60 protein-coding genes (2 of these 60 cut by a window edge) are annotated in these 55,865 nt (G+C 67.5%); 32 read left to right on the top strand and 28 right to left on the bottom strand.

Going from position 1 to position 55,865, the window contains the following annotated elements:
* The 7 genes from VD997_06330 to rsmA form a co-directional block, all read right to left on the bottom strand.
* Positions 1-540, bottom strand: the 5' portion of a protein-coding gene (locus tag VD997_06330; protein ID HYE61593.1) for a hypothetical protein. It extends 153 nt beyond the left edge of the window; only the first 540 of its 693 coding nucleotides appear in the window; its start codon is at positions 538-540; the stop codon falls past the left edge of the window.
* Between the two features lie 101 nt (positions 541-641).
* Positions 642-1,430, bottom strand: a complete 789-nt coding sequence (locus VD997_06335; GenBank protein ID HYE61594.1) for a hypothetical protein — start codon at positions 1,428-1,430, stop codon at positions 642-644.
* A gap of 96 nt (positions 1,431-1,526) precedes the next feature.
* Positions 1,527-2,498: a type I phosphomannose isomerase catalytic subunit gene (locus VD997_06340; GenBank protein HYE61595.1), complete on the bottom strand. Its 972-nt coding sequence runs from the start codon at positions 2,496-2,498 to the stop codon at positions 1,527-1,529.
* Positions 2,499-2,589: 91 nt separating this feature from the next.
* The gene (locus VD997_06345) at positions 2,590-3,126 is read right to left on the bottom strand and encodes a 3-hydroxyacyl-ACP dehydratase FabZ family protein (protein HYE61596.1); all 537 of its coding nucleotides are present in this window, start codon (positions 3,124-3,126) and stop codon (positions 2,590-2,592) included.
* Positions 3,104-3,289, bottom strand: coding sequence for a hypothetical protein (locus VD997_06350; GenBank protein HYE61597.1), 186 nt, complete (start codon positions 3,287-3,289; stop codon positions 3,104-3,106). Before VD997_06350 ends, VD997_06345 begins: the two co-directional genes overlap by 23 nt.
* A gap of 156 nt (positions 3,290-3,445) precedes the next feature.
* A complete protein-coding gene (locus tag VD997_06355) occupies positions 3,446-4,501 on the bottom strand; it encodes a phosphotransferase (protein ID HYE61598.1) in 1,056 nt (351 codons plus the stop codon).
* A gap of 141 nt (positions 4,502-4,642) precedes the next feature.
* Entirely contained in the window at positions 4,643-5,455 is an 813-nt protein-coding gene (rsmA, locus tag VD997_06360; protein ID HYE61599.1) for a 16S rRNA (adenine(1518)-N(6)/adenine(1519)-N(6))-dimethyltransferase RsmA, read from the bottom strand.
* A gap of 44 nt (positions 5,456-5,499) precedes the next feature.
* Here rsmA and VD997_06365 point away from each other — a divergent pair, with 44 nt between their 5' ends.
* From VD997_06365 to VD997_06375, 3 genes are read left to right on the top strand one after another with little or no spacing between them, the layout of a single operon-like run.
* Positions 5,500-5,958 carry a hypothetical protein gene (locus tag VD997_06365; GenBank protein HYE61600.1) on the top strand — a complete coding sequence of 153 codons (459 nt, stop codon included), beginning with the start codon at positions 5,500-5,502 and terminating at the stop codon, positions 5,956-5,958.
* A 54-nt stretch (positions 5,959-6,012) separates the two neighbouring features.
* Complete coding sequence (locus VD997_06370) at positions 6,013-7,779, top strand: serine/threonine-protein kinase (protein ID HYE61601.1); 1,767 nt, start codon at positions 6,013-6,015, stop codon at positions 7,777-7,779.
* A 13-nt stretch (positions 7,780-7,792) separates the two neighbouring features.
* Positions 7,793-9,292 carry a serine protease gene (locus VD997_06375; GenBank protein HYE61602.1) on the top strand — a complete coding sequence of 500 codons (1,500 nt, stop codon included), beginning with the start codon at positions 7,793-7,795 and terminating at the stop codon, positions 9,290-9,292.
* A 6-nt stretch (positions 9,293-9,298) separates the two neighbouring features.
* On the opposite strand, the gene VD997_06380 is transcribed toward VD997_06375, so the two are convergent.
* The 10 genes from VD997_06380 to nuoE all read right to left on the bottom strand — a co-directional run bounded on the left by VD997_06380 (position 9,299) and on the right by nuoE (position 20,563).
* Positions 9,299-10,183: an HAD-IIB family hydrolase gene (locus VD997_06380; protein ID HYE61603.1), complete on the bottom strand. Its 885-nt coding sequence runs from the start codon at positions 10,181-10,183 to the stop codon at positions 9,299-9,301.
* 18 nt (positions 10,184-10,201) lie between these two features.
* Complete coding sequence (locus tag VD997_06385) at positions 10,202-11,617, bottom strand: GGDEF domain-containing protein (GenBank protein HYE61604.1); 1,416 nt, start codon at positions 11,615-11,617, stop codon at positions 10,202-10,204.
* Between the two features lie 51 nt (positions 11,618-11,668).
* Positions 11,669-12,325, bottom strand: a complete 657-nt coding sequence (locus tag VD997_06390; protein HYE61605.1) for a hypothetical protein — start codon at positions 12,323-12,325, stop codon at positions 11,669-11,671.
* Between the two features lie 182 nt (positions 12,326-12,507).
* Positions 12,508-13,161: a DUF2959 family protein gene (locus tag VD997_06395; GenBank protein HYE61606.1), complete on the bottom strand. Its 654-nt coding sequence runs from the start codon at positions 13,159-13,161 to the stop codon at positions 12,508-12,510.
* Positions 13,162-13,192: 31 nt separating this feature from the next.
* Positions 13,193-15,637, bottom strand: coding sequence for a hypothetical protein (locus VD997_06400; protein ID HYE61607.1), 2,445 nt, complete (start codon positions 15,635-15,637; stop codon positions 13,193-13,195).
* An 87-nt stretch (positions 15,638-15,724) separates the two neighbouring features.
* Positions 15,725-16,126: a polymer-forming cytoskeletal protein gene (locus tag VD997_06405; protein ID HYE61608.1), complete on the bottom strand. Its 402-nt coding sequence runs from the start codon at positions 16,124-16,126 to the stop codon at positions 15,725-15,727.
* An 18-nt stretch (positions 16,127-16,144) separates the two neighbouring features.
* The gene (locus tag VD997_06410; protein HYE61609.1) at positions 16,145-16,648 is read right to left on the bottom strand and encodes a polymer-forming cytoskeletal protein; all 504 of its coding nucleotides are present in this window, start codon (positions 16,646-16,648) and stop codon (positions 16,145-16,147) included.
* A gap of 119 nt (positions 16,649-16,767) precedes the next feature.
* Positions 16,768-18,996, bottom strand: coding sequence for a prolyl oligopeptidase family serine peptidase (locus tag VD997_06415; protein HYE61610.1), 2,229 nt, complete (start codon positions 18,994-18,996; stop codon positions 16,768-16,770).
* A gap of 44 nt (positions 18,997-19,040) precedes the next feature.
* Complete coding sequence (locus tag VD997_06420; GenBank protein HYE61611.1) at positions 19,041-19,988, bottom strand: hypothetical protein; 948 nt, start codon at positions 19,986-19,988, stop codon at positions 19,041-19,043.
* A gap of 23 nt (positions 19,989-20,011) precedes the next feature.
* Positions 20,012-20,563 carry an NADH-quinone oxidoreductase subunit NuoE gene (gene nuoE / locus VD997_06425; protein HYE61612.1) on the bottom strand — a complete coding sequence of 184 codons (552 nt, stop codon included), beginning with the start codon at positions 20,561-20,563 and terminating at the stop codon, positions 20,012-20,014.
* A gap of 185 nt (positions 20,564-20,748) precedes the next feature.
* On the opposite strand from nuoE, the gene VD997_06430 reads away from it, so the two are divergent.
* Positions 20,749-21,033, top strand: a complete 285-nt coding sequence (locus VD997_06430) for a hypothetical protein (protein ID HYE61613.1) — start codon at positions 20,749-20,751, stop codon at positions 21,031-21,033.
* Between the two features lie 121 nt (positions 21,034-21,154).
* Here the strand turns inward: VD997_06430 and VD997_06435 are convergent, their stop codons facing one another.
* Positions 21,155-21,505 carry a hypothetical protein gene (locus VD997_06435; GenBank protein HYE61614.1) on the bottom strand — a complete coding sequence of 117 codons (351 nt, stop codon included), beginning with the start codon at positions 21,503-21,505 and terminating at the stop codon, positions 21,155-21,157.
* A gap of 140 nt (positions 21,506-21,645) precedes the next feature.
* Between VD997_06435 and VD997_06440 the strand changes: the two genes are divergently transcribed.
* Entirely contained in the window at positions 21,646-22,707 is a 1,062-nt protein-coding gene (locus VD997_06440; protein HYE61615.1) for a PhoH family protein, read from the top strand.
* Between the two features lie 37 nt (positions 22,708-22,744).
* Positions 22,745-25,102: an HDIG domain-containing protein gene (locus VD997_06445; protein ID HYE61616.1), complete on the top strand. Its 2,358-nt coding sequence runs from the start codon at positions 22,745-22,747 to the stop codon at positions 25,100-25,102.
* 35 nt (positions 25,103-25,137) lie between these two features.
* Here VD997_06445 and VD997_06450 read toward each other — a convergent pair whose 3' ends face one another.
* Positions 25,138-25,947 carry a GNAT family N-acetyltransferase gene (locus tag VD997_06450; GenBank protein ID HYE61617.1) on the bottom strand — a complete coding sequence of 270 codons (810 nt, stop codon included), beginning with the start codon at positions 25,945-25,947 and terminating at the stop codon, positions 25,138-25,140.
* A gap of 140 nt (positions 25,948-26,087) precedes the next feature.
* Here VD997_06450 and VD997_06455 point away from each other — a divergent pair, with 140 nt between their 5' ends.
* Positions 26,088-26,780 (top strand): hypothetical protein, encoded by a 693-nt coding sequence (locus VD997_06455; GenBank protein ID HYE61618.1) that lies wholly within the window; start codon positions 26,088-26,090, stop codon positions 26,778-26,780.
* Between the two features lie 89 nt (positions 26,781-26,869).
* Here VD997_06455 and mug read toward each other — a convergent pair whose 3' ends face one another.
* From mug to rmuC, 3 genes are all read right to left on the bottom strand, one after another.
* Entirely contained in the window at positions 26,870-27,469 is a 600-nt protein-coding gene (mug, locus tag VD997_06460; GenBank protein HYE61619.1) for a G/U mismatch-specific DNA glycosylase, read from the bottom strand.
* Positions 27,470-27,571: 102 nt separating this feature from the next.
* The gene (locus tag VD997_06465) at positions 27,572-27,949 is read right to left on the bottom strand and encodes a hypothetical protein (GenBank protein ID HYE61620.1); all 378 of its coding nucleotides are present in this window, start codon (positions 27,947-27,949) and stop codon (positions 27,572-27,574) included.
* Positions 27,950-28,059: 110 nt separating this feature from the next.
* The gene (gene rmuC / locus VD997_06470) at positions 28,060-29,604 is read right to left on the bottom strand and encodes a DNA recombination protein RmuC (protein HYE61621.1); all 1,545 of its coding nucleotides are present in this window, start codon (positions 29,602-29,604) and stop codon (positions 28,060-28,062) included.
* A gap of 166 nt (positions 29,605-29,770) precedes the next feature.
* Here rmuC and VD997_06475 point away from each other — a divergent pair, with 166 nt between their 5' ends.
* The 10 genes from VD997_06475 (at position 29,771) to VD997_06520 (ending at position 36,632) form a co-directional block, all read left to right on the top strand.
* On the top strand, positions 29,771-30,319 hold the full coding sequence (locus VD997_06475; protein HYE61622.1) for a hypothetical protein: 549 nt from the start codon (positions 29,771-29,773) through the stop codon (positions 30,317-30,319).
* 63 nt (positions 30,320-30,382) lie between these two features.
* Entirely contained in the window at positions 30,383-30,721 is a 339-nt protein-coding gene (locus tag VD997_06480; protein HYE61623.1) for a co-chaperone GroES, read from the top strand.
* 125 nt (positions 30,722-30,846) lie between these two features.
* Positions 30,847-31,077, top strand: a complete 231-nt coding sequence (locus tag VD997_06485) for a hypothetical protein (GenBank protein HYE61624.1) — start codon at positions 30,847-30,849, stop codon at positions 31,075-31,077.
* A gap of 156 nt (positions 31,078-31,233) precedes the next feature.
* Positions 31,234-32,871: a chaperonin GroEL gene (groL, locus tag VD997_06490; protein HYE61625.1), complete on the top strand. Its 1,638-nt coding sequence runs from the start codon at positions 31,234-31,236 to the stop codon at positions 32,869-32,871.
* A 56-nt stretch (positions 32,872-32,927) separates the two neighbouring features.
* Positions 32,928-33,785, top strand: a complete 858-nt coding sequence (locus VD997_06495) for a TIR domain-containing protein (protein ID HYE61626.1) — start codon at positions 32,928-32,930, stop codon at positions 33,783-33,785.
* A complete protein-coding gene (locus VD997_06500; protein HYE61627.1) occupies positions 33,772-34,599 on the top strand; it encodes a HAMP domain-containing sensor histidine kinase in 828 nt (275 codons plus the stop codon). Before VD997_06495 ends, VD997_06500 begins: the two co-directional genes overlap by 14 nt.
* Before the next feature lie 7 nt (positions 34,600-34,606).
* Entirely contained in the window at positions 34,607-35,038 is a 432-nt protein-coding gene (locus tag VD997_06505) for a response regulator (GenBank protein HYE61628.1), read from the top strand.
* A 206-nt stretch (positions 35,039-35,244) separates the two neighbouring features.
* Positions 35,245-35,931, top strand: coding sequence for a hypothetical protein (locus tag VD997_06510; protein ID HYE61629.1), 687 nt, complete (start codon positions 35,245-35,247; stop codon positions 35,929-35,931).
* 21 nt (positions 35,932-35,952) lie between these two features.
* Positions 35,953-36,435, top strand: a complete 483-nt coding sequence (locus tag VD997_06515) for a type II toxin-antitoxin system VapC family toxin (protein ID HYE61630.1) — start codon at positions 35,953-35,955, stop codon at positions 36,433-36,435.
* Positions 36,432-36,632 (top strand): hypothetical protein, encoded by a 201-nt coding sequence (locus VD997_06520; GenBank protein ID HYE61631.1) that lies wholly within the window; start codon positions 36,432-36,434, stop codon positions 36,630-36,632. The genes VD997_06515 and VD997_06520 overlap by 4 nt, the downstream gene beginning before the upstream one ends.
* Here VD997_06520 and VD997_06525 read toward each other — a convergent pair.
* A complete protein-coding gene (locus VD997_06525) occupies positions 36,629-37,123 on the bottom strand; it encodes an SMI1/KNR4 family protein (protein ID HYE61632.1) in 495 nt (164 codons plus the stop codon). The two genes, VD997_06520 and VD997_06525, sit on opposite strands and share 4 nt — an antisense overlap.
* 112 nt (positions 37,124-37,235) lie before the next feature.
* On the opposite strand from VD997_06525, the gene VD997_06530 reads away from it, so the two are divergent.
* The 4 genes from VD997_06530 (at position 37,236) to VD997_06545 (ending at position 39,680) form a co-directional block, all read left to right on the top strand.
* Positions 37,236-37,997: a hypothetical protein gene (locus VD997_06530; protein ID HYE61633.1), complete on the top strand. Its 762-nt coding sequence runs from the start codon at positions 37,236-37,238 to the stop codon at positions 37,995-37,997.
* A 21-nt stretch (positions 37,998-38,018) separates the two neighbouring features.
* Positions 38,019-38,336 (top strand): hypothetical protein, encoded by a 318-nt coding sequence (locus VD997_06535; GenBank protein HYE61634.1) that lies wholly within the window; start codon positions 38,019-38,021, stop codon positions 38,334-38,336.
* Between the two features lie 354 nt (positions 38,337-38,690).
* A complete protein-coding gene (locus VD997_06540; protein ID HYE61635.1) occupies positions 38,691-39,080 on the top strand; it encodes a GreA/GreB family elongation factor in 390 nt (129 codons plus the stop codon).
* A gap of 93 nt (positions 39,081-39,173) precedes the next feature.
* Positions 39,174-39,680: a GNAT family N-acetyltransferase gene (locus VD997_06545; protein HYE61636.1), complete on the top strand. Its 507-nt coding sequence runs from the start codon at positions 39,174-39,176 to the stop codon at positions 39,678-39,680.
* Positions 39,681-39,702: 22 nt separating this feature from the next.
* Here VD997_06545 and VD997_06550 read toward each other — a convergent pair whose 3' ends face one another.
* Positions 39,703-40,725, bottom strand: a complete 1,023-nt coding sequence (locus VD997_06550) for a methyltransferase (protein HYE61637.1) — start codon at positions 40,723-40,725, stop codon at positions 39,703-39,705.
* A gap of 158 nt (positions 40,726-40,883) precedes the next feature.
* Here VD997_06550 and VD997_06555 point away from each other — a divergent pair, with 158 nt between their 5' ends.
* On the top strand, positions 40,884-41,486 hold the full coding sequence (locus tag VD997_06555; GenBank protein HYE61638.1) for a hypothetical protein: 603 nt from the start codon (positions 40,884-40,886) through the stop codon (positions 41,484-41,486).
* A 55-nt stretch (positions 41,487-41,541) separates the two neighbouring features.
* On the opposite strand, the gene VD997_06560 is transcribed toward VD997_06555, so the two are convergent.
* Positions 41,542-43,728, bottom strand: coding sequence for an ELWxxDGT repeat protein (locus VD997_06560; GenBank protein HYE61639.1), 2,187 nt, complete (start codon positions 43,726-43,728; stop codon positions 41,542-41,544).
* A gap of 690 nt (positions 43,729-44,418) precedes the next feature.
* Here VD997_06560 and VD997_06565 point away from each other — a divergent pair.
* From VD997_06565 to VD997_06595, 7 genes are all read left to right on the top strand, one after another.
* Complete coding sequence (locus tag VD997_06565) at positions 44,419-45,195, top strand: hypothetical protein (GenBank protein ID HYE61640.1); 777 nt, start codon at positions 44,419-44,421, stop codon at positions 45,193-45,195.
* 302 nt (positions 45,196-45,497) lie between these two features.
* Positions 45,498-46,640 (top strand): deoxyhypusine synthase, encoded by a 1,143-nt coding sequence (locus tag VD997_06570; GenBank protein HYE61641.1) that lies wholly within the window; start codon positions 45,498-45,500, stop codon positions 46,638-46,640.
* Between the two features lie 228 nt (positions 46,641-46,868).
* Positions 46,869-48,452 (top strand): hypothetical protein, encoded by a 1,584-nt coding sequence (locus VD997_06575; GenBank protein ID HYE61642.1) that lies wholly within the window; start codon positions 46,869-46,871, stop codon positions 48,450-48,452.
* A gap of 118 nt (positions 48,453-48,570) precedes the next feature.
* Entirely contained in the window at positions 48,571-49,113 is a 543-nt protein-coding gene (locus VD997_06580) for a GNAT family N-acetyltransferase (GenBank protein HYE61643.1), read from the top strand.
* 280 nt (positions 49,114-49,393) lie between these two features.
* Positions 49,394-50,425, top strand: coding sequence for a hypothetical protein (locus VD997_06585; GenBank protein ID HYE61644.1), 1,032 nt, complete (start codon positions 49,394-49,396; stop codon positions 50,423-50,425).
* Positions 50,422-51,603 (top strand): hypothetical protein, encoded by a 1,182-nt coding sequence (locus VD997_06590; GenBank protein ID HYE61645.1) that lies wholly within the window; start codon positions 50,422-50,424, stop codon positions 51,601-51,603. Before VD997_06585 ends, VD997_06590 begins: the two co-directional genes overlap by 4 nt.
* A 51-nt stretch (positions 51,604-51,654) precedes the next feature.
* Positions 51,655-52,113: a carbonic anhydrase gene (locus VD997_06595; protein ID HYE61646.1), complete on the top strand. Its 459-nt coding sequence runs from the start codon at positions 51,655-51,657 to the stop codon at positions 52,111-52,113.
* On the opposite strand, the gene VD997_06600 is transcribed toward VD997_06595, so the two are convergent.
* Both VD997_06600 and VD997_06605 read right to left on the bottom strand, forming a co-directional pair.
* The gene (locus tag VD997_06600) at positions 52,114-52,353 is read right to left on the bottom strand and encodes a hypothetical protein (protein HYE61647.1); all 240 of its coding nucleotides are present in this window, start codon (positions 52,351-52,353) and stop codon (positions 52,114-52,116) included.
* A gap of 27 nt (positions 52,354-52,380) precedes the next feature.
* Entirely contained in the window at positions 52,381-53,490 is a 1,110-nt protein-coding gene (locus tag VD997_06605; GenBank protein ID HYE61648.1) for a hypothetical protein, read from the bottom strand.
* A 143-nt stretch (positions 53,491-53,633) separates the two neighbouring features.
* Here VD997_06605 and VD997_06610 point away from each other — a divergent pair, with 143 nt between their 5' ends.
* The gene (locus VD997_06610) at positions 53,634-53,864 is read left to right on the top strand and encodes a hypothetical protein (protein HYE61649.1); all 231 of its coding nucleotides are present in this window, start codon (positions 53,634-53,636) and stop codon (positions 53,862-53,864) included.
* A gap of 137 nt (positions 53,865-54,001) precedes the next feature.
* On the opposite strand, the gene VD997_06615 is transcribed toward VD997_06610, so the two are convergent.
* Positions 54,002-55,288: a tRNA-dihydrouridine synthase family protein gene (locus tag VD997_06615; protein ID HYE61650.1), complete on the bottom strand. Its 1,287-nt coding sequence runs from the start codon at positions 55,286-55,288 to the stop codon at positions 54,002-54,004.
* Positions 55,289-55,423: 135 nt separating this feature from the next.
* On the opposite strand from VD997_06615, the gene VD997_06620 reads away from it, so the two are divergent.
* Both VD997_06620 and VD997_06625 read left to right on the top strand, forming a co-directional pair.
* Positions 55,424-55,777, top strand: coding sequence for a hypothetical protein (locus VD997_06620; protein ID HYE61651.1), 354 nt, complete (start codon positions 55,424-55,426; stop codon positions 55,775-55,777).
* Positions 55,774-55,865, top strand: partial view of a PIG-L family deacetylase gene (locus tag VD997_06625; GenBank protein HYE61652.1) — the beginning only. It continues 601 nt past the right edge of the window; the window shows 92 of its 693 coding nt (coding positions 1-92); its start codon is at positions 55,774-55,776; its stop codon lies off the right edge, out of view. Before VD997_06620 ends, VD997_06625 begins: the two co-directional genes overlap by 4 nt.

Below are 55,865 nucleotides of genomic sequence, written 5' to 3' on the forward strand. Positions count from 1 at the left end.
GAAACGGAAGGTCGCGAGCATCTCATCGAACTTGGGCTGGTCGGCCCCCAGTTGCCCGGCGGACGAGTAGCAGTTGAACTGCACGATCTTGTCGGCGCCCAGGTAGCCGTACGTGGCACATTCGAGCGACAGCCCGTTGGTGCTGATCGTGCCGGTGCGGACGAACCGGGCGTGCGATGGCTCAACCCTGATGGGGTCGAAGTGGAAGTTGCCCGCCATCCGCCGCTTGACCCGCTCCTCGGCCTCGCGGGCAAGCTCCGAGTTGGCCGCGCGTTGGATGTTCTCGTAGCTCATGCCCTTGAAGTGGTTGTCCTGCAGTTGCACGAGGATGTACGGCGTGCCGATGCCCGAGGGCGAGCGCGAGAAGCCGGCGACGTACTTGAAGCCGCTGCTGCCCACGGCGCCCTGGGCCGCGGCGTTCATGTCGGCGACCTGATCGAAAGGAATCAGGTGCCAGCCCTCGGGCGCCGTAAACGACCACGAGCGGGTCTCGGAGGCGTACTCCTGCTGGGCCACAGCGCCGCTGGTAAGGCTAACCACGAGAGCAAGACAGAGACACGCAATCAGGCGCATACCGCCCCCCTTTCTTTGCACACAGACTACCCGCACGCAGCACACCTTGTCCGGGACCTCCGACGCCGTCAGTCGCGGAAGATCAGCTTGATGATCCCCGCGGCGATGATCGCTCCGAGAAGGCCCAGTCCACCAAAGCCGAAACGCCGGTACCGCCATCCGCCGCTGCTGCTCGAACTGCTCCTCGACTGCGACTTGTACGGCTCGTCCGAGTAGCCCTCGAAGGGCCCGCCCGCGCTGGAGGATGCGGGCACCAGCTTCGCCTCGGGGCTGAACGAGAACGTGTTCACGAACTCGTCGAACGACGCCTCGGCGCGGCTGCCGCTGCTCACCAGGTCCGCACACTCAAACCGCACGATCTGGTTCTTGCCCAGGTAGGCGTAGATGCGGATGTTGACCGGCTCGCCCTTGTCGTTGTTCTTCTCGACGCTGGTGAAGGCCCGCATGCGGCTGGGGTCCAGCGTCGCCGGGCGGTTCAGGCCTGCGTCGATCATGAACAGCTTGCGGGCCTCGTCCAGGTCCGATGTCGGCGCGCCGTCGCTCAGCCCCGCGTCCAGGTCCTCCAGCGTGAGGCCGCTCATGTCCACGTTCGCGGTGGTGATCAGCACGCGCGGGTAGGCCATCGTGTTCATCGCGCCCCTGGTGAAGCCGATGAGGTACTTGGTGGGCGAGTTGGGGTACTGCTCGCGGAGCTTGGCGGTCTGGGCCCTCACGGCCTCGCTGCCGATCATGTTCCAGCCGTCGGGGGCCGTGAACTTCCAGGTCTTGCTCTCGGATGCGAACTCCTGCTGGGCGTGCGCACGCGCGACGCCAAGCAGCAAGGCGAGACACAGCAGAATGCGGACGGCTGCCTGCATGGAGCACCCCCGATGCACGCCCGAACGGGCGGCTGACAGGTGCGCAGGCTACAGGGTGCCGCATGCTCATGCAACGGGATTTCGGATGACCTCTGTCTAGATTCGCGCGAAGAGGACACTGGCATCTGCGGCGGGGTGAAACTCGCAGCCGCCGGCCACGGCCGCGGGGATAAGCAGCGTGTCACCGGCGTTGACCGATTGCGGCTGCCCACCGCCCGGCAAGGCGAGCCGTCCCGTGCCGCGGAGCACCATCAGAACCGTGCACCGTGCATCGCCCAGCCGCGCGGGCGTGCCGCCCTGTGGCTGCCACACCTCGAAAAACTCAGTTCTGAGCACCTCGCCCGCGTTCATCTGCACCGGCGTGGGCGCCGGGCCGAAGTCGATGCACGCGAGGCTCTGCTCGATGTGCAGCTCGCGCCCGGTTCGGCCCCAGTCGAACACGCGGAACGTCGTATCGCTGGGCGTCTGCACCTCCGCAACCAGCACGCCCGCGCCCAGCGCGTGCACCGTGCCGCTGGGCAGGTTGTGGCACTCCCCCACCACCGCCGGGACGCTCACCAGGTCATCCACGACGCTTCCGTCCCGGATGTGGCTCGCGAACGCCTCGCGGGTGACGCCTGGCTTCACGCCCTTGTAGATCACGCTCCCCGGCTCGGCGTCGAGGATGTACCAGCACTCGGTCTTGAGCTTCGCGCCCGCGTGCTTCGCGGCGTACGCGGGGCTGGGGTGCACCTGCACCGACAGGTTCTCGCGCGCGTCGAGGAACTTCACCAGCAGCGGGAACGAGCCGTCCATGAGGCGCGCCGGCCCCAGCAGCTGCTCACCCCACAACGCCACCACATCGTGCAGCGTCTTCCCCGCCAGCGGCCCGTTGCGGATCACCGACCGCACGCTCCCCCCGCCTGCGCCCGAGGCCGATGTGGCCGCGAGGTCGGCGACCTCCCAGCTCTCCCCAATCTTCTCGCCAGCCTTCACCTGCTTACCAAACCGCGCGAGCCGATCACCGCCCCACACCTTGGGCATTAGCACAGGCTCGAACAGCAGCGGGTAAGGCGCGGCATGGCTCACAAAGGTTCTCCTCAAAGCGGAAAGCGGAAACCGGAAGGCGGAACGTTTATCCGCCCTCCGATTTCCGCTTTCCGGTTTCCGACTTCCGCTTTCAGTACGCCCGCTGCTCCGTCGACAGGCCGCTGATGCGTGCATCGAAGCACACGCGGTCGCCCACGATGCCCTGCACGTCGGAGATGAACCGCTTGCGCTGCGCCTTCACCTCGCGGGCCAGCACGATCAGCTCGTCCCCGGGCACCACCGGCGAGCGGAACGCCGCGTTCTCGATTCGCAGGAACGCCACCAGCGTGGGCGTGGGCTTGCGGGTGATGAACAGGTAGCAGCCCAGCTGCGCCGCCGTCTCGATCATCAGCACGCCGGGGAACATGGGCTTGCCGGGAAAGTGCCCCGGCACCCAGAACTCGTCGTGCTTGATGCGCCGGCGGGCGACGCCCTGCGTCTTGTCCTCGTTGCACCAGATGACCTCGTCGAGCATGGTCATGACGCCGCGGTGCGGGATCCACTGCTCGATCTGTTCGCGCGTGGCGTGCACCGCGCTCAGGTCGATGGCGCTGACGTCAAACAGCAGCTTGGAGGGCGCTGACGTCTGCTCGCCAGAATCGCTCTCAGCTGGTCTTGTCAGGGACATTCCGCAACTCCAGGATCTTCTCGCGCACCATCTGGGCCGTGTTCTTCACATCCTGCATGGTCTGGCGCGCCCGGGTGCCCGCGGCCTTGTTGCCGCCCGCGGCCTTCTTGATGTCGTCCTCAGCCTCCAGCACCAGCTTCTTCAGCTTTTCATACTCTTCCATGGCGGTCCCTTTCCGGTGATGCTCCACAAGCTGGACTACTGACACACTGTCGCCCGAGATCGGCCCGCCTGCCACCCGAAACCGGCTGGCAGGCCTGCTGAACGATACGACACCGCCCGGCCCACTCTCCGGCATCCTACCCGAAACTGCTGCAATTCACCGGCTGGCCTGGGGCAGGAACCGCTCGATCACCTCGAGGGCCGCGTGTAAGTACTTGGGGTTTCCCTCTCTATCGACAAGCGCCGGGGCGCAGGCCGCCATTAGTACTCGGCGGACCACCGCCAGGTCGCCGTAGCTTTCATCCGTCGGCAACCCACGCTCTCGCCGGAACTTAGCGAGGCAAGACAACGGCTTCACCCCGTGCAGCAGCTCGGTATGCCCCCAGTACTGCCGCTCCAGGTACAGCGCGTCCTCGACCCAGTGGCCCGGGTGAACGAGCGCTAAGTCCACCAGCACGCAGCCGTTGCGCCCCTCCGGCCCCAGCCCGTCCGGCAGCCGGCGACGCAGCGCGTTGCCGGGGTGGAGGTCGCCGTGGCACCAGGCGTTCACGTTCCGCCCTTCCCACTTGGCGATCAGCGTGGGGAGGCACTTCTGCACCTTCTTGAGCACGTCGTTCCACTTTTGTGCATCGGCCAGGTGGCCCACCTTTGCCGCGGCCCGGGCGTGCTCGATGGTCACGTGCCAGGTGGGCGTGGGCGGGCGCGGGCCGAGGTTCTCGCACGCCATCGCGCACTTCTGGAAGTCCGCGGCCGCGGCGAGCAGATCGACCACCGCCTGCTCGGTGAAGTTCGTCGTCAGCGTCGGCCCGTGCAGGCGCTCGACAATGATCCAGCCCAGGTCGTACCCGTTGAGCTGCGTGCCCGAGGCAACCACGCGCGGCGTCGGCAGGCACAGCGCCCGCGCCTCGTTCCACTCGCCCTCGCCCACCCGCCCCAGGGCCGTGGTCCAGCGGTACTCAAGGGGGCCGACGGGGAGCTTCACCAGCACGCCGATGGTGGTGCCGTCCTCGAGGCGCCAGGTCGAGAAGCCGGTAGCCGCGCCGCCGCGCTGCCAGGGCGCGCTGAACCACTCGATGGGGCCGAGGCGGCCGTTGCACTGCTTGTGGAGGACCGGGTCAAGGGCGATGGCAAGGTCGTGGTTGTCGCCACCACTGGGCGGAGCGTTGTGCTCCGCGACGACGGGCTGCCCGGTGACGACACCGCCCTCGTTCATCTGCCAGAAGGATACATCAGGGCCGCCGGTGGCACGAACGTCTTCTGATCTGGTGTGCTGATTTTGGCGGTTCCCGGATCAGTTACCTGACCTGAGTTGGGCGGAGCCTGACCCAAGGTCGGGTCGTGCAACCCCCTGGCCTTAGGTGGTTCCCTTGTAAAGGGCTATGAGCTGCTCCAGGCTCAGCGACTCGGCCCGGTCGGTGGGCTGCACGCCCGCCGGCCACGCCCGCTCACGACCCAGCACCGCACCCAGCTGCTTCCGCCGCTTCTCGAACAGGGCCTGCACGAAGGTGCCCAGCCCCCGCGCGTCGTCGATCAGCGGGCGCTCTCGCCGCACCAGTGACACCATCGCGCTCGTGACATCCGGACGCGGCCAGAAGCACTCGGGCGGCAGCTTCGCCACCGTCTCCACGTGAGCGGTCACCTGGGCGATGATGCTGAGCGTGCCGTAGTCCTTGCTGCCGGGTTTGGCCGCGAGCCGATCGGCGACCTCGCGCTGGATGGTGACGAACAGGCCGCGGCAGTTGGGGTGATCGGTGAGCAGCACGCTCATCACGGGCGTCGCCGCGCCGTAGGGGAGGTTCGACACGAGCGTGAACGTGCCGGGGCCAAGCGCCTCGACGATGGCCGGCGCGAGCGTGCGCTTGTCGGCGAGGCAGTCGCCCTCGACCAACGTGAAGCCCGCGGCGTCCTTGAAGTGCTCCCGCAGGTGCGCGGCAAGCCCCCGATCGATCTCAGCCGCCACCACCCGGCAGCCCCGCGCGACCAGCTCCTCGGTGAGCGCCCCCGTCCCGGGGCCAACCTCCAGCACCGCATCCCCCGCCTTCACCCCCGCGGCGTCCACCAGCTTGCGAATGAGGTTGTGGTCCAGCAGGAAGTTCTGCCCGAACATCTTCTGCGGCGACAGCCCGCGCGTTTCGAGGATGCGCTTGATGTCGGCAAGGGTCTGCACGCCGACAGGGTACGGGTGAAGTCGCGACCACGTATCCTGCACCGATGTCGAACGGGCGGATCTACCTCCTTGCCCTGCTGGTCTGGGCCGCTACCGGCGCGGCTTTCGCCATCCAGGAGAAGCGCTCCGTCGGCGAGTTCGCCGTCGCCATGATGGTGAACCTGGTAGCGCTGACCCCGATGCTGCTGCTGGGCGGTGCTGTGCTTGGCGTCAAGGGCAGCCGCCCCGCCCTCGTCGCTACAACCCTGAGCGGTTGGATCGGCGGCACTACAGCCCTCGCCCTTGCCTCGCAGGGCGTCATCCCTGGTGTTGAGCTGGGCGGCTTCTACTGGATGACCGGTCTGCTTGCGATCTGGGTCATGGCCATGCTCGCCGGCGGCCTGGGCCTCCTCGTCGGCAGCCACATCGAGCCCAAGCCGCCCCCGTCCCACCTCTGCCTCAAGTGCGGCTACGACCGGCGCGGCCTTGCGAGCGACGCGAAGTGCCCGGAGTGCGGCGCCTGACGCACCGCAGCCCACCCAAACAACCGGCGCTCTTTGTCCAGTAGACTTCGTGGCATGGACCAGGCGCAGGTCGAGACATTGCTCCAGGTCGTCAGCGAGGCCCGGTCGCTCCCGCCGGCTGACTGGAAGTCGTTCGTGGCCTCGCGGTGCGGCAAGCAGCCGTCGGTGGTTGACGCCGCGCTGCGGCTGCTCGCGGGCGAACCGCCGGGTGAGTCGGTCAGCGTGTCCAGGCCGCTGCCCGAGCGTGTCAAACTCGGCGGGACCACGTACACCATCGGCCCGCGCCTGGGCGGCGGCGGCAACGGCGTGGTCTACGAGGCGACGGCGGTCGATTCCGGTGAGACCGTCGCCATCAAGACCGTCCGCAACCTCGCCTCGCCCGAGATGATCGACCGCCTCCGCATCGAGGCCCGCGCCCTCCAGGCGTTCCGCCACCCCGGCATCGTCCGCTTCAAGGGCGTCGAGGTGTGGGACTCGCCCGAAGGACCCGTGCCGACCATCATCATGGAGCGGCTGCATGGCCTCACCCTCCAGCGCTTCGTCAAGGACCTTGGCCTCACCTTCGAGCAGCGGATCGCGCTACTGGGCGGGATCCTGAGGGCGGTCGCGGCGGTGCACGGCAACGGCATGGTGCACCGCGACCTCAAACCCGACAACATCGTCATCGTTTGCCCGGCGGCCAAGCCCGGACTTCGCGGTGAGGGACTCCAGCAGGCGCTCACTGATGCTCAGCCCAAACTGCTCGACTTCGGCCTCGTACGGGGCGACACGGCGGCGGAATTGTCCGCCGGCACCTACCCCGGCCAGATCATGGGCACCATCCGCTACATGAGCCCCGAGCAGTGGGAAGGGCGCGGCTGCATCGCTGATTCGCGGTCGGACGTGTTCAGCCTCGGCGTCATCCTCGCGGAGGTGGTGAGCGGCTATGAGCCCGACCGCCACGCCTACTCGCGTCCTGCGTGGGAGACGCACCGCAGCACCGCGACGCTCATTCCCGAGCGGCTCACCGGCCTTCGTGCGGTGGTGCGGCGCGCCACTGAGTATGACCCGGCGGTGCGCTATGCCGATGCGGGGGAACTCCATCGCGCTTTGATGGAGGCATTCCGGGCCGACTTCCCAGGCGCTCAAGAACCCGGCCCTGTTGCCGCGCACCGTGCTTCCAATCGTCGGCCCTGGCTGGTGGCGGCGCTGACAAGCACGGCGGCCACCCTGATTGCGTTCTCGGTTTGGCGCTATCAGAGAGCGCCGCTCCTCACCACCGCAGACCCGCAGCCCGCAGCTCCCAAGGGAGCAGTCAAGGCGGCGCCGCCAATGCCCACTCCGGAGGACCTCTCACGCACGGAGGCCGAAGGCTGCTTCGCTCGCCTACGGCGCGCACTGTCAGAGGACGGCACAGTCAAGGCGTCAGTCCTTGCGCAGATGGCCCGCACGGCGTTCGCCGAACAACGACCACTCGAAGCCCGGCACATGTACGGCCTGCTCGCCGCGCATTACGCGGGTGCGCGCGCCGGGTGGCGCCCGGCATACTCCGACCTGCAGGTGGCCCTCTGCGATCGCGAGATCGGGCGCATCTCAGCCGCGTTGGCCGCGGCCGTGCCGGCGCGGTCGCCGCTCCAGGCCGCACTCGCGGAGCCGTCCCTCCTGGAAACCGACGCAGAGGTCATCCGCGCCGCACTCGCCGACATCGACCGCCTCATGAGCGAGCCCCGCGATCTGACTCACGCCGATGATGGCGACCGCAGGCTGCAAGCCTTTGCGGACCGCTTGCAGGAACTGCTGCTGCAATCCTCCACAACCGTCCGTATACTCGCGGACGATTGAAAGGAGGGGGCGGATGACCAGTTGCTTGCCGCGCATGTTCGGGGTTGCTTCTCTGGCTCTGAGCGCAATGATCGCGCCGGCGCTGCGCGCGCAGGACGGCGGCCAGCCGACAACCAGGCTCGCCGAGACCGCCGTCTTTGAGCTCACAGTCACGTACGACACCGACATCGTCGCGCAGCCCATCCAGCCCGGGTTCCTCGTCGGGCCTTCCGGCGTCGGCATCACAAGCTACAACGCGCTGCACACCGCCCGCGCCGCCAAGGCCCGCTTCCTGCACCAGCCCGACGTGTACTACAAGGTCGAACTGATGACCGCCGAGCCCGGTCGCGACCTCGCGCTCGTGAAGCTCTCGCCCATGAAGGAGGAGTCGCCCGCGATCGAGGTCTTCCTGCCGCTCGCGCCCGGCGAACTCAAGGACCGCCAGCCCGTGTGGACCCTGATCTCTTCGAGCTACCCCGATGAGATCAAGGCCAAGGCTGGCATCGCCGACATCGTGCACGAGAAGCTCAACCCCAACCCCCGGATCAACCCGCAGGGCCAGGAGGAGATCGAGCCATTCGTCGCGCCGGGCTGGATCTACAGCACGCTCCAGCAGAACCGCACGCACTCCGGCTGCCCACTGGTCGATGATCAGGGCCGCCTCGTGGGCATCAACGTGTGGTCCTGGCCCTCAGCCGCGGCCCGCCCGGTGGGGCTGACGCAGAACTCTGTTGACGATCTGCTGAAGAAGTATCGGGAGGAGACGGAGCGGGCCAAGGCTAAGGGCGAGGGCCCGCCCATGATGCCCATCACCGCCGCGCGGTCCAAGTACCGCGAGCAGAAGCTGATCGGCAGTGTCTTCCCGCGCCTCAACTGGCCCGCTGTCGCCGGCAAGGGTGCGGAAGCCACAGCCCTCGCGGGCAACTTCGCGAGCTCCCTCACCTGCAACCTGTGCAAGGGCAAGGGCACCATCACCGAGCGCGGGATTATCCCGAAGGAGAAGGCCGGTGGCCGCTTGCGGCAAGGGCGCGAGGAGGTGCGCAACAAGAAGTGCCCTGAGTGCGAGGGCTCCAAGGTCATCGACGCTGAGAAGATCTGGGCCAAGTCGGCCCGCGTCGCCCGTGCGATCGCTTCCCTGGACCCTGCCGACGAGCAGCACCGCAAGGTGCTTGACAAGCTCGCCGAATCCGCGGCCGAAGTGCACCGTCTGAACGGCGCCGAGTTTAGCAAGCGGCTCAAGGCCCAGGCGCGCGAGCAGCTGAATCCGCGAAGCGTGCAGCGCGGCGAGGCCGTGATGTTCATCGGCGCTCTCCAGGCAGCGGACCTGCAGAACTGGGACAAGGAGGTTGAGCGGATCTCCGTGTCGTGGGACAACCGCGCGGGCCTGCTGGCGGTTGCACCCGCGTGCCCGCAGATCGACCGCGGTCAGCAGGCGCTGTTCGTCGGCGTCGTCAGCGGCTTCGTCACCGGACGTCGCGGCGATCAGTGGGTCGTGCTGGAACGGGTCTCCGGCGTGCCCCTCCACGCCCGCTGACCCGTCTCACCACTGCCCGTCCAGAATCTTCTCCACCGCCACCGCCACCCCATCCTCGCGGTTGCTGAGCGTGTGCCGCTGCGCAACCGCGCGCACGCTCTCCACCGCGTTGCCCATCGCGACGCCCAGGGCCGCGTGCCTGACCATGGAGACGTCGTTCACCTCGTCGCCGATGGCGGCGATGCGGTCCGCGCGCAGGCCCAGCTTCTTGGCCACCATGCTCACCGCCGACCACTTGTTGGCGCCGATATCGAACAGCTCCAGCACGTGCAGCACCTCGCCGCCCGCGCGGCTGGCGTGGTCGGGCGCCACGACCGCCGAGAAGCTGTGGATGCACGCGCGGTCGCCGCACACGCCAGCGAGGTCGTCCTTGATCTGCAACATGCGGCCGGAAAGCCCGCACGCGCCCACGCGCACGGTGTGCTCGGGATGGTCGTCCTCGTGGAGCTCGTGCACCTCGCGCACCCGCACGTTCATCGCGCCGAACCACCACTCGGTGACCGGGTCGAGCGGCAGGCGCTGGCGGCCGCGCACCACGAGGTAGTCATACCCCGCGGCCACCGGGTCCTTGAGCACCAGCGCTGGGTGCTCATGCTCGATCAGCCGCTGCACGGTGCTGGCAACGAGGCGCTGGTCGATCGCGAAGCGGTGCACGGTGCCGCCGCTCACCGGGTCGGCGATGATCGCCCCGCCCGCGACCACGACCGGATCGACCTGCGCGATCTGCTCCAGCACGTGTCGGCACTCAACGAGCCCGCGCCCCGTGCACACCGCCACGCGCAGCCCGGCCTCGCGGGCGTTCCGCAGCGCCGCCTTGTTCCGCTCCGACACCCGCCCCTGCGGGTCCAGCAGCGTGCCATCAAGATCGATCGCGAGCAGGTCGTACTTCACGGGCGATGGTACCCGCTGCTACTGCGGCTCGGGCATCACACCCAGCGTGATGGCGTTCTTGCCCTGCCGCTTGCTCGCCAGGGCCCGCTTGTCGGCCTCGCGCTGCAGGTCCTCGACGGTCAGCCCGTCCCACGGGAACGTGGCCAGGCCGCCCGACACCGTGAGCGCGCCCTGCGCCAGCCCCGCCATCTTGGGGAACTTGTGCTGCTGCACCTTCTGCTGGAAGCGCTGGGCGATGTCGAACACCGAGCTGGGGTGCTGGCTGCCGCCCACGCGCGGGCCCTCGGGCTCGTAGAAGATCACGGCGAACTCGTCGCCGCCGATGCGGCACACGCGGTCGGTGGGGCGGATCGTGCTCCGCATCAGCTTCACCGTCTCGCGGAGGATCTCGTCGCCCGCCTCGTGCCCGTAGCGGTCGTTGTACGTCTTGAAGTCGTCGATGTCGAAGACCATCACGGTGACGTTGCGGCGGGCGCCGCGGGCCTGCTCGATCGCCGACGCCAGGAACCGCTCGAAGTAGCGGCGGTTGTACGCGCCCGTGAGGGCGTCGGTGAAGGCCGCGGTCTTCAGCTGGTTCTGCTGGTCGCGGAGGCGCAGCCACGAGCCCAGCCAGCGCGCCTGCAGCGCCACCAGGGCCTTGTCCTCGCAGCGGGTGCGGATCTCGCCGTAGACCTGCCCCTCGAACGCGACGACCGCGCCCTCGGTCGCGACCCCCTCAGCCACCTGCACGAACTCGGCGGTGTCGTCACCCAGCCGCTCTCGCAGCATCATCACCGCCGGCGGCAGGATGTCCTTGCCCCGGATGAGCTGCTGCACGAGCTCGAGGTCGCCGCCGGTGGTGATCTCGCCCGCTCCCTGCATTACGCCCGCAGCCTTCGTCGCTGCTGCGTCGGCCTTGGCGGCCACGACAGGCGCCGCCGCCTTGGGCGCCGCGTCCGTCTCCGGCGTGGGGGCATCGGCCTGGAGCAGCGGCCCGCTCAGCAGAACCGGGCGGGGCGTGTGGCCATTGGCTTCGGTCGCTGGCTCGCCCCGGACGAACCGGCGCACCTCATCGCCCGGCATGTCCGGCGAGAGCGAGCCATCAAAGCCCTGCACGCCGCCGTCCTTGGTGGACGCGAGCACCACGACCTTGGGCTCGGCGTTCTTCAGGCCGGTCACGAACTCGCCGACCTCGCCCTTGGTGCCCAAAGCCTTGAGCGTGTCGGGCGACACCACGACGACGCTCCGCGCCGCCATCTCCTCATCCCACGAAGAGGCCAGCTCCGCCACCGCCTCCAGGGGCGTGCTCACGCGGACCAGCTCGATCTCCGGGTCAAGCCGCAGCGCGGCGTCCAGTCCGGTGCGCCCCACCAGGATCACCCGCACGCTCTGGCCGTTCTCGACGCTCACTCCACGCTCCAATCCGCCCTCCGGGCGGCTGCCGTTCGTCAGCATCCGTGGCTCCGGCGTGCCCCGTTGGCACGCGGCGGTCTCCGACCGCTCCGATCAATTCTGTCCTTTGTCCGGCTCAATGGCGAGCAGCATGGACAACTCTTCGTCGGTGAGGGCGTGCCCGGGCCGCGCGTCCCGCATTTCCGCCGCCGCACCCGCCCCGTGGAGCGGGTTATCAGACATGAGAGCCCCATCCTCGCCCGCTGCCGCGGGGATTCCCGGGCCCTCGCCCGCCAGCTTCAGCCGCGGGCCGTTCATCTTTACGGTCCGCGTGGCCGCGGGATCGCCCACGATCGTGCTATCCGCCCCCGCGACGCCCACGCGCGGCTCGGGCTCCGGCCCGCCGTCGAGCCAACCCTTGGGCTTCTTGACCCACGCGCTGCGCTCCTCGGCGGTGACGGCGCGGATCCGCTCGGCCGGCGAGGACTCGTACGCCCACAGCACCGCCTGCGGCGCGTAGCGCTCGACGATGTCGAGCACCTCGCCGATGTCGGGCAGCTGCTTGGGCTCCACGATCAGCAGCACGTGGGCGAGGCCGGAAAGCTCGCCCACCGCGCGGGCGCGGCAGAGCTCCACCATCGCGTCGAACTCGTTGCGGACGTGCACGCCGATGCAACCGGCCGTCACCAGCGCGCGTTCCAGCTGCGCGGGAATCGCCGAGCCCTTCGCCCGCCACACCACACACCGTGCCTTGGTCGCCTGCGCCTCCATGGGGGCGAGTGTACCGAGTCGCGCAAAAACTACCAGCCGCGGGAGGCTCCGCCGGCGACCGAAACGCCCCGATTTGCGGCCCTGGACTTCAAGAAGCGTGTGTTAGCTGTCTCTGCCTGTCGATTGGGCGGCCCGCTCGGGGGAACACGGGCTATCGCCGCGGGATTGCGCAACCTCGCCGCCTACTTCGTCACCTGCGCCCGCGAAATGAAGTCGTCCGCCCGCAGCACCGTGATGCCGGTCATGTTCACCAGCGTCTCGGCCTGCACCACCGGCTCGACCTCCGGGCCCGGACGGGGCGGCAGCGCGGCCGACGTGCGGTGGTGCTTGATGAACAGCATCTGATCCTGCACCACGCCGATGACCTTGTCCATCTCCTGCTCGGCCTGCTCCATCTGCCGCACCACCACCTTCAGGCGGTCCTTGAAGTCGTTGAGGTTTCGGCGGCTCTCCTGCCGCAGTGTCTCGTCGGCGTAGTCCTCGACCTCGCGCCCCCACTGGTCGAAGAACTCGCGCCCCGTCTCCTCCATACGGTCGCGCCGGAGCTTGGCCGTGTGGTACCGCGACTCGCACGTCGCGAGCATGCGACGGACGAGGTCGTAGGCCTCCTGCGGCTCCGCGCCGGTCCAGGCCTTGCGCCTCACCGCCCGCAGGGTGTCGACAATCTGGTCGGTCGCAGCACTGTGAGCGTCGCGGGCCGAGGTCACCTGCCGCACCAGCACCTCCATCCGGTTGCGGCTGAAGGCGTCAAAGCGCGCGGGCTGGCGGTCGGTGACGCAGGACGCGAGCGGCAGCACGGAACCCAGGGCCAGGACGAGGATGAGCCGGCGGATCATCGCTTGAGCGTACCACGCTCAAAGCCACGGCTCAGCACGCCCCCCCGCCCAGCACGCGGAAGAAGCTCTCAATGTCCTGATCCGTTCCGGCGTCGCCGTCGCCGTTGAAGTCCGCCGACAGGCAGCGTGGGCAGCAGTGACCCCCGATGCAGGCGAAGAACGCCTCGATGTCCTGGTCCGTGCCCGTGTCGCCGTCCTGGTTGAAGTCGGCGTCGCAGATGTAGGTGCAGCCGAGGATCACGCCAAAGTAGTCCGCACGGACCCTGTTGGGGGAGGTACTCGCGCCCATGAAGCTAAAAACGCCCGACAGGTACAGCGCACGTCGGCCCTGAAACCGGAAGCTCGCGGACGAGTAGGGCGCCATCGCGGATTCGATCTGCACCCATGCGCCATTCTGCCACCTGTAGCCGTGCCCCTGAGGTGTATCCAGGAGGGCGTACACGGTGGCGCCGCTGCCATCGTCGTGCACCACCAGGTGGCCTACGTCCCTGGTCACGTCGCCTCCGCCGCCGTAGGTCCAGGCCCCCGACCGATATCGCGCCAGGCGAGTCTGGCTCACGCTCTGGGCCGACCTCACGATCGCGTAGATGGCAGCGCCTGTGCCGTCATCGAACACCTGCACTCCGTACCCGCCGGTCGCGCTCAGGCCGGGGATCACCTGCCACGCATCACCAACTAGACGGTAGATGCCGCTGTTCGGCGCCCCGGTGACAGCTGCGAGGATGAGTTGACGTTGACCGTTTTCTTCCCAGACAGCGAGGTCGCGGTACAGCAACGAAGTTGGCGACAGGTTGCCGGGCGGTACTGACGGCAGTCGCGTCCAGGTGTCGCCGTCAAGCCTCCACACGCCAGAGATCATCCCGCTCGCTAACAGGTACAGCTTCTCACCTTCACCCGATGCATCCAGTACCTTCAGGCGGTATTGGCCATTGAGCGAGATGCCGGAACTCAACGGCTGGCCGACCGAGGACCATTGCTGACCGTCCCACCGGATCACCGAGTTTGGGAAAGGCGGCGTGCCCGGCGAGGCCTGCCAGTTGCCCACCAGAGCCGCGTACAGCTTCGGCCCGCTTCCGTCGTCGAAGATGGTTAGCTCCAGCGGCGTCGAGGTACTCGCGGAAGCGCCCTCGTTCCAGAGCCATGCCCCAACCGCGCGCCAGCGCTCACCATCGAACGACGCGATGCCCCGCACCGCCTCGTTCCCAGCAGTGATCATCCGACCAATGGCATAAAGCCGCTCGCCCTCTCCGATGTTACCCACCACCATGGACTCTGCATACGTAGCGAGCCCCAGCCCGACATCGTTGATTCCTTCCAGGTTCGCGCCGTCGTACCACGCGAGCCCGGGGGCGCTGGGATGGGTTCCCTGAGTCAGGGACACAAGGAGGCGTGCCGTGGGGCCGGACTGGTCGACCATCCATACTCGCTCGACGCGATGACCGAGCGAAGTCCACTGCGCGCCGTCCCAGCGCTTCAGGACCCGGTCGATTGTGGCATGAACCGCGGGCACGCCACCGACGGTGAACGACGCGGCATCGCCTACATACGTGCTCGCAGGCGCCGAGGTGTCGACACCCATCGACTGCCACTCACCATCCCTGAACAGCGCCACGTTGCGGGCGTTCGTGCCGCCAGGATTCGAGAACAAACCTGCAACGTACAGCGCGCGTCCACCAGTGCCGGGCGTATCCACCGAAGCAAGCGACGACACCGCGCCCACGAAGTCCTGCACGACGGACACGCTTGCGCCGTCCCAGCGGCACAGGTTGCCCGGCTCGGTGGCGGAAGCCAAAGTCTCGTATGTTCCGATATATAGGCGCGGCCCCCCTGCCTCGGTGTGAGACTCGAGTATTCCGTTTGCGAACGGAACACCGGCGCCCACGGCCGACCACGTGCTCCCGTTGTAGCGCGCCAGGTTGTTCGCAGGGACTGCGGAGACTCCCTGGAACGAGCCGTGGATGTAGAGCTGCGGTCCGGTCCCATCGTCGTGCACAGTCATGTCACTGACGTAGGTCGATGGCCCGTCCAGACCCGCGAACGGCCACCAGGTGCTGCCCGTCCATACCGCTATTTTTAATGCGACAGGCTCGCCGGGCACCTGGGAGAAACCGCCCGCGATGTAGATCTCCTCTGGTCGAGGGCCAGACCCGTCGGGGTCGTAAGCCGTAATCGCCTTCACGGCGCCAACAACGCCCGGACCGATTGTCGCCCAGCCGTCGGCGGTCTTCCGTGCGGGAGAGCGGAGGGTCTCATTCCGCAAGCGCGTGAAGGTGCCACCAATCAGCATCTCGGGGCCCGAACCCAGGTTGGCGAACGCGATGCAGGAAAGACTCTCGTTCGCCGGGAAGTGCCCGCCGCCCAGCTCGCTGTAGTAGAAGCCTTGGGCGTACGCAGGCGTGCACTGGCCGCTAGCCTGCACCCCGAAGCCAGCCAACACCGCGACCGCAAGCCGAACCATCTTGTGCCAATGCTGCATGGATATACCTCCGGTCCCGGAGGTGTACCGGTGCTTTACCCGGAGGTTGCAGATTTCCATCGCCCGGTCTTCTGAGCAATCAGATCGCTAACGGGCGACTCCCGGCCCGATCCGCAGCATCCCCTCCAGCACCGCCCCGCGCTCCACCACAATCTCCGGAGCCTCGAAGTCCCCCTTCACCCGCGCGGTCTTGCCCAGATACACCGTTCCGTAGCTCACCACCTTGGCCTCGACCGCGCCCAGGATGTCCACGCCCTGGCACGCCTCGATCTGGCGGGTCACCGCGCGCCCCTTCTTCTCGATGAGCACCTTGCCGCACGTGGTCAGCTTGCCCGCAAAGCCCGAGTCGCGGACCAGCAGATCGTCCAGGATCAGCCCGCGGTGGCACAACGGGCAACTCGCCGAGCGGGCCGCCATCGGCACCGTCAGCTCGCCCTTGCAGTGGTAGCACCGGACCGGACGCCCGGGCACTGATTCCTTCGGGGGCATCTCCGTCCCCTTTCCGGCTTACCGCGACGGCGGCACGGCCGTGGCCAGCCAGTCGCCCGTCTGCGGTGCGCCGTTATGGCCGTTGGACTCCATCCAATCGCCCGTGCGCGGCTTCCTCGTGATCGTCGGCTTGGGCTCGGCCAGCCTCTCGCTCTGGGCCGCGGCCGGGCGGGTCGTGCTCAGTGCGTCAGGACCAACCACGCAGCGGCCCACGAAGGTGGCGCCCTGCGCCACCGCGAGCTCCGCGGCCGTGACGTCGCCCTGCACGTTGGCCTTGTTCGTCAGCTGGAGGCACTCGCGGGCGACGATGTCGCCCTGATGCTTGCCGTCAACCACGACGGTGTTCGCCTCGATAGCGCAGTTGGAGTGGGCGGAGGGCCCGATGTGCACCTCGCCGGCCTTCAGAGCGCCGTCGAAGCTGCCAAGCACCTTCAGCACGCCCTCGACCACCAGCTCGCCCTTGAAGCGGGCATCGGGTCCGATGACGGTCACCTGCTCACGGGCGGTCTCGCGCACGTCCATGCAAAAACTCCTCGGGCGGCCGGTTCCTTGGCAGCCCGAGGAGTTATCGGTTGTGGTCGTTCAGTTTCTTGAAGTGCCACGATCATGGCTCTGCATGATCGTGCCCGGTCGGCTGATGCTTACTCCGACTTCCCGCCCTGCCTCCCCGCTTTCCCCTTGAACTCCACCCCCACCTGATCGAACAGGAACGCGTACATATCCACGACCTGCTCGATCCGCTGGGAGAGCGAGCTGCCCATCCCGTGCCCGCTGTTGGCGCTGGTGCGCAGCAGGGCCGTGCCCCCCACCGCCTGCAGGCGGGCCGTCATCTTGCGGCTCTGCATGGGGTCCACCCGCGGGTCGTTGGCCCCGGTCAGGAACAGCACCGCGGGGTACGCGACGCCCTCCTTCACGTGGTGATAGGGCGAGTACGCGTAAAGGGCCTTGAACTGCTCCGGGTCCTTCACCGTGCCGAACTCGGGGATGTTGTACTCCCCGTTGGCCGAGAGCTCCACCCGCAGCATGTCGTAGATGCCCACGCTGGCGATCACGCACTTGGCCACCTCGGGGTGCTGCGTGAACGTCGCGCCCATCAGCAGCCCGCCGTTGCTCCCGCCCATGATCGCCAGCCTGTCGTTGCTGGTGTACTTCTCCTTCACCATGTGCTGGCATGCGGCGTAGAAGTCGTCGAACACGTTCTGCTTGTTCGTCAGGTTCCCCTGGTGGTGCCACTCCTCGCCATACTCCCCGCCGCCGCGGATGTTGGCCTCCGCCCACACGAAGCCCTGCTCGAGCAGGATGCGGACCTCGGGCCGGTAGCGCGGGGCGATGTTGACGCCGTAGCCGCCGTACGCGGTGATCAGGCACGGGTGGCTGCCGTCCTGCTTGATTCCCTTCCGGCGGACGATGTTCACTGGCACCTTCGTGCCGTCCTTGCTGGTGGCGAACTCGCGGACGACCTCGACGTCGTCCCACGACACCTTGGGCTCCTGCGAAAGCGTGGTCACCCGCGCAGTCTTGCCCGTGGTCGCGTCGTAGCTGAACCACGCCGAGGGGCTGGTGTAGCTCACGCTGGAGAACAGGATCGAGTCGCCCGCGCCGTGGATCGGCACGATCGAGCTGACATCCCCGATCTCGTGCTGCTGCTGCTTGCCCAGCAGCTTGCCCTTGTGGTCATAGACGCGGACCTCGCTGGGCCCGCCCTTCTGGTAGGTCACGTACAGCCGGCTGGGCGTCGCGATGAGGTTGCCCGTGTGCTCGCCGAACTCCGATACCAGCGTGTCCTCGCCCTGCGGGATGAGCACCTCGGCGCAGCACACCCGCTCCACCTTCTTCTTGCCGTCGTTCTGGAACGTATGCTTGAGCAGCTGCCCGCGCGGGGCGTCCATCCGCGAGACCATCAGGACCGTCGAGGTCTCCTTGCTGTCGCTGTGGCCGAACTCGGCCTGCACCACGCGGTCCTCGTAGCTGTCCAGCTCGTGCCACTTGCCGTCAAGCGTCCGCACGTAGTGCTGGAACTCGCCGCCGTCGCCCTTCTGCATGTTCACCAGCGCGACGCCCGCGTCATTGGTGAACACCACGACCTCGGCGATCTTGGGGAACTCTTTGCCGATCTCGTAGCGGTCCTTCTCCGTCGGCGTGCCCAGCTCGTGGTAGTACAGCTGCATGTAGAACGCGCGGTCGGCCTCGGGGCGCTCGCCCGCGCGCGGGTACCGCGTGTAATAGAAGCCCTTCGCGTCCGGCGTCCACGCCAGCGCCCCGCCGCCCGTGCCGTACTGCACGCCCGGCACCACCTCGAACACCTGTTTGCCCGTCGCCACCTCGAACACGTGCACGTCGCCGCTCTCGCTGCCCCCGCTGCTCAGCGACACGGCCACCATCCGCCCATCCGGGCTCGGCACAAACCAGTCGATGGCCGTGGTCCCCTGCTTGTCGATCACGTTTGGATCAACCAACACCGCCGCCTTGTCCGGATGGTGGATCGAGTCCATCACCACCAGGAACGGCTGCTGCTTGGGCGGCTGCCGCTTGAGGGCGAACAGCTTTCCGCCGTGGAAGCTGAGGTACGAGTACGACTCGCTCGTCGCGCCCAGCACTTCGGTCACGCGTGCACGGATCGCCTCGGTGTTGGGCAGCTTGTCCAGGATTGCGCGGGTGTACTCGTTCTGCGCCTCCGACCACGCCTTCACCTTGGGGTCGTTCCAGTCCTCCAGCCAGCGGTACGGGTCCTCGACCTTTGTGCCGTGGTAGGTGTCGGTCACCACGTTCACCGGGGTTTCCGGCGGCTTGGGGGCCTGGGCGAAGAGCGGGGCCGTGAGGCAGGAACCCGTGAGCACCAGCGAAGCGAGCAGCGCAGCAGGACGCATCATCATTACTCCATCCGCGGCCACCCCAGCGCCGCCCCCCAACAGTACTACACCTCGTACGCCTCTGCCCTGATCGGCGCCCCCGCGCTGTCCCGGGCCTTCGCCAACGCGGCACGGCAGCGGTCGATCACGATGAAGTAGAAGATGAACGCCCCCAGTCCCGTGAACGGGAGCACGAAGAAGCAGAGGATCGAGGCCAGCAGCAGGCCCGGGTTGAGCCACGTCGCTACCGTCGCGGTCGATGCCATCGTCGGGTTGGGCAGCCGCCGCATCAGCTCCGATACGTACGCGGTCTGCACGCCGATCGAGACGACCCACACCGCGAAGAACACCAGCGAAATACAAGGCACGCCGGGGATGACGAGGGACGTCAGCGCCGTCGGCGAGGGCGAAATGCCGCCCGCCGAAGCGAACGCCATCAGTTCCAGCCCGTTCCCCACCACTGCCGACCAGCGCGCCCAGCCCCGCAGCCGCAGGCGAGAGACCAGCGTGTGCTCGCTCGTAACCTGCCACCAGCCCCACGTAGACATTGAGATCGCGATGAGCGCCGTCACGATCATCGCGCCGATCGCCAAGTTGTCATTCGCCTGGCCGGCAACGCTGACCACGAACAGGAAGATGGCCCCCAGCAGCCGCACCGCCAATCCCAGCACCACCCACAAAAGCCCGCCGCTCAGCCGCTCCAGGTAGTCCCGCCCCGCGAACCGCAAATACCCGCCCATCAGCGACTGCGACGCCGGCGTGCCGCACTCCGGGCACATCGAACTCGCGCTCAACCCCCGCAACGTGTACCCGCACGACAGGCACGGCACATCCCGCGTGATCGACCCGTCCCCCACATGCGGCGGCGGCTCCGGCGGCGGCTGACGGCTCTGCGCCAGCTCCTGGTACATCGTGAGCACGGGCGTCCCGCACCCCGGGCACGCCGCGCGGTAGCTCACCCCCTTGAGGTCCCACCCGCAGTTGCGGCAGTGCCGCGGGTTCTCAGCGTCCATCGCCGCCCCCCGCGCTTACCTTCTCAGTGGTGGTGCCCGCCGCCCTTGCCCGCGCGCACATCATCGATCGCCTTCAGAATCCCCTCGGGCGTCACGTCCTCGTACAGCTTCTCGCCGATGAGGGCCGCGGGGGCCGTGCCGCAGGAGCCCAGGCACTCGAGCTCGATCAGCGTGAACTCGCCGTCATCAGTGGTCTCGCCCACGTCGATGCCGAGCTTGTTTCGGATGGCGTCGGTGATCTTCTGCTGCCCGCAGAACTCGCACGCGATCGACCGGCAGACCTGGATGAGGTGCCGCCCGCGGGGCTTGAGCCAGTACTCCTCGTAGAAGCTGGCGGTGTCGTACACCTGCGAGGGCTCGATCTTCAGGAACTCGCCGATCTCCAGCATCGCCTGCGGCGGGATCCACCCGTACGCGTGCTGCACCGCGTGCAGGCACGGCAGCAGGGCCGCCAGGCGCGTCTCGTACCGCGGCAGCACCGTCTCGGTGAGCTTCTTCTGCATCGCCGCCGTCAGGTACGGCTCCGCCCGCCGCTCCACCTTCATCATGCCCGAGTTCTTGGTGATCCACGCCATAGGCGGGCATGGTAGGAACCCCGACCGTAAGGGAGGGACACCGCCGCGCCTCGCGGCGGTCCGCTCCGCATGCCATCCGCCCCACGCCCGCGAAGCGCGGGCGTATCGCTCCCTTACGGTCGCGGTTCCTATTGCTCACCTACACACAACTCTGTACCTTGCACATCACTCAGAAGGAGCACACCATGAGCAAGTCCGGCACCCCCAACTCCAAAGGTCTCGGCGGCGCCAAGAAGCCCACCGGCATCGCAGGCGCGGTGAAGAAAATCACCACCGCCGTCAGCAAGGGCAAGGCCCCCACGCCCCCCAAGGCCCCCGCCTTCAAGCAGGCCGAGGTCAAGAGCACCGCTCGCCTCAAGCCCGCCTCGCCCATCATCGGCACCCGCGGCAACACCAGCGTCAACGGCCCCGCCATCGAGAAGGACCGCATGAAGGACCGCGTCAAGAAGGCCGGCCTGGGCGGCCTCTGATTTCTTGGGTACCCCGCCGCTCCGCGGCGGCTCTTCGCTAGCGCGGCCAATCATCAGAGCCGATCTCGCCAGCGATCCACACCGATCGCTCGCGCGATCGGCTCTTTCCTGCGCCGAGCCATCACTCCACCGGCGCCCACTCCTTCCCCCGCAGTTGCTTCAGCCGCCGCACCACCGCCCCCACCAGCCGCGCTTCGCGCTCCTTGTCCCCCCCGAACCGCCCGATGGTGGCCGACACCGTCAGCACCTCCCCGCCCGCCCGTTCCACCACCAGCTCCCCCGGCTCATCGCTCACCGTCCGCAGGCTGTACACCATCCGCGACCGCGACCGGCGCGGCGGCCCATCCAGCGCCACCTCCGCGCTCTTGACCGCCACCTCCACCGCCGCGTCCACGTCGTCCCAGTCCGCGAGCACCGTCCGCGGCCCCGGCGGACCAGCCGGCTCCAGCGATGCGCACCCCGGCTGACCCACAGCAATTAGGGTTAGCACCCACCAACCACAAACCAAACAAAGCCGCCTCCCCTGAGTGTGCATGTCCCTATCATAAAGATCACGCCCCGGGGCTGCCCGGGACGCCCGCGCCGGGTTCGGCGAACCGGGAGCACCCAGCGTTGGAAGTCAGTATCCGTGTCCCCTCCGGCTCCGAGCGCGTCGCCGTGCTCGGCTCGGCCGAGCGAAACCTCAAGATGATCCGCGAAGGGCTTGGCGTCGGCGTGATCGCCCGCGAGGGCAGCGTCCGCATCTCCGGCTCCAAGCAGGCCGTGACCGCCGCGCGCCGGGTCATCGAGCGCCTCACCGAGGCCGCTTCCGGTGAGCCGCTGGACCGCCAGCGGGTGCTCGACCTGATCGCCGAGGAATCCGGCGAGAACAAGAAGGCCCCCCGCGGCTGGGAAGTCGCCGCCAACGGCGAGACCAACGACGTCTACCACCCCGAGGAGTGGGACGGTCACCTCAACGTCTACTCCGGCGGCAAGGCCCTCAAGCCCCGCACGCCCAACCAGGAGAAGTACCTCGAGGCCATCCGCACCAACGACCTCGTGTTCGGCATCGGCCCCGCCGGCACCGGCAAGACCTACCTCGCCGTCGCCGCGGCCGTGCACCTGCTCAAGACCGGTCGCGTGCGCCGCGTCGTGCTCGCACGCCCCGCGGTCGAAGCGGGCGAGAAGCTCGGCTTCCTCCCCGGCGATCTGCGCGAGAAGGTCAACCCCTACCTCCGCCCGCTCTTTGACGCCCTCAACGACATGATGGACTACTCCACCGTCGCCCGCTTCCTCCAGAGCGACGTTGTCGAGGTCGTCCCCCTCGCCTTCATGCGCGGGCGCACGCTCAACAACGCCGTCATCATCCTCGACGAGGCCCAGAACACCACCCGCGGCCAGATGCTCATGTTCCTCACCCGCATGGGCCAGGGCTCCAAGATGATTGTCACCGGTGACGTCACCCAGATCGACCTCCCCGACCCAGCCGAGTCGGGCCTGGTCGACGCCGCCCGCCGCCTCAACCGCACTCGCGGCGTCGGCTTCGTGCAGTTCGAGAAGGAGGACGTCGTCCGCCACGACCTCGTGCAGCGCGTCATCGAGGCCTACGGCGAGGACGCCCTGTCGGATAACTCCGCCCGCACCCGCCAAAGACGCAAGCCCGTGACCGATAACCCGCCAACCACCCCCGCCTGAATCGCCGATCTACTAGATAGCTCTTCCCCTGCCCCCCATGCCCAGAGACCCGGACAACACCGCCCCCGCCACGCGCACCGGTGACCTCGCGCGCAGCCTGCGGGCCCGCCGCCCGCACCCCGGGCGCTTCTCGGGCATGGGCGCCTTCGTCCGGCTGCTCGACGCCCTCGCCCAGCCCAGCCTGGGCCTGGGCCTCTTTATCGCGGCCCTCTTCGCGCTGGTCTGCTCAGCGTTCGTGATCTGGGGACGCACGCAGCCGCTCGTGGCCGTAGGTCGCGTCATGGACGACACCCGCCTGGTCCGCGTGCAGATGCGCGTGCCCGACGAGGAAGCCACCAACCAGGCCCGGGAAATCGCCCGCCAGGCCACCCCCCGCGTCTTCCGCCCCGATAACGCCGTGCTGGAGGCCCTTGGCAACTCCCTGTCCACTCTGCCCACCGTGCTCGCCGGCGCCGAGACCCTCGACAACGTCGACCCCACCATCCGCGCCGAGTACAACCTCACCCCCGAGACCTTCGCGGCCATCAAGGCCCAGGCCTTCGACGGGCACGCCAGCCCCGAGTGGCTCAGCAACGTCGGCGCCCTCGACACCCTGCTCCGCCGCCGCCCGTTCCTGGAAAGCCAGACGTGGCAGCGCGCCCTCCAGGAGGGCACGACCTCCGTCGTTGCCCTGGTGGAAGAGAACCGGCGCGAGGAAGTCCCCAAGTCCGACCTCGTGAACCTCGGCGACCGCGAGCGCCTCACCCGCGCCGCCGACGAGATCGCCCGGGCGGCGGGCTTTTACGGGCCTCTTCACACGCTGGTCGCCGAGCGCCTCGCCACCAAGGTCCGCCCCACCTTCACCTTCGACGAGGCCGCCACCGCCCAGGCGCAGGCCACCATCACCAGCGGCGTCAAGCCCATCGAACGCATCAGCACGCCCGGCCAGGTCATCTTCCAGCGCGGCTTCGTCCTCACCCAGCCCCAGCACGACCTCTTCAAGGCCGAGCAGGAGTTCTTCCAGGAGCACGGCCGGCTCTACTACGGCCTCGCCCGCAATATCGCGATCGTCTCCGCCTGCTTCGCGGTCACCCTCGCCCTCGCCGGCTACACCTACCTCTTCTGCCCCCGCGTCCGCAGGAACGCCAGCCGCATGGGCGGCATCGCCCTCACCCTCGCCGCGGCCCTCGGCATCGCTGTGATCGGCGCCGCCCAGGCCCCGCAGTTCAACATCTTCTTCGCCGTGACCCCCACGCTGATGGTCGCGATGCTGCTGGCGATCGCCTACGACCGCCGCTCCGCCCTCGCCTTCGCCCTGCTGCACTCGGTGCTGGTGTGCCTCGCCCTCCGCGAGTCCGTCGGCGTCATGGCGGTCATGATCACCGGCATCGCCTGCGTGGTGTGGTCGCTCAAGGAGATCCGCGACCGCAACTCGCTCTTCCGCACCTCGATGGTCTCGGCGGTGGGCGTCGCTCTCGCGACCGCCATCTTCAGCCTCATCGAGCGCCCCATCTCCCCCAACATCCTGCCCAAGGTTCTCAAGGAGATCGGCGTCGACGCCGGCACCGCGGGCGGGGGCGCCCTGCTCGTCGGCGGCATCACCCTCTTCATGCTGCCGCTCATCGAGAAGGTCTTCAACGTCACCACCGGCATGACGCTGATCGACCTGCGCGACCCCAAGCAGCCCCTGCTCAAGGAGCTCCAGTTCCGCGCCCCCGGCACCTACAACCACTCGCTCAACGTCGCCGCCGTCGCCGAGGCCGCGGCCGACGCCATCGGCGCCGACAGCCTGCTGACCTACGTCGGCGCCCTCTACCACGACGTGGGCAAGATGAACAAGCCCGAGTACTTCGTCGAGAACCAGGTCGGCGGCACCAACAAGCACGACAAGCTCAGCCCCGCCATGTCCCTGCTCGTGGTCGTCGGGCACGTCAAGGACGGCATGGAGCTCGCCCGCGAGTTCCAGCTCCCCCAGAAGGTCCAGCACTTCATCGAGGCCCACCACGGCACCACCCTCGTCGAGTTCTTCTACCACCGCGCCCGCCAGCAGGCCCTCAAGGGCAAGGACGGCATGGACCTCGACCCCGACGACACCTATGTGCCCGACGAGTTCGAGTTCCGCTACCCCGGCCCCAAGCCCCGCAACAAGGAAGTCGCGATCCTCATGATCGCCGACGCCGTCGAGTCCGCCGCCCGCGCCATGCCCGACCCCACCCCCTCGCGCATCGACGCCCTCGTCCGCACCATCGCCAACAAGCGACTCATGGACGGCCAGTTCGACGACTGCGAGCTCACCCTCAAGGAGCTCCACATCATCGTCGAGTCCGTCTCCCGCACCCTCACCAGCATGTACCACGGGCGCATCGCCTACCCCACCGGCGAAATCGAGACGATCCCCGCCGAACAGCGCGCGTGACGACGCTGTGCCACGATCATGTCCTCATGATCGTGTCACCCCCCAGCCCCCACCGCCCCTTCCACCGTCTTCGTCATGATCATCTTCGTGTACGCCACCTGAAACCCGGCCCGCCGCACGTTCCGCTCCGTGGCCGCGCCCGGCTTGGACCCGATCGTCACCACCCGCACGCCGCGCTCCGCGCACGCACGCAGCCGCGCCGCGATCAGCGCCTGCTGGATCCCCCGCCGCCGGTACTCGGGCAGCACGCTCGCGCCCAGCAGCGCCGCCACCTCGCCATCAACCTGCAGCGTGCCGCCCCCGACGATCCGCCCGTCCATCCACGCCGCGATCGCCACCGTGCTGGGGAGCCGCACGAACCGCGCCGACAGCTCGTGATCGATCTCCGTGGGCTCCACCCCCGGCCCCCTGAACCCGCGGATCACCGCGTCGCCATACGCCCGTACCTGATGAGCGTCGCCCGCATCCACCACCCGCAGCTCCAGCCCCGGCACCTCCGCCCGCGTGGTTTCGCCCGGTAAAACCTCCCGGAACAAGGTGCTGGTCGAGTCACGCCACGCGAACCCCGCCTCCGCGATAGTCCGCAGCGTCGCGTCGCTCACAAACGGCGTCACCTCCAGCCGCGGCTCGATCCCCTCCGCCGACCACCACCGCGACACCTCCCCCAGCTCCCCGCCATCGACATCGCCCTCAAGCCCGAGCCCCACTGCGTAGTTGATCCACGACCCCCGCTTGCCGCGGAGTGCCGCGCCCCCGCCCCGCAACCAGCGGCAATCGTCCGCGATGGCAGCCGCGCTGCGGGCACGCCGCATCTCCTCCAGCCTGGCGATCTCGATCAGGTCCATGCCCAAGGCTACGCGTAAACCACCCTCCCTTGGCGCAACCTTCGCGCCAGCGCAACGCGCCGGGACACCATCCCAGTGAACCCGTCGCCTACACTCCCGCCCACCCCGCTTGACGGCGGGCGAGAGAAGGAGAGAGACCAATGACGAAGATGCTGGCCCTGGTTGTGGCCTGCGCGGCAACCGCCTCCGCGCACGCCGACATGATCGCGTACTGGAACTTCAACACCCTGACGACCGCCACGAACAACGGCACGACTTACGCCGCCGATCAGGGGCTGGGTCAGCTGCTGCTCAACGTGCCCAGCACCGACCAGGCGGGTTCAAACCGCGGCATCAACTCTTTCGGCGGCACCACCGTCAACGGCCTGACCGGCGAGGTCAACGGCCAGGCGCTCTCCGTGCAGGGCAGCTCGCTCGATAGCGGCTCCACCACCGCCGTGCTCAACAACGGCTCGACGCTCACCTTCTCCTTCAGCATGACGAGCTTCGAGGACCTGATCCTCAGCTTCGCCAGCCAGCGCACCAGCACGGGCTTCAACAGCAACATCGTGTCCTGGTCCATCGACGGCGCTAACTTCACCGACCTGGGCCCCGCCTACACCCCCAACACCACCTTCGCCACCACCGGCGTGCTGACCTTCGACTTCTCCTCCATCGCCGCCCTGGACAATGCCGCCACGGCTTATGTCCGCATCACCCTCAACGGCGCGACCAACATCGGCGGCAACAACCGCTTCGACAACATCCAGCTCAACGCCACCCTCGTCCCCACCCCCGGCGCCGCCGCCCTCATGGGCCTGGGCCTCCTGGCGTTCCGCCGCCGCACCCGCTGATCCGTTCCCGACGGTCCAACGTCAACACCCAACGCCCGTGCCGCCCGGCACGGGCGTTGTCATTACGGGGCCGTGCCACCGAGATGTCCTCATCTCGGCGGTGCTCTTCGTCTCGCCCCGCGCCCGCCCTCCAGCAACCCCGCCGCCTCCCCCACCTCCCTGAACAGCCGCACGAAGTCGCGCAGCTGGTAGTTCGCATTCAGCCCGCTCGGGTTTGGCAGCACCCACAGCTGGGCGCCCTCGAACAGCTCCGCCTGCACGCCCACCTTCACCTTCTTCACGCCGTACGCCTGCTGGAAGATCCCCACACCCAGGAAGCACACCACCCGCGGCCTGTGCTTCCGCACCATGTTTCGCACCACCTCGCCCCCGGCGCGGACCTCCTCGAGCGTCAGCTCCGCCGCGGTCGCCGTCGCCCGCTGCACCACCTTGGTCATGCCGATCCCAAACTTCAGCAACTCGCGCGACTCGCTGGGGTGCAGCTGACGCGGTGTCAAACCCGCCTGGTGCAGCGCCGGCCAGAACCGATTCCCCGGCCGCGCAAAGTGGTACCCCGTCGCCCCCGACCACAGCCCCGGGTTGATCCCCACGAACAGCAGCGCCAACCCCGGCCGCACCAGGTCCGGCACCGTCTCCCGCCCATGCGCCGCCGCCAGCTCGTCCTTCGTTGGCTTCCTCGCACCACTCATGACCACTCCAAGCCAACGAGCCCGACGCGCAAGCGAGGGTCTACTCCTTATAGGAACCCCGACCGTCAGAGAGGGATACAGCCGCGCTTCGCGGCTGTCCTCCTACCCCACCTCAAACACCTCACCCCGCTCAAACCGCGCCTGCAAGGCGAACGCCTCCTCCTCGAACGCGATCCCCATGTATCCATACATCACGTAATCCCGCACATACGCACGGCAGAACGCCCCCACCCCCACCCGCCGCATCTGCACAGTGTGCACCAGCTCATGGAACACCGTGGACAATCCGCGCTCGTCCATCGCCCGCGACGTCACCGCCACCACATCCCCGAAGCACATCCCCCACACCCCGGTCAGGTCCACCGGCACCCGCACACCACACCGCCGCAGCACGCGGAACACCCACGGGTTCTCCACCCGCTCCACCACCGCCAGCCGCGCCGCATCCAGCACCTCGCGCGCGAAGTACGCGCGGAGCACCGCGCTCTCCTCATCGCTCAACCTGCGCGCACCACGCCGCAGCCCCCCGCGCCGCGCCCACAACCACCACGGCCCACCCACATACGCAACCACCCCCCAAAGCCCAGGGATCATGAACCCTGGGCTTTCGCGCCCTCCAGCAGCGCCGGCTTCGGCTCAATCACCACCTCCCGCACGATCCCGGCGACCGGCGTCACTTCCGGCAGCTCCTTCCCGCTCTTCACCCCCGCATCCTCAAACTTCCGCAGCGTGGGCTCCAGCCGGCTCTCATAGCTCCCGACGAACTTGTTGTACCGCTCCACCGCCGCCGTCAGCGCCTTGCCCACGCTCGCGATGTTCGCAAAGGCCGTCGCCGCGCGGTCGTGCAGCTCGCGCCCGAGCTCAAACAGCTCCCGCGCCTGCTCCTCGATCCGCTTCTCCCGCCACCCCACCGCCACCGCTCGCAAAAGCCCGATCAGCGTCGAAGGGCTCGCCAGGATCACATTCTGCTCCGCGGCCTTCTCCAAGAGGTCCCCCCGCCGCGCCAACGCCGCATCCAGGAACTGATCCCCGGGCACGAACATCACCACAAAGTCCGGCGACCCGTCCAGCTCCGCCCAGTATCCCTTCTTTGACAGCGCCGAAACCTGCTCCGAAACGTGCCGCGCAAATCGCTCGAGGCACTCCTCGCGCACGACATCATCCGTCGCCTCCGCCGCCTGCACATACGCGTACGTGTTGCACTTCGCATCAACGGCGATCACGCGGTCATTGGGCAGCTTCACGACCATATCCGGCCTCAGCAGCCGCCCCGCGTCATCCCGGTGGCTCGCCTGCTCCGCGAAGTCGCAGTAGCTGGTCATGCCCGCGAGCTCCGCCACCCGCCGCAGCTGGATCTCGCCGTACCGCCCGCGCACCTCCGGCTTGCTCAGCGCCTTCGCCAGCTTCATCGTCTCCGCCCGCAGCCCGTCGCTCTGCGCCGCCACGCCGCGGATGTGCTCCACCAGCGACGCCCGGTCGCTCGCCCACTCCTTGCCCATGAGCGCGAGCTTCTCGTCCGTGCGCTTGAGCGTCTCGCTGATCGGCTTGAGCAGCTGGTCCACCTCCGCGCGCTTGCGGTCGAGCTCCTGCTCCCCCTGCTTCTGCGCCGCGGCAAGCTTCGTCTCTGCCAGCTTCAGGAAGCTCTCGTTGTTGTTCCGCAGCACCTCGCCCGCCAGCGCCCCGAAGCTCTCCTTCATCTTCACGTCGAACGCGGCCAGCTTCTCCTCGATCTCCTTCCGCGCCACGTTCACCGCGATCAGCTTCTCCGCGTGCACCGACTCCAGCCGCCGCACCTCCTCCGCGTGCAGCCGCCGCTCGTTCTCGACCGCGGCCTCCACCTCGCGCACCCCCCGCGCCCGCTCCTCCTCGCGCGTCCGCTGCTCCCGCTGCAGCGCCTCACCGAGCCGCGCCTGCTCCGCCTGCGCCAGCGTCACCCGCCGCCCCATCTCCTCCAGCGAGCCGCGCACCTCCCCCAGCGCCCGCTCCGCCGCGTCCTTCGCTGCCGAAGCCGCTCGACCCTCCGCCTCCGCCACCCCCACCCGGGCCGCCAGCCGCCCGCGCTCAATCAAAAACCAAACAACCGCCCCAACCCCCGCCGCGGCAGCGAGCCCCAGCACGATGTGTCCAGCATCCATAACCCCGAGTCTACCACCCCGCACCAGCTCTCCAGCCCAACCGACACCCCTGCCAACTTGGCACCTGACACCCTGCTGTCACCCCCGCTGGCAGCAAAAACCCCCGACGCCGGCACCCTTCCGCCCCCCGCCACTCCGGCACGCCCCTTGCCTTGGGTCCGGAGAGATGCAGTCGGTCCGCGCCCATCCCGGCCACCCCTACGACCCCACCAACGGGGGCGGCAACGGCCACGCCCACACCGGCTGCAACGGCGGGAGCTGCCGCCTCAACCTCCTCCTCTCCTACGCCGGCTGGCACCCCGACCCCTGGGTCGACCGCCTACCCCGCCTGCTCGAGCCCATGGGCGTCATCTCCCACATGGCCGGCAACGGGCGCGAGGCCACCAAACTCCTCTCCTCCGTCCCCATCCATGTCGCGGTCGTGGACATGGCCCTACCACTGGACATGTCCCGCCCCGAGGTCGAGCCCGAGTTCGAGGAGGGCGGCCCCCGCCTGCTCGAGCTCCTCCGCCGCCTCGACGAGCCCCCGCCCGTCGTCGCCATCAAGCGCTCCCGCACCCACCGCGACGACGCCCGCGACATCGCGGCCGCCCTCCGCATGGGCGCCTTCGCCATCCTCGACCGCCCGCAGACCACCGCGGACCTCAACGTCGTCCTCGACGTCCTCCGCCGCTGCCTCGAACGTCACTATCAAGGACGTTGGCCAAGCACTTGATGCCTTGGTGCCCTATGCCTTGATGCCCTCTTCTAAGTTTCACCCTCTTCCGGAGATTGCAGAATGTCCAAGACTGCCAGCCCCAGCAAAACGAACAAGCCAGCCTCCAAGACCAACGTCCGCCCCCTGGGCGACAAGATCCTCGTCCGCCGCGACGAGGCCGCCAGCAAGACCGAGAGCGGCATCATCATCCCCGAGGCCGGCAAGGAGCGCCCCAAGACCGGCGTGGTTGAGGCCGTGGGATCCGGCGCTCTCGACAAGACCACCGGCGAGCGCGTGCCGCTGAGCGTCAAGAAGGGCGACCGCATCCTCTTCACCAGCTACGCCGGCACCGAGCTCAAGCTCGACGGCGACGAGCTCCTCATCATGACCGAGGACGACATCCTGGCTGTCATTGACTGATGCAAGTGGCAGAGTGGCGGAGTGGCACAGTGGCAAAGTGAAAGGCCACGAGCCACCGGCCTCGGTCCCCCCACTTTGCCACTCAGCCACTTTGCCACTCTGCCACTTCTTCCTCCCCCCGAGCTATGACACCAGACCAGCTACGCACCGCCCTCCGCGAGCTCAACGGCGAGCGCGACTGCACCTTCGCATTCGCCGGCCCCGCCACCGACGCCTCGCACCTGCTGGTCCACGGGGCCATGCTCATCCCCGACGAGCCCGACCACCTCGTCAAGGTCACCGACGGCCAGAACGTGTACATCATCGACTCAGAGCGCGTCGCCTGGGTCCGCATCGCCATCCGCAAACACAAGTAAGACTCGGTCTGAACCACAGAGCACACAGAGCACACAGAGAAAGTCAGTAGATCGGTTCGAGACAATCCCAAATGTCTTCCTCTGTGCCCTCTGTGTGCTCTGTGGTTCAAACCCCGAGCGACTCAAGACTGCCAAGAACGTAGAAAGGAAAGAGAAATGCCCGCCAAAGCCATCGCCTACAACACCGACGCCCGCGAGAAGATCCTCCGCGGCGTCCAGAAGCTCGCCCACGCCGTCAAGGTCACCCTCGGCCCCTCCGGCCGCGTCGTCGTCCTCGAGAAGTCCTTCGGCGCCCCCACCGTCACCAAGGACGGCGTCACCGTCGCCAAGGAAGTCGAGCTCGATGACCCCTACGAGAACATGGGCGCCCAGATGATCAAGGAGGTCGCCAACAAGTCCTCCAAGGACGCCGGCGACGGCACCACCACCGCCACCATCTACGCCGAGGCCATCTACGCCGAGGGTTTGAAGGTCATCACCGCGGGCGCGAACCCGAACCTGGTCAAGCGAGGGATTGAGCAGGCCGTCTCGGCCGTCGTCGCCGAGCTCCAGGCCATGTCCAAGAAGGTCGAGAGCAGCAAGGAGATCGCCCAGGTCGGCACCTGCTCCGCCAACCAGGACAAGGAAATCGGCGACATCATCGCCAAGGCCATGGACAAGGTCGGCAAGGACGGCGTCATCACCGTCGAGGAAGGCAAGTCCCTTACCACCGAGGTCGAGCTCGTCGAGGGCATGCAGTTCGACAAGGGCTACCTCAGCCCCCACTTCGTCACCAACCCCGCCGCCATGGAGTGCGTGCTCGACAACCCCTACGTCCTCATCTTCGAGAAGAAGATCAGCAGCGCGAAGGACATGCTCCCCCTCCTGGGCAAGATCGCCGAGCAGGGCGCGTCGCTGCTCATCATCGCAGAGGACGTTGACAGCGAGGCCCTCGCCACGCTCGTCGTCAACAAGATCCGCGGCGTCCTCAAGGTCTGCGCCGTCAAGGCCCCCGGCTTCGGCGACCGCCGCAAGGAAATGCTCGAGGACATCGCCACCCTCACCGGCGGCCGCGCCATCATGGAAGAGCTCGGCATCCAGCTCGAGAACATCGAGATCGGCGACCTCGGCCGCGCCAAGAAGGTCACCGTCGACAAGGACAACACCACCATCGTCGAGGGCGCCGGCCAGTCCAACGCCATCAAGGCCCGCATCGACATGATCCGCCACCAGATCGAGAACACCACCAGCGACTACGACCGCGAGAAGCTCGAGGAGCGTCTCGCCAAGCTCGCCGGCGGCGTCGCCCAGATCAACGTCGGCGCGGCCACCGAGGTCGAAATGAAGGAGAAGAAGGCCCGCGTCGAGGACGCCCTCCACGCCTGCCGCGCCGCGGTCGAAGAAGGCATCCTCCCCGGCGGCGGCGTCGCCGTCCTCCGCGCCCGCCGCGCCCTCGACAAGCTCCGCAAGAAGGCCGACACCGACGAGCGCTCCGGCATCGACATCGTCTTCCGCGCCGTCGCCGCCCCCGTGAAGCAGATCGCCCAGAACGGCGGCCTCGACGGCTCCGTCATCGCCTCCAAGGTCGAGGAGTCCCAGGAGACCAACTACGGCTACAACGCCCTCACCCACGAGTTCGGCGACATGATCAAGATGGGCGTCATCGTCCCGACGAAGGTGGAGCGCGTGGCGTTGCAGAACGCCGCGAGCGTGGCGGCCCTGCTCCTGACCACCGAGGCCGCGATCGTCGAGATCAAGGAAAAGAAGAAGCCCGCGGGCGGACATGACCACGGGCATGACGACATGGACTATTGATATTTATGCCGAGAGTCGCTGAGCAGGCGACTCTCAGCTTTCTCTAAGGTGAACACATGGCAGCAGTCGACAGTAATGGTGCGACCATCTTTGTGGTCGATGACGACTTCGCGTCGGAGGCGCTCGTTGAAGCTTTGAATCTGCATGGATTCAACGCCGAGCGGCTGCGTTCCACCGCGCTCGCGATGAAAAATCTGGAGCGTCTGGCCTCAGCCGATCTTGTGATCCTCGATCTGATGATGGAGGGCGGGAACGGTGCCGGTTCTGCGGGGATGAAAGTCGCAACTGCAGTTCGAAAGAGGAATCCCGACGCGAGTATCATGGTATTGTCCGGCGTTTCCGATCCGACCACAATCGCAACCTTGAGGAGCGCGGGACTCGAGTTCAGGTCGAAACAGACCTACTCCGACATTCACTCTCTCATTGAGCAGATCGAACTCCTTGCCGGACCGAATGCTCGTTCTCGCACGCCTGAGCCACCAGTAGTTTTCATCGTGCATGGGCACGACGAGGCGGCCAAATTGGATCTCAAGAACTACCTCCAGAATACCTTGAGACTTCCAGAGCCGATCATACTCCACGAGCAGCCTTCCCTCGGACGGACCATCATTGAGAAATTTGAGGCGTACGCTTCGCGGGCAACGCTCGTGTTCGTACTCCTCACTCCGGATGACAAGGGCGCGGCCGTCACCGCTGACAACGACATGAAGCGTCGGGCCCGGCAGAACGTCATCTTCGAGATGGGGTATTTCCTTGCTAAACTTGGTCGACATTCAGGCCGTGTGATCTTGCTCCACAAGGGAGGCTTGGAGTTGCCGACCGACATTGCCGGGATGATTTACATTGATATTACTCACGGCATTGGTTCAGCCGGCGAGATTATCCGAAAGGAACTTGCGAGTGCCCTTGCCTGACGAAGGTCCCGACATCGGAAAACTGCAAAGCCGCGTCGCTGAACTTGAGCGCGAACTTGCTCGCGTTCAGAAGGAACGGGCGGAATACCTGCAGAATGTCTCGCATCAACTTGTAGCACCTCTGAATGCTATCAAGTGGCACATTGAAAACTTGACGAGCGGGCGGCTTGGTGTCGATCGTGCAAAGAAGGTGTTGCGTTCGGTGTACTCTCAAGCCACTATCGCCGTTCACTTGGCCAAGAATTTCGCGCTTATGTCCAATCTGGAGGGGGATCACGCGCTCGCAAGTCTCAAGGAGCCTCTTCAGGAGGTTGACCTGTGCCGTCTAGCGATCAACCTGGCCGACGATTTCCAGCCACAGGGCTGGGAGCGGGAAATTCAGATTAAGGTCGATGACGCGCAGCTTGGCGAGGCTCCGCCTGTGCTTGCCATGAAGCCGCTGATTAGCCAAGTGTTCAGCAACATTATTGAGAATGCGGTGAAGTATTCTCACGACGGAACGCTTATTCAGATTGCAGGACTCCACGACAAGAGCACAAACACCGTGGTTGTAGAGGTCGCGAACCGCGGGATCGGTGTGGACAGTAAGGAAACCGACTTAGTATTTGAGCGTGCTTACCGTAGCGAACGGGCTAAAAACAAGTACCCCGCTGGAACTGGATTTGGACTGTACATCGCTAAGAAGATTGTCGATCTCCATGAAGGCACTATCGAAGCTTACACTGACGAGCGGGGTTTCACTGTTTTCGCCGTTACGCTTCCTGTAAGCGCTCTCGAGGGTAAGGCCCGAGTCGTCCAACGTTCACGCGCGTGAGGTACCGATGCCAAAGACAGTGCTACTTGTTGACGATGAGCAAGGCTACCTTGAGGCACTGGCTGATGCACTAGAGTTCCAAGGCTACCGTGTTCTTAAGGCGACCAACGGATCGGCAGCGCTCGAGATCCTCAGCAGAGAGAGTGTTGATCTAATCTCCGTCGACATAATGATGCCGCCGGGTCCCGCGCTTGAAGGTGTAACTGGTAGTCACAGCACGGGGGTGTATCTATGCGGCGAGATCCGAAAGGTGATGCCATTTGTTGACCTTTTCTGCATCAGTGTCGTCAGCGAGCAGTCAGTAATCCGGAAACTTGAGGCGATTAACGTGCGGTTCCTCCGAAAGGGTGAAACGCCGCTCAAGACGGTGCTCGACATGTTCAACTCGCGGCTGACGGGAGTGGCCTACTCGCCGGATCGGCGAGGTCGCAAGAAGTAGCCGCGGGCTTCCTCTTCTAGCAAGGCAGTGCGCCCTATTGAGCGCGCAGGAGCCGCTCCCGCGCGCTCAGCACCCTCTCCCGACCGCCCATTCCCCGCCCCCGCCCGCTCCTAACCCCCTCCCGCACGACCACTAACGCCCCCAGCACGCCAAAAACGCACTCCAGCTCAACCACCCCCCGCTCCCAACCGATCTTCTCCTTCATCATGGCCACACTCCCCACCGACCCTGCGCAGCTGCTCGCCTTTGTGAAGGGCCACGGGCCGACATGGATCGAGCGGGCGGCGGAGCTCGGCCTTCAACCCGGCCAAGTAGCCGAGCTGGAGGCGGCGCTGGCGGCCACCGACGCGGCGTGGAGGCGGGCGTTTGACCTGCGGCGGGAGAGCGAGGCGGCGACGGCGGCGTACTACAACGAGGCGAGGTTCCTGTACGAGGCCAGCAGCGCCGTCGTGCGGACGGTGCGGACCAACGCCCTCAACACCGGCAACGAGTCGCTGTACGCCCTGGCCCAGATCGACGCCCCCCGCCCGCGCCGGCGCGAGGCCCCCGCGCCCGGGCAGCCGCACTCGGTGCGGTGGACGCTGGGCCCCTTGGGCGAAGTCACGCTCACGTGGAAGAGCCGCAACCCCCGCGGCGTGGCCAACGTCGTGTACCAGATCACGCGGAGCGTGCAGCTCATCGGCGAGCGGCCCGGCGCCGAGCCGCCCTTTGAGTCCATCGGCCTCGCCCACGGCGGCCGCACCTTCACCGATTCCACGATCCCGCCGGGGGCGCGCACCGTGCAGTACCGCATCCGCCCCGTCCGCGGGCAGCAGGTGGGCCCGGCGTCGGCGACGGTGGTGGTGCAGTTCGGCAGGTCGGAGGGTGATAGCGCAGTGAGGCTGGCGGCGTGAAAGTGCTGGTAGACTCCGCCCGTGCCCGGACCCACCGTCTATATCGAGACGACCATCCCAAGCTATTACTTCGAGACGCGCACCACCGCGCGGGCGGTGGCGTGGCGGGAAGCGACGCGGCAGTGGTGGAATCGGCACCGCGCGGGCTACTCGCTGGTGACCTCGAGCTTCGTGCTCAACGAGCTCGCACTCGCGCCGGCGGCCAAGTCCGCCCCCGGCGCGTCCCTGCTCGCCGGGCGGCCCATCCTGGAGAGCTCGCCGGAGGTCGAGCGGATTGCGGGCGAGTACATCCGTCGCAGGGTGATGCCCGCCAGCGCCGTCGGCGACGCCGCGCACCTCGCCGCGTGCTCCCTCCACGGCGTCAACTTCCTGCTCACGTGGAACTGCAAGCACCTGGCCAACGCCAACAAGGCATCGCACATACGATTCGTCAACGAGCAGTTGGGGCTGTCCGTTCCGATCCTCACGACCCCGCTGGAGCTGGTGCCCGAGGACGCGTCATGAAGAAGACCGCCAGGAAGAAGGCCGGCACACGCCCGCGCGGAAGCGGCGGTGATGATCCGGTCGTGAAGGAAGTGCGCGCCGTCCGTGCCAGGCTGCTCAAGAAGGGCGGCGGGACGGTGGCCGGTTACTTCCGCGCGATGGACGAGGTGAGCGAACGGCGCGCGATGTCCGGCGGGAAGCGCCGGCGCTCCGCCTAAACCGTCTTGCGCATCCCGCTGCCCCACAGGTCCTCGCCGCGCGCCCACGCCTCCAGCCACCCAACGAAGCCCTTCCCCTCGTCCCACATCGCCTGGCCCATGCGCCCGTCCGACTCGATGCCGCAGGGATCGAAGCGCACCATCGGCAGACCCTCGCGCGTGCAGTCCACGCACGACTGCACGGCGCAGCCCCAGTGGCAGATTGGCAGAACGCCCCGCGGCCACTTCCACAGCGGCTGCTCAGGGTCTTTCATGCAAAGCGACAGGTACAGGTCGAGCACGCACATGCCCTGGTCGTCGCGGTGGCCGTTGACCAGCCCCGCGAGCAAGTAGCCGGGGCCGAAGCCGCCGTTGCCAACCAACTGGTACACCTCGCGGACGGCCGCGGGCAGAACGAGCCCGGATTCGCTCTCGAAGATCGAGACCTCCAGGTCGGTCGCGGGCTTGCACGCGCCCGCCGCGGCCTCCCGCACTTCGTCGAGCCACTTCATCAGGCCACTGTAATGAACGCGCAGGCGACGCTCCATTGACGTGGGTTCTCCAGCCGTTCTTCACCCGTCCCTCACCGTGTGACGCCCCGCTTGAAGGTGAAGGAGTCCACCGATGGCACGCAAGGCATCCACAAAGAAGTCGGGCGGGGGCCGCAAGGCTGCTACCCGCGCGGCGTCCAGAAAGACGGCGAAGAAAGCGGGCAGCAGGACCAGCACCACGCGCAAGGCCACGACGCGCAAAGCCAGCACCCGCAAGGCCAGCACCAGGAAGGCGGGCACAGCGGCCGCGAAGAAGCCGGCCTCGCGCCGCTCGGGCTCCCAGCCGTGGAACCGGCCCAACCCGCTGCCTAAGTCGGAGCGCTCGCACCTCACGCCCGCGCAGAAGAAGAAGGCGCAGGCACAGGCCCGCAAGCACGGGCGCAGCCGCCCCAGCCTGGTGGACAACATGAACGCGGCCAAGACCCCGGCTGGCGGCGGCACGCGGCGCCATTCGAAGTCAAAGACGTCGGGCGCCGGCAAGTCCCGCGCGAGCAAGTCCGGCGCGAGCAGTTCCCCCGCGAGGAACTCACCGACCGATCGCCCCTCCGCGGCCCGAAGCGGCAAGCGTTCGCGCGCCGGCAGCGACAGCGACACAGGGGCCTCCCCGAGCCCCGGCCTGCACCCCGCCGCGCGGAACGTGCTGGTGGCTGTCGGCGCGGCACCGCAGCCTGAGCCCGGGGCCATGCACCTCTTTGACGCCCCGGTCCAGGCCGACGGCCATGTGGCGGCGAGTTCCACCAGCCCCTTCAACCCCGCGGCCCTGTCGCCCCGGCGGGCCGACCGCGAAATGCCGCCGCCGCGCTCGCGCTACGCCCGCAAGGCCCCCGGCGAGTGATTCCGCGGGATACCCTCACGCATGGCCACCCCGAAAAAGCCCGCCAAAGGGAACGCTGACAAGCCCGCCGAACCCGCGAAGCCTGCTGCGAAGCAGGCGGCGCAGCCCGCGCCCAAGCCCAGCGGCGGCAGCGCCAAGCACCTGCTCCGCGGCATGGGCGGCATGGGCATGGTGGGCGGCTCCGGCGGCTTCGGTGGCATGAACGCGGGCCCCGGCAACGCCGGCGCGGCCAAGGACACGCACAGCCCCTTCAACAGCAACGCCATGCAGGCCCAGAAGGCCGCGAGCCAGAACACGAAGGCGAACACCATCCAGGGCCGCAAGGCGCCGGGCGCCTGAGCCGCGTCTGACACGAGCATCCGACCCCGCGCCGCACTCCCGGCGCGAACCTTCCGCCCCCTGGGGCGTAGTATCTACACGATGACCCACGCGCCCGCCAACCTCACGCCGCGTTGCAGCAGTCCGCGGCCGGTGCGCGCAGGCCTTACGGGTCACGTCATCACGCCGCAGATCGCGCGCGAGCTCGCCCCCGGCTGAGCCCTTCCCCGAGCACACACGGCCAAGCAGCCGAGAAGCCCGGGGACAGCTCTCCGGGCTTCTCTTCTTTTCCAGCGTCCCCGTGTCGGGGCGCGACCACTCACCAACCGCTGTTGTCTCAGAAGGATCCGAGAGATCCGCGAAAGGAGTCCGCGCATGTCCACCGTGATGAGCAGCGTCGACAAGTCCCGCCTCGAGCCGGTGCTGGGGCCCGGCACCTCGTGGCCCAGCCACCACCTCCGCAACCTGATCGACACCTCGAAGATCGTCACGCCCAAGCGCATCCCGCCGGACGTGGTGACGATGAACTCGCGGGTGCGCATCCGCGACCTGCAGTGGGACGAGGTCGAGGTCGTCACGCTGGTGTACCCCGACGCCACCGGCTACGCGCCGGGGAGCGTGAGCGTCACCGCGCCGCTGGGCGCGGCCCTGCTGGGGGCGCGCGTCGGTGAGGAGGCGCGTTGGATGGGGGCGCGTGGGCCGCGGCGCGTGGTCGTCGAGGCCATCGAGTTCCAGCCCGAGAGCGCGGGCCAGTACGACCTGTGATGTGAGAGCCATCGCGAACGCCCGGCGCGGCCGACGCCGCGCCGTGTGCATAGAGACCGGGTAGTCTGATTCGCAGTAGCGAGGAGAGAGAGCATGGACGTGCAGATCAGACGGCTGACCGCCGCCGACACCGGCGCGTACGCCGCGCTGCGGCGCGAGGGGCTGGCCGACACGCCGCACGCGTTCACCGCGAGCGACGGCGACGACCCCGGGCAGGACGAGGCGGGCGTGGCGAGGTCGCTCGCGGGACCGGGCTACGCGATCTTCGGGGCGTTTGCTGCTGATGGAAGGCTCGTCGGGGCCGCCGGGATCAACCGCGAAACCCGCCTCAAGCGGGCCCACCGCGCCTGGGTGTGGGGCGTGTACGTGACCCCCGCCTTCCGCGGGCGCGGGCTCGCGCGCGGGCTGGTGGGCGCGTGCGTCGACGCGGCCAAAGGATGGGACGGCGTGCACCGGGTGCAGTTGTCGGTGAGCGCTACATCCGACACGGCGCGGCGCGTGTACGAGTCGCTGGGCTTTGTGGCGTGGGGCACGGAGATCGACGCCCTGCGGACGGGCGGGAAGTCGTACGACGAGGTCTACATGAGCCTGGCGATCTGAGCCGGGTTCTCTTGATGCTGGTTCACTTGACGCCGACGACCATGCCGTCGGGGCCGCAGAGGTGCTCGACGCGGGTGGAGGTGAAGCCGACCTCGCGCATCCAGCCCTGGCAGTCGGCGCCGGTGTAGTCGAAGCCGCCGTGGGTCTCGATGAGCATGTTGAGGCTCATGAGCAGGCCGAAGGCGTTGGTGCGGCGCTCGTCGTCGATGAACGACTCGTAGACGATGAGCGACCCGCCGCGGGGCAGGGCGTCGTAGCACTTGCGGAGCAGCTGCATCTTCTCCGCGAGGTCCCAGTCATGGAGGATGTGGCCCATGATGTAGACGTCGGCCCTGGGCAGCTCGTCCTTGAAGAAGTCGCCGGGGTGGAACTTCAGGCGCGAAGAGAGGGCGTGCTGCTGCACGTACTCATTGAAGATGGGGCCGACCTCGGGCAGGTCGAAGTTGCCGCCGGTGAGGTGCGGGTGGGCGAGGGCGACCTGCACGGGCACCGCGCCCTGCGCGGCCCCGACATCGATGAACGTCTTGTAGTCCTTCCACGGGAACTTCTGGGCGATGGCAGTGGCCGCGCCGAAGGAGAGGCCGGTCATGCCCTGCAGGAACTGGCGGAGGCGGGCGGGGTCGGCATAGAGCGTGGCGAAGAAGCTGCCGCCGTCGCGGACCTCGTTCTGCGGCGTGCCGGAGCGCAGGCCGTCGGTGAGGCGACCCCAGAAGCCGTAGAGGCGGGCGTTGCACATCTCGAGCATACCGCCGGCGTAGGTGGGCTTGTTCTTGTCGAGGTAGAGGTCGGTCGCGGGCGTGTTGCTGTACTTGCCGAAGAGGCCGCCCTCGCGGTGGAGCATGCCCAGGGCGACGAGGGCGTCGAGGAAGTCGCGGCTGGAGCGCGGGTGGAGGTTGAGCTTCTTCTCGAGCGTCTTGAGGTCGGCAGGGGCCTTTGCGAGCTCGGTGAAGAGGCCGATCTCGATGGCCGTGAGCAGGGTCTTGCTGCCCCAGAAGGCCATGCCCAGCTGCATGATGGCGTCGGGGGTGACGGGCGGGGTGCTCATTGGGGTGCTCCTCCGGGTAGGAGGAGATTCTAGTTCTCAGGCCCGAGAATTGCGGATTTTCCGGTGCAAGGAGCGGCGGCTGGAACGCAAGTCATTGCGGTCGCGGGTGCTCTTGGTAGGCTGGCGTGGCCGCGGGAACGCGGCGGAGGAGAGTGGTCATGAGGATGCTGATCGCGGCGGGTGTGTGCGCGCTAGTTGCCGGCGCTGCGCAGGGCGTCATCGTGGAGGGGACGGAGCTGGCGCCGTACACGGCGGTGAGCAACCAGCTGGCGAGCAGCCACGGCGTGCTGTTCAGCTCGCTGAACTATCCGGCGGTGACCTTCACCGAGGTGTACCCGACGATCTGGGGCGTGCAGGGGTGCGAGCCGTGGGCGCTGCCGAGCAACGGCGGGTGGTACAGCTCGCCGATCTTTGTGTCGTTCGTTGACCCCAGCGATGGCGTGACACCGGCGGTCGTGGGTACGTTCAGCGCCAACTGGGGCGACGGTGGCGGGGACTTCGACGCCGTGGACCTGCGGGCGTACGACCTCTCCAACAACCTGATCCTGACGCAGACGTTCACGGGCATTGGGCTGACGCAGATCTCGATCACGGCGGCGGGAATCAATCGCGTGGAGTTCTGGGCGAACACGGTGGTGGGCGACGTGACGTCCGACACCGGGTTTGACTGGATCTCGTATCCGACGCCACAAGTGCCGGGGCCGGGGGTGGTGGCGGTGATGGCGGGCGGGTTGATGGCCGGCGCGCGGCGGAGGCGGTGATCGCTTCGGTGTGGTGGGCGCAGGCACGATCATGAGGACATGATCGTGGCACGGGTCAGCAGGGGTGGCCGCCCAGGACGCGGAAGAAGGCCTCGATGTCCTGGTCGGTTCCGGTGTCGCCGTCGTTGTTGAAGTCTGCGGTGCCGCAGCTGGGACAGCAGTGGCCGCCGATGCAGGCGAAGAAGGCCTCGATGTCCTGGTCGGTGCCGGTGTCGCCGTCGTTGTTGAAGTCAGCGGTGCCGCACGTGCGCGGCGGGTGGATGAAGAACAGCTCGTTGCCGTAGGTTGGGTGGGAAAAGCGAGCGAAGACGCGCGTGCCAACCTTGTAGTAGGTAGCGCTGTAGAGGCTGACGTAGGGGTGGATGTCGTAAAGGGGTGCGGGCGGATTGAGAGTGTCGTAGTAGAAAGGAATATGACGCGGGACGAGGCTCGCGGAAGGAACGGCTGCGCTGAAGAACAGACCGTCAGGGGATGCGATTCCGGAGATGCTGGAGTTCGCAACTCCTGGGTTCAGGTCAACAACGAGCCTGGTGCCTTGAGGAGTGCCGTCACTACGCCACAACTCGCGCCCATTGGTAGAGTCAGAGGCCTGGAAGTAGAGCACACCGTCCTTCACCATCTGTCGGTAGGGGTTGAGCGTCAGGTCGAGGTTTGGCCCGGGCAGATGGAATGTGCCGGCCAAAGTGCCGTCGGTAGACCACAACTCGAACGTATTCGCGGCGATGTAGCGGCGGAACAGGGCACGGGGTCCGACCGAGATGAGTGATTCTCGGGCCGGGCCACCCGCTGGGCTAGTGATGTTGACCACCATGGAGGTGCCCGGCTGCGTGAGATCCGAGCGCCACAGTTCGGTACCGTTCCAGAAAAGCAGCCCAGAGTCGAACGCAGTGAGCCCTGTCGGATTAGCAGCGACAGGAAGCTGCACCAGCATGTTGTTGGCAGTGGGCGTGAGCGAGAAGAGCCCACGCCCGGTGGCGTTGCGGGCGTTGTTCACGAGGTGACCAGAAAGTGGGACTACTTCCGTAGGTGCGCCCGAGTTGGTCCCGGCCCAAGAATCCGAAACGAGGCTCGCACCGGTGGGCGAGAGCACGTACACCTCGCGCCCAGTTGCAGCTGTGGACGCGGTGGCGTACACGACCTCCCCGCTGGCGTACAACGCCGCAGGTGTTGAGGCCCCTGCGCCGGGCATGAGGTCTGATACCCGAGAAGCGGCGTTCGTTGCAGTATCGACAACCCACGGCTCCACTCCCGAGGACAGATCGTCGTACGCGAAGTAGATGTTTGCACCGCCGATGCCCAGGAACGCGAAGCCGGTGAGGTTGGCGGGGGTTACTAGGAAGTGGCTGGTGACCTCCGGAGCATCGGGGTCGAAGGTGAAGATCTCCAGACCACGGTGGGTTGTCGCGGTGACCGCTACCCGCCCATCGCAGACTCCACGGACTGTTGGAAATGCATGATCAGTGGACCAGCGCGGGTCAAAGACAATGGAGGTCCCCTGAACGGTTCCATCGGTGCGCATCAGGGCCCGCCCGTGCAAAGGGTCGTCGGCGGTGAAGTACGCGCGGTCGCCCACCACGACGGGGCGCGATGGATCAGAGGCGGACCGAGGGTGCACGTTCGCGCCGCTCACGAGCGGCACAGTGCCCGCAGAGGTGCCATCGCTCAGCCACAGGTCGTACTCGTCGCGAATCCCATTGTGATCCCATGTGTCGATCGCCAACAGGGCCTTTCCGTTGATGGCGGCGGACCACCCGTACCACGCGACGTCGTTGGGCTTCATGAGTGTCGCGAGCAGGCGGCTAGACTCGGGCGTGCCGTCAGTCGCGTTGAGCGTGCGGCCCGTGGTGTCGCGGGCGTACACAGCATCCCCGGCGACACCGACTGGGAAGCACAGCGCAAGGGGTGGGCCCCCGAGATTCAGCAGACCGCCACCCGGGGAATAGCGGTACATGCGGGACTGGTTGATATTGAAGTAGATGCTGCCGCCATGGGCGAAGATGGAGGCGGGGAGACTGGAGCCAGTCCCATCGTTAACGTCCGCAGCAAGCAGTGTTCCGAGGGTGGTGCCGTCGGTGCGCCAGAGCTCGGCCCCGTGCTCAGAGTCAAAGAGACGGAGATAGAGCTGCCCGTCCAGCCACGCGCTGGAGGTTGGGTCGGTCATTGTCGTGTGCGACGTGAAAAGGACGGGGGGGGTTATCCCGTCGCAGCGGACCAGCCCAGTCTCGGGATTGCGTGTCTGCATGATCGCGAACTGCTCATTTGCGTTGATAAAGGTGAACTCACCGTGAGCCAGCAGTTGCACGCTCGACGTCACTGGATCAGCGCTGTAGAGCCCCAAGCCCGCTGAGCTCTCGGCGACGAACAACAGCCGTCCACTCACGACGGCGTATGGCTCAGGGTCTGACGAAGCTGCACCGGGATTCAGGTCGGACACCAGCGTAGCCCCAGTGAGAGCCGCGTTGGTCATCCAGAGCTCTCGCCCGAGTGACGTCTGTGCGGTGAAGAACACCCGGTCAGCGACCGTCGTGAAGTGCATAGGGGAAGAACTCTCGGGACCAGGGGTGATGTCTGCGATTTTCCACGAATGAGCACTTGTGGTTTCGTACGCCCAGGGCTCGAAGTCAGTCTGGGGAACAGGTGCGGCATTGAAGTGGATAGTGGAGTCGGAGCCGCTGAACACGATGGTGGTGTCCCGGGCGGCCAAGTCCAGCCCTGCCGAGCCTCCAAACGTGCCAGAGGCGACGTTGAAATCGTGTACAAGCCTCGGCTGTGCGGCCGCGGCATTGGTAAACAGGAGGAGTGCGGCGAGTGGCATGCGGAGCATCTCTGGGATCATACAGAGTGGGTGTGGTGGAAGAGGTGCAAAAGCTGGCTTTCTACAGCTGTTATTAGTCCCAGTGCGCGGGGGCTGGGTTCTCGCTAGGGTGCGGGCATGGCGTTGTTGCTGAGCTTTGTTGCGGCGGTGTTCTCCATGTGGGTTCGGGCGCCGGCGGGGGTGGCGCCGCCGCTGGGGGCCGCGGCGCAGGTGGCGGGTGCCGTCCATCGGGCCGGCACGCCGCGGCACGTGGAGGCGGCGCGGGGGCTGCTGGCGGCGATGACGCCGGAGAAGATGGAGTACCGGCACCGGCCGAGCGTGGTGGTTTTTGAGGTTGGGAGGGAGGAGTGCCGGACGGACTGCTCGGGGTTCATCACGGCGGTGCTGCGGCACAGCTATGGGCTGAGCGATGAGGACGTGCGGCGGTGGCTGAAGAGCAAGCGGCCGGTGGCGCGGACGTATGCGCGGGCGACCAGGGAGGGGCAAGGGTTTTCGCGCGTGGAGAAGGTGGAGGAGTGGCGGGCCGGCGATGTGCTCGCGGTGGAGTACCCGCGGGAGGCGGAGGACACGGGGCACACGATGATCGTGGATGCGCGCCCGCTGCGGCGCGATGCGACGGCGCCGCTGCTGGACGGGACGGTGCAGTACGAGGTGACGGTGATCGATGTGACAGGCTCGCCGCACTCGCGGGACACGCGGCGAGTCGGTGGGATGACCCACGCGGGGTTAGGAAAAGGCGTGATCCGGGTGTACGCGGATGCGGAGGGGCGCGCGGCGGGGTACACGTGGGGGCTGGGCGCGAGGTCGGAGCTGAGGCGGCAGGGGGAGCGGGAGATGGTGGCGGGGAGGTGGGTGGGGATGCGTGGGCAGGGGAATGGTGCGCGGTCCCGCTAGTGATTGCTGAACCCGGGACTTCGGCCCAAGGCGGCCTCAGTCCCGGCGTCTAAGAAAAGAGCACCGAGATGAAGACATCTCGGTGGCACGATGTGAGTTTGAAAGCACCGAGATGAAGACATCTCGGTGGCACGATTTGGTGAACAACCCTGGGTGGGGGTCGTATACTTTGCTCGCACGTTCCCCGTGAGCGCCACCCCCGCTCCGGCCCGTGCGTCCACACTTCACTCGCCAGCCAGGGGGGATGGCTGACCTTGACCGGCGTTCTCGCCGCGAGGCGGACGCCACCCCGGAGGCCCGTGATGACCAAGTGGACGAAGAAGGACCTGCTCAGCAACCCGGTGAAGCACATCGATGTGACGGCGTTCGACGCCCGCCCGGTGATCAACAGCTACCGCAAGATGGCGTACAGCAGCCGCACGCTGGCGAACGCCGCGGACATCTACTCGATGATGCTGGCGGACAAGGAGTGCGCGGTGATCCTGACCCTCGCGGGCTCGCTGATCTCGGCGGGGCTCAAGAAGGCGATCATCACGCTGCTGGAGAACAACATGGTGGACGCGATCGTGTCCACCGGCGCGAACATCGTGGACCAGGACTTTTTCGAGGGCCTGGGGTTCAAGCACTACATCGCGCCCGGCAGCCCCGAGGCTCCGCCCGTCGACGACATGACGCTGCGGAACCTGATGATCGACCGCATCTACGACACCTACATCGATGAGGACAACCTGCGCGACTGCGACGCGCGGACGAAGGAGATCTTCGACGCGTTCCAGCCGGGCGCGTACTCCAGCCGCGAGTTCATCGAGGCGATGGGCGCGTACCTGGCGAACAACCCCAAGTTCGCGAAGAACGAGAGCCTGGTGAAGACCGCGTATCTCAAGCGCGTGCCGATCTTCGTGCCCGCGTTCAGCGACTGCTCGGCCGGCTTCGGCATCGTGCTGCAGCAGACCGAGGCGATCGAGGAGGGGCGCGGCCAGGTGGCGTTCGACAGCGGCAAGGACTTCCGCGAGCTGACGGACATCAAGCTGGCCTGCCGTGACACCGGCCTGCTGATGCTCGGCGGCGGCGTGCCCAAGAACTTCGCGCAGGACATCGTGGTGGCGGCGGAGCTGCTGAACGAGCGCAAGGGCGGCAAGGCCCGCGGCGACATCGGCATGCACAAGTACGCCATCCAGATGACGGTGGCCGACTCGCGCGACGGGGCGCTCTCGGGCTCCACGCTGCGCGAGGCGTGCAGCTGGGGCAAGGTGGACGTGGTGCACGAGCAGATGGTGTTCGGCGAGCTGACGGCGCTGTTCCCGCTGCTGGCCAGCGACGCCGTGCACCGCAAGGCGTGGAAGGCCCGCAAGGGGTTCAAGTTCGCCGACCTGTTCGAGAAGGACGGCGGGATCCCGCAGTTCAAGGCCGGGAACGGGAAGCGGGCGAAGGCCGCGGCGCGGTAAGCGGCCACGACAAAACGGGTAAGTTCAGGGGCCGCCGCGGGGCGGCCCCTTTCTGTTGATGAGCGGCACCCCGAGCGGATGCCGACCCTCGGAGGTTCCAACTGATGGAATCCGAGTCGCGCTCGCGTCGAATAAATGGCGCCGTGCCGGGTGGTGATTCCGGGGGCTGGCCGTATGCTGGCGTCCCCCACCCGCGCGGTTGGATTTCCCATCATCAGGAGAGTTGCGATGCGTTCAGGCTTTGCGATGGCGGCTGTGGCGGTCCTGGCGGGCGCGGCGAGCGCGCAGTTGACCCAGCAGTGGGCGACGCGGTACACGTCGGCGGGGAACATCGCGGACGAGACCCGCGGCGTAGCAGTTGACGGGGCGGGCAACGTGATCCTGGTGGGCAACGGGCGCGGGCCGACGAGCACGAACACCGACTCGGTGATCGTCAAGTTCGGGCCCGACGGGTCGCAGCAGTGGGTGCGGGCGATCGGCGGCGCGGCCAACGGTACCGACGCGTCGGTGAGCGTGGCGGTGGACGCCGCGGGGAACATCTTCGTCGGCGGCTATGTGCTGAACAACGGGACGTCGATCTCGTCGCGCGACGCGTTCGTGGCCAAGTACTCGTCGGACGGGAATCAGGACTGGATCCGCACGTTCGACTTCTACGGGCGCGAGGAGCAGCCCGGCGTGGTGCGCGTGACGCCCGATGGGCAGCACGTGTACCTGGGCGGCTACGTGAAGGTGGGCACGGGCGCCTTCGACTGGGAGTGGTTCGTCATCAAGTGGGACGGCCTGGGCAACAACGAGTGGAACCGCGTGTGGGACGGTCCGGCGGGGCCGGGGCAGTCGGACCAGGCCGACGCGGGCGTGATCGACGCCAACGGCAACTTCTACATGACCGGATCGTCGGCGAACACGTCGACGAGCTTCGACACCGATGCGGCCGTGGTGGGCTGGCAGCCCGACGGCACGCAGTTCTACACGGCCCGCTGGAACGGGGAGTTGAACGCTGGGGACCGCGGCAACGCGATCGCGGTGGACGCCACCGGCGTGTACATCGCGGTGACGGCCAACAACACGGCCAGCCCTGCGAACACGGACTTCGCGCTGGTGAAGTTCGACAGCACGGGCGCGGTGGTGTGGGAGCGCGTGTATGACGCAGCGGGGCTGAACGACGCGGGGCTGGGCGTGACCCTCAGCGGCGGGAACGTCTACGTCGGCGGCGTCACGCGCACGGCGTCCACTGACGCGGACATGACCGTCCGACGCTACAACACCAGCGGCGACCTTGCGTGGACGGCGACCTGGAACCGCAGCGCGGTGAACGGGACGGACTCGTTCCGCAACATGGCGTTGCTGGGGGACAGGGTGGTCATGCTGGGCACGAGCAATAACGTGATCGGCGGAAGCTTCGGCATCCGTGAGGACATCGCCACGGTGGTGGTGGACGCCAACTCGGGCGCGGTGGCCGGGGCGGTGCTGTACGACGGGGCCGCGGCGCGGGGCGACTTCTCGTGGGATGTGGTGGCGGACGCTGCACGGAACCGCGTGGTCGTGGGCGGCCACTCCAGCGGCGGCACGACGAGCAACTACGACATGCTGGCGGTGGCGTATACGCCGGCGCCGGTGTGCGGCACGGCGGACTACAACGGCGACGGGGACATCGGCACCGATCAGGACATCGAGGCGTTCTTCGCGTGCCTCGGCGGCAACTGCTGCCCAACCTGCTTCGCGGGCGGGGCGGACTTCAATGCTGACGGCGATATCGGCACGGACCAGGACATCGAGTCGTTCTTCCGCGTGCTGGGCGGCGGGCCCTGCTGAGTTTCCGGCGTGAGTGAGATGTGAGTGAGACAGGCCCCGGGGCGAGCGCCCCGGGGCTTTTTTGTTGGTGAATGCAATTCCGCGTGCGTTGTGGCCGGATTGGTAATCTTTCGGCGTGATGCTGCCGCTGCCCTATCCGACTTCCCGCCTGGTGCTGCGACGGTTCGAGCGTGCGGACGCCGCGCCGATGCTGCCGCTGATCGGCGACTTTGAGGTGGCCAACGGCGTGCTGCGCATCCCGCACCCCTACACGACGGAGGATGCGGACGCGTTCCTGTCGATGCTGGAGCGTGAACCGGAGAAGCCGATCGCGGCGGTGACGCTGGATGGCGCCGTGATTGGCGCGGTGGGGCTTGAGCTCGACGGCGTGCACGGACGCGGGGAACTGGGGTACTGGATCGGGCGGCCGTACTGGGGCAGGGGCTACGCAACGGAGGCGGCGCGGGCGATGATCGCGATCGGGTTCACGCGCCTCTCGCTCAACAAGATCACGGCCCACCATTACACGCGCAACCCAGCGTCGGGGCGGGTGCTGGAGAAGGTGGGGATGGTGCGCGAGGGGCTGCTCAAGCAGCACTTCCAACGGTGGGGCAGGTACGAGGACAGCGTGGCGTATGGGCTGACGCGGGATGTGTGGGAGGTGCGATGCGCAGGTACTTGATGGCTGCACCCCGCGCTGAGAATGGATGAGCCGGTGTTGCAACCTGCATGTAAGACGCTGACTTTCTCGGACCTTACGATCCTTGCCAGAATCCCCAGAGGCCCTCGCTTCACAGTATCCACTCCCCATCTACCGCGCGCAAGTTGTTGATCCTTGGGCAGCTGCAGCCCATGAGCAAAAAAACCGATGGAATCCCTGATTGGCCCTTGCATGCGGATTGAGGAGCCCGTTAGTCTGTTTTTTCAGCGCCGCACGTGGCGGCGTACTTCGGGGGGAAATCATGAAACTCGCAAAGGCGCTCGCCCTTCTCACGGCTGTCATTTCGCTTGTAACGAGCTCACGCAACGCAGTGGCGGATGATGTGTTCCGCCCGGACGGGGTGCGCATCGTGCAAGCCGACTGGACCTTCGTTCCGGTGGTGCAGATCACAGAGACAAACTCGGTCGACGTGGTCGGGGTGCTCGCGCTGCGTGACTCCTCTCAGGTGTACGGCGACAATCTCGTGGCGGTGTGGTACGAGAACCCACACGCAGATGAGACATGGCCGGCGATCTCGTGGAAGTCGCAGTCGCAGTGGGACGCGATCACCTGGGTGAAGGACACCTACGGCATCACCGAAGAGTGCGATTTCATGTGGCCCACGAGCGAGGAGAATCCGAACGAGCCCGCGCTGGTAGAGCCTGAGGGCTACGAGGGCGGGCTGATCGAGGGTGATCCCTTCGCGGAGCTGCTGGGGCAGTACACGCACGCGGAGGTCGTCGCGATCCTGGTGGAAGCGGGCTACGCCGCGGCGAGCATCCCGGTGGACGTCGCGGGGCCCTGCGACAGCAAGTCGCTCCTGCCCGCGCTGGTTGACGTGACGGTGGCTCACGTCCTCTTCGATATCACAGAGGCCGAGGCTCAAAATGCGCTTGTCACGATGGTCTCATCGAGCTGCGCTCAACTGACTATCGCGGCCTGGAATCCGTTCCCGCCTCCCGGCACAACCGCGCCGGGGATCTATGTTCCGCGCCCGGCCTTACCTGGTTATCCGGCCTCGGACCCGCGGTCGGTGCCGGGGCACCCATCTGTACCACGTTGCAGGACCACCGTGAGCCCCGCGGCGTGCATCTGCACGTGGACCGAAGTGTGGTACAACTGCCCCGGGTGCCCGCCCGCGCCGGGAGGTGCGCCAGGCGCCATCCGCCGGCGGGTCACCCTGAACTGCCCGGCATCGGTGTGCACCGGGCCCGTCCCCAATGCCCCCGGCGCGGTGCCTGGCGCGGCGGGGTGCACGCCGGACGATCGACTGGTGGTGGTAAGAAAGCCATGATCCAAGAGAGCAAACACTCGAAGGTCTGGCTCGTACTCACGCTCCTCTGCGCGGGCAACCTCCTGGGTTGGGCGTTGCTGGTGAGCCATGTTCGGGGCAACTACTACCGGGAGTTCCACAGCGGGACGCTGCCGGGCGACTGGCATGGAACCGTCTACTCGGCGTTTGCGCCGGCGATCGGTTATGGGGGCGCTGACCCTCACCTCTTGTGGAGCGCTGCGGATGCGTCGATGTTCTCGCTGGGAATGCCGGACACGGCCGCGCGTCCGTTCATATTGACGTCGCTGGGGCTGCTCGGGGTATTGGGCGTGCTGGTCGGCGCCTTCCTCCTCTACGGGGCGCGTCTCACATGGGGGCGCGGGCTTGCGCTTGGAGTAGTTGCCTCCCTGGCGGCCTGGGCGTCGCTGGACCGAACGTGGGAGGCGAGCACGCTGGTGACGCTGGGGCGACTGGTGCTTGGCATGGCCGCGGCGCCGGTAGTGGCCTGGTCATTGGGGCGGCTCTGGTCCGGGGCACGCGTGCTCCGCTCGCGGGATGTCGCGGCCTGGATGAAAGGGTATCTGCCGGCTGCTTGCGTCGGCGCATTGGTTGTCGCCCTCATACTGGCAGCCACGCTCGGGATTTTCGAGTGGGGGAAGTCGCTGCGTGCGCGAGCCTACCAGCTGAGTCATTGGGCGCAGGCGTGGGCCTCTGTGCGGACGGTATCTGCAAGCACCTCGGAGCTCATGGGCGTGCTGCGGGTCAAGATCGGCCCGTGGTATCACTTCTCGTCGGGAGAAGGTGACGGCTGGTTACGCATCACCGATGGCGGAGGCGAACCTTCGCAAGCGCGAACGTGGTGGCTGGTGGTGCGTCCAGCGGGCACGGTCGACGCGGCGGCGTCACGCGTGGTTCGGCCGGATTCGACGTACGCCGAGGGGCGGCTGGCGATCACCGAGACATCGTTCATCATCATGTCGGCGATCCCGAGCCCGGAGATCTTTGGACAGAACCAGACCGCCGTGCTGAGCCATGTGTGGAAGCCCACGCTCGCGGTTGTGGAAGACGACAAGGTTCCACCGGTTGTTTCGGACTGGTGCCAGCGGGTTGCCGCGGCGTCCCCATCGACCCCTCGGGCGGCTTCTATCGGGCACGCTTCGCGCTTCGCTGTGGCGCACCTGGCGGCGTTCCGGCCTTGAGCGATCAAAGGAAGCCGGGTCTGCTCTGCTCGAGGTGGGTATGCTGAGCGCATGCCGAAACCACCCTACGAGAGCCGTCAGCCCTACGACCGCACCCGCATCCACGCCGCGGCGATTTACTGCTCGGACGGGCGTATCGGCGAGCACTTCGACGACTTCCTGCAGAACGGCCTGAACCTGCCGCGGTATGACCGGGTGGCGCTGCCGGGCGGGCCGGCGTGCCTGGCGGCGCACCCGCAGGCGACGCTGGAGCAGCAGGGCGTGGTGGATGAGCTCAACTTTCTCGTGGAGGCGCACAAGCTGCAGCGGATCGTGCTCATCCAGCACGAGGGGTGCGCGTTCTATGCCACGCGGCTGGAGCTGAAGGAGCCGCGGATGGAGCTGGTGCAGCGGGCCGACCTGGTGCGGGCCGCGGCATTCGTGCACAAGGTGACGGGGCTGTCGAACATCACCGCGTACTTCGCGCGGCTGGTGGAAGACCGTGTGGTGTTCGAGGGCGTTGAGGTGTGATCAGCCGGCCCGGCGCTTACGGGCGCGTTTGTCAGGCCCGCCGGACTCGAGCGCGGCAATGTGCAGGTACGGGATGTGTGCCCAGCGGTCCGAGTTGGGTTCGGCGATAAAGACCGCGCTTTTCATCAGCACCACGAGGTCAGGGTTGCTGACCGTGACCGCGCGTCCGCTGCTGCTGATCACGCGGAACGGTTCGAAGGGTTCCTGTTCGAGGCGCTCGCGGAGGTCGTCAACGATCATGCAGGATTCTACCGCGCGTGGGCAGACTCAGGCCTGCTCGAACTTTCTGGCCGTGTCTTCGAGCTTTTTGATGCGGTCGCGGCGTTGCTGGACCATGGCGCGCCACTTGGTGGTGTAGGTGGACGGCTTGCCGGCGACGGCGGTTTGGCCGGGGGCGGGGCGGCGCATGACCTCGGGGTAGGTTTCGAGGAGCTTCTCGAGCTCAGTGAGCGCGGCCGTGGCCTGCTTGAGCGCGGCGAGGGCGGTCGCCGCGGCCTTGTGGTATTCGGCGGCGGAGAGGTCCTTGGCGGCGGGCCAGGGGAGCTTCAGCGCGGCCTTGGCGGCGTCGTGCTGCTGGTCGATGGTGGTAAGGAGCGACTCGGCGCGCATGGAGCGGATCGCGACGCCGGCGGTGATCGAGCGCTCGACGCGCGGTGCGTTCTTGAGGTCGCGCCGGTTCAGCACGAGCGGCCAGGTCTCGAGCGTGGCGCTGGCGTACCGGAGGCGCACGGCGTCCCTGGCGGCGAGGGAGACGAGGTGGTGGCCGTCCTTCTCGATGACCACGGGGATGACCTCGCCGTCAGCGGGGCGCTCCCATGCAGCCTTCACTTCATTGCTGTTGATCACGGCCCACACGGGGCGCGAGGGGCTGAGGAGGGCGGTGTCGAGGGACTCGGGGAGGGCGCGTTCCTTTGCCTGCGGCTGCATCCACGCCGCGAGTTCCTCGAGGACCGTGTCGTTGCTGGCGGCGTCGGGGGCGAGCGCGGCCTGGGAGATGCCCGCGGTGCGCCCGTGGATGGTGAGCTGCGGGGCGAGGATGCAGTCGTCGGCGACGAGTCCAAGGGCGAGGGCGCCGGCGCCGACCTTCTGGTCAGAGTCCTGGAGGTAGGCAACAGTGGGCACGGGGCACTCGCGGAGGGCGCGGGCCATCGCGTGCACGACATCGAGGCGGGATTCGTCGCCGCTGAGGTGAAGAACGACCAGCGCGCAGCGGTCGCGCTCGGCCTCGACCAGCGCGACCTTGAGCTCCCTGGCGGCCTGCATGGTCTCCAGGTTCCCGGTGATGGTGAGGTGGACGACCGAGCCGGGGCGGGCGCGCGGCTGGGCGTGGGCGGTGGTGGCGAGGAGCAGGGCGAGAGCGAGGAGGAGGGTGCGCATGGGGTGTGGACCTCCGTGCGCAGGTTATCACGAAGGCACACCCTCCAAGCGGGTCGTGCCGCCCCTCTCATTGCGGGGTTGAGCGAAAGTCGCTCCCAAATGCCGCCGATGACTGGAGGTACGACGGCTTTTGGAGGTGTGTTATGGGTCCCTCGGAGAAGGCGTTCAACCAGGTGAAGTCGATCCTCGGGAAGCTGGATCGGTCGATCGATCAGCTGCGTGAGCAGCGGACGACGCCGCCGGCCCCGGCCGCGGCGGTTGTGACGCACGCGCGGGTGGAGCCGCCCAAGCCTGCGCCGGCTCCGGCACCCGCGCCCTATCGCTCGGCAAGCGGGTTCGGGCGGGCGACGCCGATTACGCCGACGAACAACTGAGCGCGACAGGAAGCCCGCGCGTGAGCAAGGGCATCGCCGCGCTTTGCAGAGATACGAGCAGCTGCGGTCGCACGCACCTGTTCACCCAACGCACGCCCGCGAAGCGCGGGCGTGTCGCTCCCTGACGGTCGCGGTTCCTATACCGCCGCGGGCTCGGTGTAGAACTCGTCCAGCACGTTCATCCAGTCCGCGGTGCTGCTGATGGCGATCATGCGCAGGCGGACCTGTTCGGCGCGCGGGTGGTGGGCGGCGAAGCGGATGCCGAACTTGCGCATCATCTTGCTGGTGGCGTCCTCGCCGTGCTTGAAGCGGCGGGTCACTGCCAACGACAGCTCGAAGTGCTGGCGGAGGACCTCGCGCTGCTCGCTCACTGTGGGCGCGGCGGGGGCATTGCCGGCCATCATCTGGCGGGCCTGGCGGAAGATCCACGGGTTGCCGATGCAGCCGCGGGCGACGCTCACGCCGCTGACGCCGGTGTAGGCGATCATGCGGAAGATCTCGTGCACGTTCCAGATGTCGCCCGAGCCGAGGATGGGCGCCTGGTGGTGCTTCTTCACGATGTCGCGCAGCAGGTCCCAGCGCGAAGGGCCGACGTACTTCTGCTGCACGGTGCGCGCGTGCACGGTCGCCCAGGCGTAGCCCATGCTGAACGCGGCGCTGAGGATGCGGTCGAAGTTCGCGGCCATCTCGGGCGTGTCGTCGAAGGCCCGCCGGATCTTTAGGGTGCAGGGGATGCCGGCGGGCACGGCCTCGCGCACGGCCTCGAGGATGGCGATGGCGCCGTTGGGCTCGGCGAGCCAGTGGCCGCCGCGGGCCTTCTTCTCGATCTTCTTGACGGGACAGGCGAGGTTGACGTCGATGACCTCGAAGGAACTCTCGACGCCGGGACTGAGCCGCTCGGGGCGAAGTCCCGGGTTGAAGTTGGGCGCAACTGCCAACCCGGGACTTCGGCCCAGAGCGGCCTCAGTCCCGGCGTCGTACGCGATCTTCCTGTACTCCCGATCGCTCCGCGCCTTCTGCTCCACCATCTTGAGGGCGGCCGCGGCCATCTCCCGGGGGTCGCTGCCCATGATCTGGCCGGCGAGGGGGTGGTCCTCTTCGCCGCCGGGGATGTTGTCGTGGAGTTCGCCCAGGTCGGCCTTGTCGAAGCCGCGGCCCCCGGCGAGGAGGGTGCGGTCGAGAAGAGCCTCGGTGACGCAGAAGGGGCAGCCGTGGCGGCGGGCGATGATGCGCATGGCCGCGTCGGAGTACCCGGCGAGGCCGGCCTGGAAGAAGGGGGCGTCAAACGCGGGGACGAGGGCGGTGATGCGGGGGTCCATGCCGCGACGCCCCACCTCCTCCGCGATGCGGCGGGAGTCGAGGTTCTCGCCGCCCGGGGCGATCGCGGGGCTGGGCGGCGTAGCGTTGTTGCTCTCGCAGGACATTCAAGGGACTATAGAGACGTGACCCAACACTCCCCCACCGCTGTTATCCGCGTTCCAGGGCTTGCGACCCGTGTTCTTGCCGCGGCGCTCGCGGCGGCCACCTTGCTGGGTGCTTGCAGGTCGGGCCCTTCCAAGGTGGACTACGCCCGCTCGTTCCCGCCGCTGGCGCAGCAGGGGAACGTGAACGTGCAGGTGGTGCGGAAGGTGACGAAGATCGAGCTGACCAACACCACGGCCCGGGACTTCGGCCCATCAACGCTGTGGATCAACTCGCGCTTTGCCCGGCCGGTGGAGTCGTTCAAGGTGGGTGAGACGCTGACGCTGGATCTCCGTGAGTTCCGCGACGAGCACCATGACGCGTTCCGCGCGGGCGGGTTCTTCGCGGCCGAGCCGCCGGACAAGATCGCGCTGGTGCAGATCGAGACGCAGGGGGCGGAGGGGAAGCCGGAGCTGATCGGATTTGTCGTGGTGGGCGGGGGCGAAGAGTGAACATTCTCGTTGTGGGCCCGCACCCGGATGATCAGGAGCTCGGCATGGGCGGCACGGTTGCGCTGCTGGCCGACCAGGGGCACGACGT

Source organism: Phycisphaerales bacterium (genome assembly GCA_035627955.1).
Taxonomy (GTDB): domain Bacteria; phylum Planctomycetota; class Phycisphaerae; order Phycisphaerales; family UBA1924; genus JAEYTB01.

Bases quoted from the DNA above. Each gene is read 5' to 3' on its own strand.
- VD997_06335 (HYE61594.1), bottom strand. From the start codon at position 1,430: ATGCAGGCAGCCGTCCGCATTCTGCTGTGTCTCGCCTTGCTGCTTGGC.
- VD997_06345 (HYE61596.1), bottom strand. From the start codon at position 3,126: ATGTCCCTGACAAGACCAGCTGAGAGCGATTCTGGCGAGCAGACGTCA.
- VD997_06350 (HYE61597.1), bottom strand. From the start codon at position 3,289: ATGGAAGAGTATGAAAAGCTGAAGAAGCTGGTGCTGGAGGCTGAGGAC.
- VD997_06355 (HYE61598.1), bottom strand. From the start codon at position 4,501: ATGAACGAGGGCGGTGTCGTCACCGGGCAGCCCGTCGTCGCGGAGCAC.
- VD997_06365 (HYE61600.1), top strand. From the start codon at position 5,500: ATGTCGAACGGGCGGATCTACCTCCTTGCCCTGCTGGTCTGGGCCGCT.
- VD997_06370 (HYE61601.1), top strand. From the start codon at position 6,013: ATGGACCAGGCGCAGGTCGAGACATTGCTCCAGGTCGTCAGCGAGGCC.
- VD997_06375 (HYE61602.1), top strand. From the start codon at position 7,793: ATGACCAGTTGCTTGCCGCGCATGTTCGGGGTTGCTTCTCTGGCTCTG.
- VD997_06385 (HYE61604.1), bottom strand. From the start codon at position 11,617: ATGCTGACGAACGGCAGCCGCCCGGAGGGCGGATTGGAGCGTGGAGTG.
- VD997_06390 (HYE61605.1), bottom strand. From the start codon at position 12,325: ATGGAGGCGCAGGCGACCAAGGCACGGTGTGTGGTGTGGCGGGCGAAG.
- VD997_06395 (HYE61606.1), bottom strand. From the start codon at position 13,161: ATGATCCGCCGGCTCATCCTCGTCCTGGCCCTGGGTTCCGTGCTGCCG.
- VD997_06400 (HYE61607.1), bottom strand. From the start codon at position 15,637: ATGCAGCATTGGCACAAGATGGTTCGGCTTGCGGTCGCGGTGTTGGCT.
- VD997_06405 (HYE61608.1), bottom strand. From the start codon at position 16,126: ATGCCCCCGAAGGAATCAGTGCCCGGGCGTCCGGTCCGGTGCTACCAC.
- VD997_06410 (HYE61609.1), bottom strand. From the start codon at position 16,648: ATGGACGTGCGCGAGACCGCCCGTGAGCAGGTGACCGTCATCGGACCC.
- VD997_06415 (HYE61610.1), bottom strand. From the start codon at position 18,996: ATGATGCGTCCTGCTGCGCTGCTCGCTTCGCTGGTGCTCACGGGTTCC.
- VD997_06420 (HYE61611.1), bottom strand. From the start codon at position 19,988: ATGGACGCTGAGAACCCGCGGCACTGCCGCAACTGCGGGTGGGACCTC.
- nuoE (HYE61612.1), bottom strand. From the start codon at position 20,563: ATGGCGTGGATCACCAAGAACTCGGGCATGATGAAGGTGGAGCGGCGG.
- VD997_06430 (HYE61613.1), top strand. From the start codon at position 20,749: ATGAGCAAGTCCGGCACCCCCAACTCCAAAGGTCTCGGCGGCGCCAAG.
- VD997_06445 (HYE61616.1), top strand. From the start codon at position 22,745: ATGCCCAGAGACCCGGACAACACCGCCCCCGCCACGCGCACCGGTGAC.
- VD997_06450 (HYE61617.1), bottom strand. From the start codon at position 25,947: ATGGACCTGATCGAGATCGCCAGGCTGGAGGAGATGCGGCGTGCCCGC.
- VD997_06455 (HYE61618.1), top strand. From the start codon at position 26,088: ATGACGAAGATGCTGGCCCTGGTTGTGGCCTGCGCGGCAACCGCCTCC.
- mug (HYE61619.1), bottom strand. From the start codon at position 27,469: ATGAGTGGTGCGAGGAAGCCAACGAAGGACGAGCTGGCGGCGGCGCAT.
- rmuC (HYE61621.1), bottom strand. From the start codon at position 29,604: ATGGATGCTGGACACATCGTGCTGGGGCTCGCTGCCGCGGCGGGGGTT.
- VD997_06475 (HYE61622.1), top strand. From the start codon at position 29,771: ATGCAGTCGGTCCGCGCCCATCCCGGCCACCCCTACGACCCCACCAAC.
- VD997_06480 (HYE61623.1), top strand. From the start codon at position 30,383: ATGTCCAAGACTGCCAGCCCCAGCAAAACGAACAAGCCAGCCTCCAAG.
- VD997_06485 (HYE61624.1), top strand. From the start codon at position 30,847: ATGACACCAGACCAGCTACGCACCGCCCTCCGCGAGCTCAACGGCGAG.
- groL (HYE61625.1), top strand. From the start codon at position 31,234: ATGCCCGCCAAAGCCATCGCCTACAACACCGACGCCCGCGAGAAGATC.
- VD997_06495 (HYE61626.1), top strand. From the start codon at position 32,928: ATGGCAGCAGTCGACAGTAATGGTGCGACCATCTTTGTGGTCGATGAC.
- VD997_06505 (HYE61628.1), top strand. From the start codon at position 34,607: ATGCCAAAGACAGTGCTACTTGTTGACGATGAGCAAGGCTACCTTGAG.
- VD997_06510 (HYE61629.1), top strand. From the start codon at position 35,245: ATGGCCACACTCCCCACCGACCCTGCGCAGCTGCTCGCCTTTGTGAAG.
- VD997_06520 (HYE61631.1), top strand. From the start codon at position 36,432: ATGAAGAAGACCGCCAGGAAGAAGGCCGGCACACGCCCGCGCGGAAGC.
- VD997_06525 (HYE61632.1), bottom strand. From the start codon at position 37,123: ATGAAGTGGCTCGACGAAGTGCGGGAGGCCGCGGCGGGCGCGTGCAAG.
- VD997_06530 (HYE61633.1), top strand. From the start codon at position 37,236: ATGGCACGCAAGGCATCCACAAAGAAGTCGGGCGGGGGCCGCAAGGCT.
- VD997_06535 (HYE61634.1), top strand. From the start codon at position 38,019: ATGGCCACCCCGAAAAAGCCCGCCAAAGGGAACGCTGACAAGCCCGCC.
- VD997_06540 (HYE61635.1), top strand. From the start codon at position 38,691: ATGTCCACCGTGATGAGCAGCGTCGACAAGTCCCGCCTCGAGCCGGTG.
- VD997_06545 (HYE61636.1), top strand. From the start codon at position 39,174: ATGGACGTGCAGATCAGACGGCTGACCGCCGCCGACACCGGCGCGTAC.
- VD997_06550 (HYE61637.1), bottom strand. From the start codon at position 40,725: ATGAGCACCCCGCCCGTCACCCCCGACGCCATCATGCAGCTGGGCATG.
- VD997_06555 (HYE61638.1), top strand. From the start codon at position 40,884: ATGAGGATGCTGATCGCGGCGGGTGTGTGCGCGCTAGTTGCCGGCGCT.
- VD997_06560 (HYE61639.1), bottom strand. From the start codon at position 43,728: ATGCAGACACGCAATCCCGAGACTGGGCTGGTCCGCTGCGACGGGATA.
- VD997_06565 (HYE61640.1), top strand. From the start codon at position 44,419: ATGGCGTTGTTGCTGAGCTTTGTTGCGGCGGTGTTCTCCATGTGGGTT.
- VD997_06570 (HYE61641.1), top strand. From the start codon at position 45,498: ATGACCAAGTGGACGAAGAAGGACCTGCTCAGCAACCCGGTGAAGCAC.
- VD997_06575 (HYE61642.1), top strand. From the start codon at position 46,869: ATGCGTTCAGGCTTTGCGATGGCGGCTGTGGCGGTCCTGGCGGGCGCG.
- VD997_06580 (HYE61643.1), top strand. From the start codon at position 48,571: ATGCTGCCGCTGCCCTATCCGACTTCCCGCCTGGTGCTGCGACGGTTC.
- VD997_06585 (HYE61644.1), top strand. From the start codon at position 49,394: ATGAAACTCGCAAAGGCGCTCGCCCTTCTCACGGCTGTCATTTCGCTT.
- VD997_06590 (HYE61645.1), top strand. From the start codon at position 50,422: ATGATCCAAGAGAGCAAACACTCGAAGGTCTGGCTCGTACTCACGCTC.
- VD997_06595 (HYE61646.1), top strand. From the start codon at position 51,655: ATGCCGAAACCACCCTACGAGAGCCGTCAGCCCTACGACCGCACCCGC.
- VD997_06600 (HYE61647.1), bottom strand. From the start codon at position 52,353: ATGATCGTTGACGACCTCCGCGAGCGCCTCGAACAGGAACCCTTCGAA.
- VD997_06605 (HYE61648.1), bottom strand. From the start codon at position 53,490: ATGCGCACCCTCCTCCTCGCTCTCGCCCTGCTCCTCGCCACCACCGCC.
- VD997_06610 (HYE61649.1), top strand. From the start codon at position 53,634: ATGGGTCCCTCGGAGAAGGCGTTCAACCAGGTGAAGTCGATCCTCGGG.
- VD997_06615 (HYE61650.1), bottom strand. From the start codon at position 55,288: ATGTCCTGCGAGAGCAACAACGCTACGCCGCCCAGCCCCGCGATCGCC.